Annotated in this window: 46 protein-coding genes (1 of these 46 only partly in view); 21 read left to right on the plus strand and 25 right to left on the minus strand. The window is 68.3% G+C overall.

Annotation, left to right across the window (positions count from 1 at the left end):
* Window positions 1–606 precede the first annotated feature (606 nt).
* A complete protein-coding gene (locus AC3IR9_RS20660) occupies window positions 607–1,797 on the plus strand; it encodes a benzoate/H(+) symporter BenE family transporter (RefSeq protein ID WP_489293129.1) in 1,191 nt (396 codons plus the stop codon).
* Between the two features lie 6 nt (window positions 1,798–1,803).
* Here AC3IR9_RS20660 and AC3IR9_RS20665 read toward each other — a convergent pair whose 3' ends face one another.
* The 5 genes from AC3IR9_RS20665 to AC3IR9_RS20685 form a co-directional block, all read right to left on the minus strand.
* The gene (locus tag AC3IR9_RS20665) at window positions 1,804–2,586 is read right to left on the minus strand and encodes a GYF domain-containing protein (RefSeq protein WP_489293130.1); all 783 of its coding nucleotides are present in this window, start codon (window positions 2,584–2,586) and stop codon (window positions 1,804–1,806) included.
* Between the two features lie 87 nt (window positions 2,587–2,673).
* Window positions 2,674–4,851 carry a lytic murein transglycosylase gene (locus tag AC3IR9_RS20670; RefSeq protein WP_489293131.1) on the minus strand — a complete coding sequence of 726 codons (2,178 nt, stop codon included), beginning with the start codon at window positions 4,849–4,851 and terminating at the stop codon, window positions 2,674–2,676.
* Between the two features lie 55 nt (window positions 4,852–4,906).
* Complete coding sequence (gene egtD, locus AC3IR9_RS20675) at window positions 4,907–5,881, minus strand: L-histidine N(alpha)-methyltransferase (RefSeq protein WP_489293133.1); 975 nt, start codon at window positions 5,879–5,881, stop codon at window positions 4,907–4,909.
* Entirely contained in the window at window positions 5,878–7,179 is a 1,302-nt protein-coding gene (egtB, locus tag AC3IR9_RS20680) for an ergothioneine biosynthesis protein EgtB (RefSeq protein ID WP_489293135.1), read from the minus strand. The genes egtD and egtB overlap by 4 nt, the downstream gene beginning before the upstream one ends.
* Window positions 7,180–7,296: 117 nt before the next feature.
* On the minus strand, window positions 7,297–7,692 hold the full coding sequence (locus AC3IR9_RS20685; protein WP_489293137.1) for a YchJ family metal-binding protein: 396 nt from the start codon (window positions 7,690–7,692) through the stop codon (window positions 7,297–7,299).
* 106 nt (window positions 7,693–7,798) lie between these two features.
* On the opposite strand from AC3IR9_RS20685, the gene AC3IR9_RS20690 reads away from it, so the two are divergent.
* The gene (locus AC3IR9_RS20690; RefSeq protein WP_489295930.1) at window positions 7,799–8,575 is read left to right on the plus strand and encodes a sulfite exporter TauE/SafE family protein; all 777 of its coding nucleotides are present in this window, start codon (window positions 7,799–7,801) and stop codon (window positions 8,573–8,575) included.
* An 88-nt stretch (window positions 8,576–8,663) separates the two neighbouring features.
* On the opposite strand, the gene AC3IR9_RS20695 is transcribed toward AC3IR9_RS20690, so the two are convergent.
* From AC3IR9_RS20695 to folE, 4 genes are all read right to left on the minus strand, one after another.
* Complete coding sequence (locus AC3IR9_RS20695; RefSeq protein ID WP_489293138.1) at window positions 8,664–12,035, minus strand: ATP-binding protein; 3,372 nt, start codon at window positions 12,033–12,035, stop codon at window positions 8,664–8,666.
* Window positions 12,036–12,054: 19 nt separating this feature from the next.
* On the minus strand, window positions 12,055–12,756 hold the full coding sequence (locus AC3IR9_RS20700) for a DUF4194 domain-containing protein (RefSeq protein WP_489293140.1): 702 nt from the start codon (window positions 12,754–12,756) through the stop codon (window positions 12,055–12,057).
* Entirely contained in the window at window positions 12,743–14,212 is a 1,470-nt protein-coding gene (locus AC3IR9_RS20705; RefSeq protein ID WP_489293142.1) for a DUF3375 domain-containing protein, read from the minus strand. Before AC3IR9_RS20705 ends, AC3IR9_RS20700 begins: the two co-directional genes overlap by 14 nt.
* Before the next feature lie 94 nt (window positions 14,213–14,306).
* Window positions 14,307–14,909 carry a GTP cyclohydrolase I FolE gene (gene folE / locus AC3IR9_RS20710; protein WP_489293143.1) on the minus strand — a complete coding sequence of 201 codons (603 nt, stop codon included), beginning with the start codon at window positions 14,907–14,909 and terminating at the stop codon, window positions 14,307–14,309.
* A 160-nt stretch (window positions 14,910–15,069) separates the two neighbouring features.
* On the opposite strand from folE, the gene AC3IR9_RS20715 reads away from it, so the two are divergent.
* The 6 genes from AC3IR9_RS20715 (at window position 15,070) to AC3IR9_RS20740 (ending at window position 20,716) form a co-directional block, all read left to right on the plus strand.
* Window positions 15,070–15,525 (plus strand): MarR family winged helix-turn-helix transcriptional regulator, encoded by a 456-nt coding sequence (locus AC3IR9_RS20715; RefSeq protein WP_489293145.1) that lies wholly within the window; start codon window positions 15,070–15,072, stop codon window positions 15,523–15,525.
* Window positions 15,526–15,620: 95 nt separating this feature from the next.
* Window positions 15,621–15,830: a DUF1656 domain-containing protein gene (locus AC3IR9_RS20720; RefSeq protein WP_017354740.1), complete on the plus strand. Its 210-nt coding sequence runs from the start codon at window positions 15,621–15,623 to the stop codon at window positions 15,828–15,830.
* A complete protein-coding gene (locus AC3IR9_RS20725) occupies window positions 15,827–16,735 on the plus strand; it encodes an efflux RND transporter periplasmic adaptor subunit (protein WP_489293147.1) in 909 nt (302 codons plus the stop codon). The genes AC3IR9_RS20720 and AC3IR9_RS20725 overlap by 4 nt, the downstream gene beginning before the upstream one ends.
* Before the next feature lie 41 nt (window positions 16,736–16,776).
* Window positions 16,777–18,192 (plus strand): efflux transporter outer membrane subunit, encoded by a 1,416-nt coding sequence (locus AC3IR9_RS20730; protein WP_489295932.1) that lies wholly within the window; start codon window positions 16,777–16,779, stop codon window positions 18,190–18,192.
* A gap of 5 nt (window positions 18,193–18,197) precedes the next feature.
* Entirely contained in the window at window positions 18,198–20,255 is a 2,058-nt protein-coding gene (locus AC3IR9_RS20735) for an FUSC family protein (RefSeq protein ID WP_489293148.1), read from the plus strand.
* Between the two features lie 65 nt (window positions 20,256–20,320).
* A complete protein-coding gene (locus AC3IR9_RS20740) occupies window positions 20,321–20,716 on the plus strand; it encodes a hypothetical protein (RefSeq protein ID WP_489293149.1) in 396 nt (131 codons plus the stop codon).
* Window positions 20,717–20,729: 13 nt separating this feature from the next.
* Here the strand turns inward: AC3IR9_RS20740 and recD are convergent, their stop codons facing one another.
* From recD to recC, 3 genes are read right to left on the minus strand one after another with little or no spacing between them, the layout of a single operon-like run.
* The gene (recD, locus tag AC3IR9_RS20745) at window positions 20,730–22,628 is read right to left on the minus strand and encodes an exodeoxyribonuclease V subunit alpha (protein ID WP_489293151.1); all 1,899 of its coding nucleotides are present in this window, start codon (window positions 22,626–22,628) and stop codon (window positions 20,730–20,732) included.
* A complete protein-coding gene (recB, locus tag AC3IR9_RS20750; protein WP_489293152.1) occupies window positions 22,625–26,272 on the minus strand; it encodes an exodeoxyribonuclease V subunit beta in 3,648 nt (1,215 codons plus the stop codon). Before recB ends, recD begins: the two co-directional genes overlap by 4 nt.
* Window positions 26,269–29,616: an exodeoxyribonuclease V subunit gamma gene (recC, locus tag AC3IR9_RS20755; RefSeq protein WP_489293153.1), complete on the minus strand. Its 3,348-nt coding sequence runs from the start codon at window positions 29,614–29,616 to the stop codon at window positions 26,269–26,271. Before recC ends, recB begins: the two co-directional genes overlap by 4 nt.
* 224 nt (window positions 29,617–29,840) lie before the next feature.
* Between recC and AC3IR9_RS20760 the strand changes: the two genes are divergently transcribed.
* From AC3IR9_RS20760 to AC3IR9_RS20785, 6 genes are all read left to right on the plus strand, one after another.
* Window positions 29,841–30,629, plus strand: a complete 789-nt coding sequence (locus tag AC3IR9_RS20760; RefSeq protein ID WP_489293154.1) for an ABC transporter ATP-binding protein — start codon at window positions 29,841–29,843, stop codon at window positions 30,627–30,629.
* A complete protein-coding gene (locus AC3IR9_RS20765) occupies window positions 30,629–31,378 on the plus strand; it encodes an MlaE family lipid ABC transporter permease subunit (RefSeq protein WP_489293156.1) in 750 nt (249 codons plus the stop codon). Before AC3IR9_RS20760 ends, AC3IR9_RS20765 begins: the two co-directional genes overlap by 1 nt.
* An 89-nt stretch (window positions 31,379–31,467) precedes the next feature.
* Window positions 31,468–31,995, plus strand: a complete 528-nt coding sequence (gene mlaD / locus AC3IR9_RS20770; RefSeq protein ID WP_489293157.1) for an outer membrane lipid asymmetry maintenance protein MlaD — start codon at window positions 31,468–31,470, stop codon at window positions 31,993–31,995.
* A complete protein-coding gene (locus AC3IR9_RS20775) occupies window positions 31,992–32,657 on the plus strand; it encodes an MlaC/ttg2D family ABC transporter substrate-binding protein (RefSeq protein WP_489293158.1) in 666 nt (221 codons plus the stop codon). Before mlaD ends, AC3IR9_RS20775 begins: the two co-directional genes overlap by 4 nt.
* Complete coding sequence (locus AC3IR9_RS20780; protein ID WP_489293160.1) at window positions 32,647–32,958, plus strand: STAS domain-containing protein; 312 nt, start codon at window positions 32,647–32,649, stop codon at window positions 32,956–32,958. Before AC3IR9_RS20775 ends, AC3IR9_RS20780 begins: the two co-directional genes overlap by 11 nt.
* A gap of 1 nt (window position 32,959) precedes the next feature.
* Window positions 32,960–33,964, plus strand: coding sequence for an MlaA family lipoprotein (locus tag AC3IR9_RS20785; protein ID WP_489293161.1), 1,005 nt, complete (start codon window positions 32,960–32,962; stop codon window positions 33,962–33,964).
* A 429-nt stretch (window positions 33,965–34,393) separates the two neighbouring features.
* On the opposite strand, the gene AC3IR9_RS20790 is transcribed toward AC3IR9_RS20785, so the two are convergent.
* From AC3IR9_RS20790 to AC3IR9_RS20810, 5 genes are all read right to left on the minus strand, one after another.
* Complete coding sequence (locus AC3IR9_RS20790; protein WP_489293163.1) at window positions 34,394–34,954, minus strand: glutathione peroxidase; 561 nt, start codon at window positions 34,952–34,954, stop codon at window positions 34,394–34,396.
* 57 nt (window positions 34,955–35,011) lie between these two features.
* Window positions 35,012–35,389 carry a hypothetical protein gene (locus tag AC3IR9_RS20795; protein ID WP_489293164.1) on the minus strand — a complete coding sequence of 126 codons (378 nt, stop codon included), beginning with the start codon at window positions 35,387–35,389 and terminating at the stop codon, window positions 35,012–35,014.
* 4 nt (window positions 35,390–35,393) lie between these two features.
* Window positions 35,394–36,977 (minus strand): DNA recombination protein RmuC, encoded by a 1,584-nt coding sequence (locus AC3IR9_RS20800; protein WP_489293165.1) that lies wholly within the window; start codon window positions 36,975–36,977, stop codon window positions 35,394–35,396.
* Window positions 36,978–37,078: 101 nt separating this feature from the next.
* Window positions 37,079–37,732 carry an oxygen-insensitive NAD(P)H nitroreductase gene (gene nfsB / locus AC3IR9_RS20805; RefSeq protein ID WP_489293166.1) on the minus strand — a complete coding sequence of 218 codons (654 nt, stop codon included), beginning with the start codon at window positions 37,730–37,732 and terminating at the stop codon, window positions 37,079–37,081.
* A gap of 21 nt (window positions 37,733–37,753) precedes the next feature.
* Window positions 37,754–38,761, minus strand: a complete 1,008-nt coding sequence (locus AC3IR9_RS20810; protein WP_489293168.1) for a zinc-binding alcohol dehydrogenase family protein — start codon at window positions 38,759–38,761, stop codon at window positions 37,754–37,756.
* 89 nt (window positions 38,762–38,850) lie between these two features.
* On the opposite strand from AC3IR9_RS20810, the gene AC3IR9_RS20815 reads away from it, so the two are divergent.
* The 3 genes from AC3IR9_RS20815 (at window position 38,851) to AC3IR9_RS20825 (ending at window position 41,017) form a co-directional block, all read left to right on the plus strand.
* On the plus strand, window positions 38,851–39,774 hold the full coding sequence (locus AC3IR9_RS20815) for a LysR family transcriptional regulator (protein ID WP_489293169.1): 924 nt from the start codon (window positions 38,851–38,853) through the stop codon (window positions 39,772–39,774).
* A gap of 61 nt (window positions 39,775–39,835) precedes the next feature.
* Window positions 39,836–40,462, plus strand: coding sequence for a leucine efflux protein LeuE (gene leuE, locus AC3IR9_RS20820; RefSeq protein WP_489295933.1), 627 nt, complete (start codon window positions 39,836–39,838; stop codon window positions 40,460–40,462).
* Between the two features lie 186 nt (window positions 40,463–40,648).
* Entirely contained in the window at window positions 40,649–41,017 is a 369-nt protein-coding gene (locus AC3IR9_RS20825) for a hypothetical protein (protein WP_489293170.1), read from the plus strand.
* Between the two features lie 12 nt (window positions 41,018–41,029).
* On the opposite strand, the gene AC3IR9_RS20830 is transcribed toward AC3IR9_RS20825, so the two are convergent.
* Window positions 41,030–41,932 (minus strand): LysR family transcriptional regulator, encoded by a 903-nt coding sequence (locus AC3IR9_RS20830; protein WP_489293171.1) that lies wholly within the window; start codon window positions 41,930–41,932, stop codon window positions 41,030–41,032.
* Between the two features lie 121 nt (window positions 41,933–42,053).
* Here AC3IR9_RS20830 and AC3IR9_RS20835 point away from each other — a divergent pair, with 121 nt between their 5' ends.
* Both AC3IR9_RS20835 and AC3IR9_RS20840 read left to right on the plus strand, forming a co-directional pair.
* Window positions 42,054–43,049, plus strand: coding sequence for an aldo/keto reductase (locus AC3IR9_RS20835; RefSeq protein WP_489293172.1), 996 nt, complete (start codon window positions 42,054–42,056; stop codon window positions 43,047–43,049).
* A gap of 181 nt (window positions 43,050–43,230) precedes the next feature.
* Window positions 43,231–44,646, plus strand: a complete 1,416-nt coding sequence (locus AC3IR9_RS20840) for an amino acid permease (protein ID WP_489293174.1) — start codon at window positions 43,231–43,233, stop codon at window positions 44,644–44,646.
* A 48-nt stretch (window positions 44,647–44,694) separates the two neighbouring features.
* Here the strand turns inward: AC3IR9_RS20840 and AC3IR9_RS20845 are convergent, their stop codons facing one another.
* Both AC3IR9_RS20845 and AC3IR9_RS20850 read right to left on the minus strand, forming a co-directional pair.
* The gene (locus AC3IR9_RS20845; RefSeq protein WP_489293175.1) at window positions 44,695–45,948 is read right to left on the minus strand and encodes a dipeptidase; all 1,254 of its coding nucleotides are present in this window, start codon (window positions 45,946–45,948) and stop codon (window positions 44,695–44,697) included.
* A gap of 110 nt (window positions 45,949–46,058) precedes the next feature.
* Complete coding sequence (locus tag AC3IR9_RS20850) at window positions 46,059–47,228, minus strand: class I SAM-dependent rRNA methyltransferase (protein ID WP_489293176.1); 1,170 nt, start codon at window positions 47,226–47,228, stop codon at window positions 46,059–46,061.
* Window positions 47,229–47,689: 461 nt separating this feature from the next.
* Here AC3IR9_RS20850 and AC3IR9_RS20855 point away from each other — a divergent pair, with 461 nt between their 5' ends.
* Both AC3IR9_RS20855 and AC3IR9_RS20860 read left to right on the plus strand, forming a co-directional pair.
* Entirely contained in the window at window positions 47,690–48,646 is a 957-nt protein-coding gene (locus tag AC3IR9_RS20855) for a TerC family protein (protein WP_489293178.1), read from the plus strand.
* A gap of 98 nt (window positions 48,647–48,744) precedes the next feature.
* The gene (locus AC3IR9_RS20860; RefSeq protein ID WP_489293180.1) at window positions 48,745–49,551 is read left to right on the plus strand and encodes a rhomboid family intramembrane serine protease; all 807 of its coding nucleotides are present in this window, start codon (window positions 48,745–48,747) and stop codon (window positions 49,549–49,551) included.
* Between the two features lie 168 nt (window positions 49,552–49,719).
* Here AC3IR9_RS20860 and AC3IR9_RS20865 read toward each other — a convergent pair whose 3' ends face one another.
* From AC3IR9_RS20865 to rnpA, 5 genes are all read right to left on the minus strand, one after another.
* The gene (locus AC3IR9_RS20865) at window positions 49,720–50,754 is read right to left on the minus strand and encodes a glycerophosphodiester phosphodiesterase (protein WP_489293182.1); all 1,035 of its coding nucleotides are present in this window, start codon (window positions 50,752–50,754) and stop codon (window positions 49,720–49,722) included.
* Window positions 50,755–50,946: 192 nt separating this feature from the next.
* The gene (mnmE, locus tag AC3IR9_RS20870) at window positions 50,947–52,296 is read right to left on the minus strand and encodes a tRNA uridine-5-carboxymethylaminomethyl(34) synthesis GTPase MnmE (RefSeq protein WP_489293183.1); all 1,350 of its coding nucleotides are present in this window, start codon (window positions 52,294–52,296) and stop codon (window positions 50,947–50,949) included.
* A gap of 3 nt (window positions 52,297–52,299) precedes the next feature.
* Window positions 52,300–54,972, minus strand: a complete 2,673-nt coding sequence (locus tag AC3IR9_RS20875) for a polysaccharide deacetylase family protein (protein ID WP_489293185.1) — start codon at window positions 54,970–54,972, stop codon at window positions 52,300–52,302.
* 106 nt (window positions 54,973–55,078) lie between these two features.
* On the minus strand, window positions 55,079–56,779 hold the full coding sequence (yidC, locus tag AC3IR9_RS20880) for a membrane protein insertase YidC (RefSeq protein ID WP_489293186.1): 1,701 nt from the start codon (window positions 56,777–56,779) through the stop codon (window positions 55,079–55,081).
* Window positions 56,779–56,993: the end of a ribonuclease P protein component gene (rnpA, locus tag AC3IR9_RS20885; RefSeq protein ID WP_489295934.1), read on the minus strand. 277 nt of this gene lie beyond the right edge of the window; the window shows 215 of its 492 coding nt (coding positions 278–492); the start codon falls outside the window, past its right edge; it ends in the stop codon at window positions 56,779–56,781. The genes yidC and rnpA overlap by 1 nt, the downstream gene beginning before the upstream one ends.

Here is a 56,993-nt window from a genome sequence, read left to right on the forward strand (position 1 = left end):
TAAAAATTTAAAGCTGCAGATGCTTGACCGCTGGCAACGTTTCGCTTGCTTTAAAACAATTGATATGTTGCTTGATCAAACGTCTGCAAGATGGACATACATCCTTCCTGCAGGCGCCTTCACAAGATACCTGCGCATACTGTCAAAGAACTTTGGAATCGGCCTCAGCGCCTTCTTCCGTGTGCCCCGACGTTTCCGTCGTTGCTAGCCGCCCATTATAGCCGGCTTATCTGCTTCGTCAACACCTTTTTTCAAGGCCGCTTCACCGTAGTGAACCGTTGTTGCCGATGCCGCTTCGTCGGCCTGATCCGTAGATCGTTTCGTCGTTGCGAGCCGCCTATTATGTCAGGCTTTTCGTTTCCGTCAACACCTTCTTTCGAGGGATGTTGCCGCCGCTTTGGGGTGGTGTTCACCGGGGTGAAGACCGCGCCGCAGCGAGGGAGCGAATACTAAAGACTTCTGGAAATTCGTCAAGGCTTTTCTCCAACTTTTCATCGCAACGTCATCGCTGCGTGCTGCCTGCACATCGCCAACGGCAGCACGCGCGTTGCGCGTGCTGCCGCAGCCTTGCTAACAATGCAGTTCTTGTCATCAGGAATGCATGCGATGTCTGCGGTAGGCAAACGTTCGTTGTTGCGCGATGTGTCGCTGCCATCAGTGATGGCCGGCTTCATTACGGTGTTGGTGGGCTTCGCCAGTTCTGCGGTGATCGTGTTCCAGGCGGCACAGGCGGTAGGCGCATCACAGGCGCAGATCGCGTCGTGGATGTGGGCGTTGGGCCTGGGCATGGGCATCACCTGTATCGGCTTGTCACTGCGCTATCGGATGCCGGTGGTAACGGCGTGGTCCACCCCGGGTGCGGCCATGTTGGTAGTGGGCGCCGGCGCGGTGGGTTACAGCGATGCGATCGGTGCGTTCGTGTTGGCCGCAGTGTTGGGGATGATCGCCGGCTTCTCGGGGATCTTCGCGCGTTTGATGCGACGGGTACCGATGGCGTTGGCGGCCGGCATGTTGGCCGGTGTGCTGCTGCGCTTCGGGCTGGACGTGTTCGTGTCGATGCAGTCGCAGCTGGGCATGGCGCTGGCGATGTTCGTCACCTGGCTGGTCGGCCGCCGCCTGTTCCCACGCTATGCGGTGATCGCCACGCTGCTGGTGGGCGTCCTGGTGGCCGCCGCACAGGGGCTGCTGCACATGCAGGAGGTTCGCCTGCAGTTGGCCACGCCGGTGTTCACCTGGCCGACGCTGTCCTGGTCTGCGGTGATCGGTATCGCCCTGCCCCTGTTCGTGGTGACCATGGCCTCGCAGAACATCCCCGGGGTGGCGGTGATCCGGGCCTCGGGCTACGACACTCCGGTGTCGCCGGTGATCGGCTGGATCGGCGTGGCCAATACGCTGCTGGCGCCCTTCGGGGCCTTTGGACTCAACCTGGCGGCGATCACGGCGGCGATCTGCATGGGCCGGGAGGCACACGAGGATCCGGCGCGGCGCTATACCGCTGCCGTTGCCGCAGGCGGCTTCTACATTGTGGTGGGGCTGTTCGGGGCGACGGTGGCGGCTGTGTTTGCCGCCTTCCCCAAGGAGCTGGTGGCCTGCGTGGCCGGGATCGCGCTGTTCGGGACCATCGCCAACAGCCTGTCGATGGCGCTGCGCGAGGAGACCGACCGCGAGGCGGCACTGGTCACGTTCCTGGTGACCGCCTCGGGGGTGTCGCTGGCCGGGATCGGCTCGGCGTTCTGGGGGCTTGTCGCAGGCGGGATATGCCTGCTGGCGTTGCGGCCACGGTCAGCACGCGGCTGAGCCCGGTCAGGGCTCGAAGAGGAAGGCCACCGCGCCGATCACCACCACATAGATCAGCAGGAACACCGCCACTGCCGCCCAGCGGGTGCCGCCACGTGCGGCCAGGTCGGCGTGCAGGGCGGTTTCGCCGCCGGCGGCGTGGGTGGGGCTGACCTTGGCAATCATGCGTTGGGTATGCCGCAGGTACAGCAGGTTGCCGGACGCGCCGGCGGCAACGCTGGCGCCGAGGGTGATCACCATCGACAGCGAATCGCTGAACCCGACGACGGTTTCGATGATCGAGCTGATGGTGAGCGCGCCGGCCCACAGGGCGGCTACCCCATACATGCGGCGATAGGCCATCCACACCGCGCCAAACAGGAACGCCGGCCAGTTCCAGGTGCCGGCGCCGTCAGCGCCCTGGTCCAGACCCCACTTGCGCCGGTAGACCTCGAAGTTCTTGCCGACGAAGGCGGCGTAGGCACGCAGGTTGTCCGGGACGGCGGGGTCCTGCGCCACAGGCGCGGCAGCCCCCATCGAGGAAGCCGGTGCAGCGTAGGGATCGGCGGGCGTGCCGGGCGCGGCCAGCGGATCGGGCGTAACCGCCGGATCGGCATCGGGCAGTGCGTCGCTGGGGGCCAGCTGGTCGGCGACGGCCTGCAACGGCTGCCACTGCGACAGGCCACGGTGCCAGACCAGGGTGTCGACATCGACCTCCCCCTGCGCCAACAGGTCGCGCAGCCGCGCGGTGGGCAACGGGCCCTGCCGCTGGCGCTGCCGGTCGGCGTAGTACCACTGGGTATCAGACATCGCTCGCTCCTTGAGAGGGGTAACATGAACCCCGGCAGGCAGCCGGGCCGCGCAGGGTAACGGCCCGGGCCGGGCCCGGGCAATGGATCAGAGCGGCAGCACGCGGAAGGTCTGCACCAGCGCGTGGCGGGCGCCGGGCGCCAGGGTGACCACGTCCGGGCCGGCATTGGCCGCTTCCAGGCACACGTAGTTGCGCCAGCCGTCACCGACGTCGGCCATCCCGGCCGCGCCGGTCTGGCCCGGGTTCCAGGCCACCAGCGAGCGGCTGCCGACGGTGGTGATCTCCAGGCTGCGCTTCAGGCCCGGGTCCTTGAGCAGGTAGCGACCGCCGGCGTTGGTATAGATGCGATCGCTGCGCCCGGGATCGCGCGGGTCACGCAGGCTCCAGTCGCCCTGCTGGGTGCGCGCGGTGGCGTAATTCTCGAACTTGTCCAGGTAACTGAGGCCATCCAGCCCCTGCACGCTGACCTGGGTGGCATCGCTGACGTTGAAGTAGTTGTGCAACGCCTGGGTGAAGCTGACCGGCTGGCTGCCGGTGTTCTCGGTGATCAGCCGCTGTTCCAGGGTGCGCCCGATGCGCAGCTGCATGGTCAGGCGCAGCGCAAGGTTGTCCAGCGCGGGCGGGGCCAGGCTGAGCACGACGGTGCCATCGGCGTCGCGGTGCGCGGCGGTCAGGGTCCACGGCACGTTGCGCACGAACCCGTGCGCGGGCACGTCGGTGCCCTGCCCCTGGCGACCGAAGTACGGCCAGCACACCGGCGTACCGCCGCGGATCGGGGTGGGCAGCGGCTGGGCGGTGGGCGACAGCCACATCACGTCCTGCCCGCCCTTGGGTACGTAGGAGAGCAGCTGGCCACCGAATACGGCAATGGCGGCGGAAGCGAAGGGCGTCTCCACTTTCCATGCCGGAAAGCCCTGGAGGTTGACCAGGCTCAACCCCGGGACCTTGGGCAGCGCGGCCGGTGGCGCGGCGGGCGACTGCAGCAGGCGGGCGTGGTTGGGTGGCAGGGTGAACACAGTGGTTGCGGGCATGGTGGTCGGAGGCGTTGGGAGGGGGGGCGCGGCGCGCAGGGCGACAAGGATGCGCTGGCCGGCACGGCCGTCTGCCGGGCGCATGCCCAGGCGCTGTTGTTCGGTCTGGATGGCGCGGCGGGTGGCGGTGCCGACCATGCCATCGGCAGCGCCGATGTCGTGGCCGCGAGCGAGCAGCAGGGCCTGCAGTTCGCGGCGCTCGCCACGGCCGATGCCGGGGTCGTCGGTGGGCCAGGCGGCAGCAATGCCAGGGCCGCCACGTAGGCGGTCGGCCAGGGTGGCGATGGCCAGGGCGTAGCTTTCGGCGGCGTTGTAGGCGTAGATGGCATCGTAGTTGCGGAACACCAGCCATGCCGGACCGGTGGCTCCGGTGGGCAGCAGCAGCGCGGCATTGCTGTCGGCCGGCAGGCCAGCCGGGGCCAGCGCGCCGCCGCCGACCGGGGCGATGCCCAGCGCGCGCCAGCTGGCAAGCGGCTTGCGCTGGGTGCGCCCGGCCACGGCGGTGTTGAAGCCGGCCGGGATCGTCACTTCAATGCCCCACGGCTGGCCGCTGCGCCAGCCGGCCTTGGCCAGGTAGTTGGCGGTGGAGGCCAGCGCATCGGGAATGCTGGCGACCAGATCGCGGCGGCCATCGCCATCGCCGTCAACGGCAATGCGTGCATAAGTGGATGGCATGAACTGGGTGTGGCCGAACGCACCGGCCCAGGAGCCGGTGAGGCCATCGGCCTGCAGGTCGCCGGCGTCGAGCAGCTTGAGCAGGGCCAACAGTTCGCCACGGAAGAACGGTTGCCGGCGGCCGTTGCAGGACAGCGTGGCCAGCGACTGCAGCAACGGGCGCTTGCCGAACACGCGGCCGTAATCGCTCTCCACGCCCCAGACCGCGACGATGGTGGCCGGATCGACGCCGTACTGCGCCGATACCCGGTTCAACAGGTCACGGTGCTGGGCCAAACGGGCGCGGCCATCATCCACCCGCTGGGTGTCCACCAGTGCGGCCAGGTAGTCCCACAGCGGGGTGGTGAACTCCGGCTGGGCGTCCAGCAACGGCAGCACGCTCAGGTCCGGGGTGAGGCCGGTGGTGAAGCGGGTGAAGCCATCGGCGCTGACGCCCTGCTTGAGTGCCTGCGGTTGCAGGGTGGCCAGGCAGCGGTCGAATTCGTCCTGCGGGGCGGCGGTGGCCGCAGCGCTGGCCAGGCACAGTGCGCCAAGCAGACAGACAGACGTGGGCCTCATTGGCGGGAATCCTTGCAGCCAAATAGACCTGCATCATAGCGGCAAGCCGGGTGGATCAAGCCGCCTGCAGCAGGCGCAGGCCGAAGGCCGGCTCGGCAGCGTTCCAGTGCGCGGTCACGCGCAGCCCGGCAGCGGCAGCCAATGCCGCAAACGACGCGTCGGTGTATTTGTGGCTGTATTCGACCGTCATCGCTTCGCCGTCGGCGAAGTCGAACGCATGGCCGGCCACCTGTACGGTCTGTGCGCGGGTGCTGAGCAGATCGGTTTCGATGCGCAGGCGCTCCACGCTATAGCGGGCGCGGTGCTGGAATCCCTCGAGGTCGAAATCGCTGCCGATCTCACGGTTGAGGCGCTGCAGCAGGTTGAGGGTGAACGCGGCAGTGACGCCGGCCGCATCGTTGTAGGCGGCCTCGATCAGCGCCGGATCCTTGTGCAGGTCGATACCGATCAGGGCCAGACCGTCCCTGCCCATGGTCTGGCGCATGGCCTGCAGCAGGGCAACGGCATCGGCGTGGACGAAGTTGCCCAGGGTGGAGCCGGGGAAGAACAGCAGCCGGCGCGCGGGGATGCGCTGAGGTTCGGGCAGGCGCACCGGCCGGGTGAAGTCGGCGCAGACCGGCAGCATTTCGATGTCCGGCAGCGCATCGGCCAGGCGCGCGATGCTGGCCAGCAGCGCGGCGCGGGAGATCTCGATGGGGGTGTAGGCGACAGGATCGGCCAGCGCGTGCAGCAGTCGTTCGGTCTTGCGGCCGCTGCCACTGCCCAGTTCGACCACGTGCAGGCGCGGGCCGACCGCGCGCGCGATCGCCGCGGCACTGTCGTGCAGCAGCTGCAGTTCGGTGCGGGTGGGGTAGTACTCGGGCTGGCGGGTGATCTGTTCGAACAGGGCCGAGCCACGGGCGTCGTAGAAGTACTTGGACGGCAGCTGGCGCGGCGACGCGCTCAGGCCGCGCAGGATGTCGGCGGTAATGTGGGCGCGATCGGGCTGCAGGTCGGTGAGCGCGTCGAGCGCATCGCTGACCGTGCTCATGCCGCATCCCGCGCCAGGCGCACGCCGGAGAACTGCCAGCGGGCCGAGGGCGCAAAGAAGTTGCGGTAGCTGGTACGCAGGTGGTCAGGCGGGGTTGCGCAACTGCCGCCGCGCAGGATCCATTGGCCGTTCATGAATTTTCCGTTGTATTCACCGAGGTTGCCGGCAAAGGGGCGAAAACCGGGATAGGCACCGTAGGCGCTGCTGGTCCATTCCCAGACATCGCCGAACAACTGCAGCAGGTCCTGCGCGTGCCCCTGCCCTGGCGCGGATACGCCGGCCGGATGCAGGCGGTCGGCATCGGCGAAGTGCCCCACCACGGGGCGGCCGGCGGCGGCGGCCTCCCATTCGAACTCGGTGGGCAGGCGCGCGCCGCTCCAGCGGGCGAAGGCGTCGGCCTCGAAGTAGCTGAGGTGGCAGACCGGCGCATGGGGGTCGAGGGTGCGCCAGCCGGCGAGGGTGAACTCACGCGCCAGTTCATCGTCCCAGTACAGCGGGTGTTGCCACTGCTCTGCCTGGCACAGCGCCCAGCCTTCGCTCATCCAGGGGCGCGGCTCACGGTAGCCGCCGGCCTGGACGAATGCCCGGTACTCGGCGTTGCTGACCGGGCGGTTGGCCAGGGCATGGGCGGGCACCAGCACGCGGTGGACGGGCGATTCGTTGTCGTAGGCAAAGCGGGGATCGGCGGGCCACGCCGGCGCGCCGATGTCCACGATCTGCTCGGCACGGGTGTGCCAGCGCAGCGGCACCGCACTGGCATCGAGCCGGGCCAGGTCATCGCGGTACGCCGGCTGCAGCGGGTTGCACCACAGCGCGTGCTTGATGTCGGTCAGCAGCAGCTCCTGGTGCTGCTGCTCGTGGTGCAGGCCGAGCAGCAGCTGGTGCCGCGCCGTTGTCTGCAGCTGGTCGGCCTGCAGCAGCGCGATGACCTGTTGGTCGACCTCGCCGCGGTAATGCAGCACCTCGTCCAGCGAGGGCCGCGAGAGCAGGCCGCGCTGCGGGCGCGCGTGGGCCGGGCCGATGCTCTGGTAGTAACTGTTGAACAGGTAGTGCCAGTCGGCGTTGAACGGTACGTGGCCGGGCTGGCTGGCCAGCACGAAGCGTTCAAAGAACCAGGTGGTGTGGGCCAGGTGCCATTTGCTCGGGCTGGCGTCGGGCATGCTCTGCACCATCGCGTCTTCTGCACTGAGCGGCGCGGCCAACGCCACGCTGCGCGCACGGATGCCGGCGTAGCGCACGGCCAGTGCGGCGGTGGATGCTGTGGCGGCGGGCGGTGGCGAGGCGACGGCGGTGTTCATCGCGCTCAGGATCGAACAGCCCCAGTGAGCGGCATGTCATGGCACGCCTCACATCGCGTTGCATCGCTCAAGTTGAATACGCGCCGGCCCGGCACTGGTACGCCGCGGCGGTACTGCTCAGGGCAGCGCGTCGAGGTAGAACCAGCGGCCGTCCTCGCGGATGAAACGGCTGTGTTCGCGCATCTTGACCGCGCTGCCACCGCCGACCATGTAGCGGGCGGTGAAACTGACCTGGGCATGGTCGGGATCGGCGTTGCTGTGGTCATGCACGGTCAGGCCAAGCCATCGGGTGCGCTGGCCGGCCGCTTCATCCAGCGACAGCGCATCGGGGCGGGTGCTGGGGTGCCAGCTGGCCAGCAGGTAGTCGGCCAGGTGCCGGACGTAGGCGCTGTAGCGCGAGCGCATCAACGACTCGGCATCCGGCGCGGCGCGACCGGCGTGGTAAAGGCCGCAGCAGGCGGCGTACGCCTGCGGGCGGCCGCAGGGACAGGGATCGGAAGGGGCATTGCGCATGCGGCATTGTCGCGCCTTCGGGGGGAGGCAGGAAGCGGGGGTGGGCGGAGGCGAAGGCGCAGCCATCCCGGTATGCTGGCGCGCCCTGCATCGCGAAGTGCTGACCGTGCTGGAAATGATTCCCCCGGAACTGTGGTGGTTGGTGGTGATTGCCTTCATCGCCGGCCTGGTCGATGCCGCCGTGGGCGGGGGTGGGCTGGTGCAGTTGCCGGGCCTGTTCACGGTGCTGCCGCAGCACACACCGGCAATGCTGTTTGGTACCAACAAGTTCAGTTCAATGTTCGGCACCGGGGCGGCGGCCTGGCGCTATGCGCGCAACGTGCGGTTCCCGTGGAAACCGGTGTTGTTCGCGGCGAGTACGGCCTTCGTGTTCTCGTTTGCCGGGGCGACCGCGGTCAGCCTGCTGCCCAAGGACGCGGTGCGGCCCCTGGTGCTGGTGCTGCTGGTGGCGATGCTGGGCTACACGCTGTGGAAGAAGGACTTCGGTGCGCTGCACCGACCGCGTGAGATCGGCCGCAAAGAGTTGACCACGGCGCTGGCGATCGGGGCGGCAATCGGGTTCTACGATGGCTTCTTCGGGCCGGGCACGGGCAGCTTCCTGATCTTCCTGTTCGTGCGCTTCTTCGGGCTGGATTTCCTGCGCGCCTCGGCTGCGTCGAAGGTGGTGAACCTGGCTACCAACGTGGCGGCGATCTCTTTCTTCGTGCCGACCGGCAATATCCTGTGGCTGTTCGCGCTGCCGATGGCGGTGGCCAACATCATCGGCTCGGTGGTGGGCACGCGCATGGCGCTGCGCGGCGGCACACCGTTCATCCGCAAGCTGTTCGTGGGCCTGGTGGTGGTGCTGATCGTACGGATGGGGTGGGATACGTTCGGTGGGTAACCCGTGGAGCGGGGCGTTGCCCCGCTGCGGTTGGCGCGAACGATGGGACTGGAGCAGCCGACCAACGGTCGGCTCTACGGGGCGAACGTCAGGCGACCGGTTCGGGCTCCTGCTGGCGGCCGCGCTCGGGCAGCTTGAGGCGTTTGCCTTCTTCGTCGTATTCGATCAACAGCACGCCCGAGTCGTGGCGACCGCTGATTTCCACGAAACAGGCACCGCCGATGAATGGCTCCAGGGTCATCACCGACTTCAACGGCGTCGCCACCACCATCTGGAAGCCGAAGTTGTCGAAGATGTTCATCGCCAGTGCGGTGAACTCGTTGTCGGCCTTGTCGAAGGCTTCGTCGAGCACCACCGCGGCGTAGCTCGGCAGTTGGCCGTCGGCGCCACCGAGCTGGTACCGCAGCGCGGCGGCCAGGCAGGTGGTGGCAAGCTTCTGGCGCTGGCCACCGGACTTGCCGGCACCGCTGCGGTAGATTTCGACCTGCTGGCGGGTGGCCGCGTCCAGTTCGACGCCGATGAACTCGACATGCAGGCGTACATCCAGCACGTTCTCGCGCCAGCGCTTGTCTTCGCCTTCCTGCGAGCCAAGACGCTTCACCAGCTCGCGCAACACGGCGAACTGCGCCTCGGCGACGTCGCGCGCGTCGGTCTGGTGATGTGACAGCACTTCCCGCAGCTGCTGGTGGAATTCAAGCACCTCCGGCAAGCGCCGGTCGCTGAGCTCGATGGTCAACAAGGTGTCGCGGTTGAACGGCACCTGCTCCAGGCTGGCGTTGACCTCGTCCAGGCGCTGGCCGATGGATTTGCGGGCTTCGGCACTATGCCGCTGCAGGGCCAGCAGGTTGTTCTTGCTCTGGTTCTGCAGCAGGTCGAAGAAGCGCTCCTCGTGCTGCGGCAGGCCATCGCGTTCCAGCCGCTGCAGGCGGGCCAGGAAGTCGTCGGCCGAGGCGACCGAGACGGTGAAGTCGCCCGATTCTTCCGGCCAGGCCTGGGCAAAGCGGCGGAAGCAGGCCACCAGCTGGGTCTCGACGCGGTGCACGTCCTGCTGCGAGGACGCGAGACTTTCATTGATGCCCTTGCTGATCTCGCGCATGTGCGCTTCGAGCGTCTCCAGGCTCAGGCCGCCCAGCGCGTCGAGGCGTCGCTGCAGTCCCGCCGCCTGGGTGACGCCCAGCGCGGGCAGCACCAGGGCGCGGCTGCGCTGGCGCTGGGCGTCCAGCTTGTCGCGCTCCCTGGCGATCTGGATAAGCTCGACGCGGGTGTCTTCGTAGGTCCGACGTGCCTGCGCGATGTCCGCGCGGGCCAGGTCGATCTGCTGCGCCAGGCGGGCCAGGTCGGCGTTGCCTTCGCGCAGTTCCCGCAGCGCCGATTCGATGTCCTGCAGGCGCTGTGTCGCGGTGGCGACATCCACTTCCTCCCAGCTGAAGTTGACCAGCTGGTTGCAGGCCAGGCGACGGTCGTTGTCGCGATCGCGCTGGCTGCGCAGGCGCGCGATATCCTCATCGCACTCGGCGATGCGCTTGGCCAGCTCCTGCGCTTCCTTGTGGAAGAGCGCCAGCTTGTCGCGGTTGTTGAAGCCCAGCAGCCAGCGGCGGCGATCGTTGATCGCGCTGCGGTCGTCCTTCTCGAAGCGGTCGCCGGGATGCTTGACCTGGCCTTCGCGGGAGATACCCCGGTCGACGTCGCGCAGCTGCTTTGCGTCCACGCACTCGTAGTCGTAGCGCTTGCCCAGCTCGCGGCGCAGCCACGGCTCGAACACGCTGTCGCGGAATTCCAGCTTGTGCAGCAACGAGCGCGCCGAAGGCTCGCGGGCGAAAGCATCGTCGTTGCGGCGGACGCGGTAGAAGGTGAGCCGCATGCCAAGGTGGGTCCGGTTCACCCACGCATTGACCTCGTTGTAGTGGCGGTCTTCCACCAGCAGCGACTGCGCGAAGCCGAACAACACACGTTCGATCGCGCCCTGCCAGGCGCCCTCGCCCTGGCGGACCTGGATCAACTCGCCCACGAACGGCAGCGCCGCCTCGGGAACGCCGGTCTCTTCGGCCATGCGGCTGCGCAGCTTCTGCAGCGGGGCGGGAATGCTCGACGGCGTGCGCTCCATCGCCTCCAGTTCCGCGCGTACCTCACCGAAGCGGCGGGTATCGTCCTGCTTCCCGGCCAGGCGCTCGGTGATCGCATCGTCCAGCGCGGCGGCAGCCTGCTGGCGATTGTCCAGCTCGCCCTGCGCGCGGTCGATCAGCTGCGCAAAGCCATGCGCGTCCTCGGGCACTACGTCCTGCAGCGTGCCGGCGGCCAGGCCGGCCTGCTCTCGCTTGCCCTGGCGGCGGTCGCGCTCGGCCTGGGCGCGGCCTTGCTCGCGTTCCAGCTCTTCGATGCGCTCGCCGCCCTGTTGCCGCCGCTGCAGCTCCAGCTCGGCCAGGTGCTCCTCATGGTTTCCCAGCGTCTGGCGACGCTGGGTCTCTTCCCCGAGCAGGCCACGATGGCGCACCTCGATTTCCTGCAGGCGCTTGTCCAGCAACTGCTGCAGGCGCGACTCGCGAAAACTGTCGAGTCCCAGCTTCAGGGTCTCTTCGTCGGCGCGCTGCAGGTTCATGGCCTTCAGCTCGGCATGAAGCGCACGCGCAGGCAACAGCGTTTCAACCTGGCGACGCGCGGTCACCACGGCCTGGTGGGCCGCATCGAGTTCGGCGAAATCGCTGACCAGGCGTTCGGACGCGTCGAAGGTTTTCGGCGTGTCGAGCATGAAGTCGCGCAGAAAGACGTTGAGGTCGCCCAGGTTCTTGGCCGACTGGGTCTTGTGCAGCAGGCGCAGCGCCATGTCGTTGTCGATGCCGAGCAGGTGGCGGAAGCGTTCGGCATAGCCGGTGAAACTGTCGAAATGGTGGACGTCGGCCAGCTTCTGCTTCAACTTGCGCAGGTCCAGGTCGAAACCGCCCAGATCCTTGACCACATCGAATGGGCGTTCGGCGATCAGGTAATGCTTGCGCACGTCGGCGGCGGCAGTGCCGTTGCCGGCGATCCAGAACAGGCGCACCAGGCTGACCACGCGGCCATCGCCACTGCGGTATTCAAGCACCAACGCGGTCCAGGTCGCGCCCTTGCGCAGGTACTGGGTGGCGATTTCACCAGTCCCCCGGTCCTGCTGGTCGGCCCAGGCGCCACGCACGTAGGACACCAGGTTGCGGTCGCGTCCGCTGCGCTCGGCTTCACGCGCGGCGGCGTTGAAGTCGACGATGGCCGGCGGCACCAACAGCGCGGACATGGCGTCCAGCAGGGTCGACTTGCCCGAGCCGGAACGGCCCACGAACAGGAAGCCACGCTCGGCGATCGGCACCTCGGTCAGGCCGTTGAAAGTGCCCCAGTTATGTACCTGCAGGCGGCGCATGCGGAACTGGCGCAGCCGCGGGTCGGGTAGATCGTCGGTGAACAGGGCGGGAGTGTGCTTGGAAATGGCCATGCGTTGTCGGTGGTTCCGGTCAGGCTTGGGCAGCCGGGGTTTCGCGCAGCTGGCGGTAAACCGCCGACAGCGCAGAGACATCCTCGGCGGAGAACAACAGCTTCAACGCCGGCGATACTTCGTGACGATCTTCCTGGCCCGCCAGGCGGGTCAGGATGTGGTTCTCTTTCATCTTCTGCACCGCCGCGGCGACGCGACGATTGAAACCGGCGCGGTCGGTGGACAGATTCTTCTCGTAGATGGCCAGCGCGTCGGCCATCTCGGTGTCGGCCACCACCGCGCGATTGCCGCGCGCATCGGCCTCGGCCAGTTGCTGTCGCAGGTACAACAGCAGCACCGAGTCGATGAAGGTCAATGGCGAGCTGCGCAGCAGTACCGGCGCCTCGACATCTTCGGTATCGGCCTGGCGGGTGAATGCCACGCCACTGTCACGGTCCAGGACCAGCTCCAGGAACAGGTCGGCCAGCGCCGAACGGATCGCCGCCTCGCTGCGGATCAGCGCGGGCCACAGTTTGGCGTGACGCAGCTGGTCGATGCTCGGTCCGATCAGCAGCTGGCACAGCGCGCGACGCGCATCCAGTGGCAGGCGACCGGTATCGCCGAGGTAGAACACGTCGTTGCTACGCCGCGGCAGCGGCGTGACCACGACCGGCTCGGCATCGTAATCGGCGGCCTCGACGTCGGTCCGGGCGGCGTCAATGGGGTCATCATGCCAGTTCATGGCGTTTCTCCTGGGTGAACCAAACCAGCGGAATGCGGGCACGGCGCCACTGCCCGTCGCCACCGCGCCAATGGGCGATTTCCTGTTCGCCGGCCACCACGTTGCCAAAGCGGGTGCCCAACGACAGATAGCCGATGACGCTGCCCAGCCCCTGCGCGGGATCGCGCTGGGTCAGGGCCTGGGCGATGCTGAGCGTGGGTTGCACGGCCAACAGCTCGTGCAGGTCGCGGCGCAGGGTGCGGAAGTCGATTTCCGACGACGCCACCAGGTCGCCGACACTTTCCAGGCTGATGCTGGCGATGTCGTTGCGCTGCACGCTGCCATCCACCTGCGCGCTGCGCGGGTCGTGCAGTTTCCACTGCGACCACGAGCGCGGGCGGCTGGTGGTGAGCTGCAGGTCGCGACCGATGGAGCGCTGGGCGGGGAAGTCATCGCGCAGCGCCAAGGCTTCGGACTGGGCCTGCTTGAGCAGCTGGTTGAGGCGGCGCTGCTCGAGGTAGCTGCGGCTCTGCACGAAACCACGCAGGCTGCGCGCGAAATGCTGCAGCACATCGTGCACCTGGCCGCCGCGGTCGAGCATGGCACTGGTGAATCCGCGCAGGAAGGTGCGTTCGTCGCGGGCCAGGCTGCGCGCGAAGCCGCGCGCGAGCACGGTTTCCAATGCGGCGTCGAGCTGGGCGCTCTGTTCGGCGTCGTTGAGCAGCCGCCAGAACGCCTGGAAGCTACGCCCGGCGTCGCTTTCACCGATCACGTCGACGCCTTCGAACAGCTTGGACAACACGTCGCCGCGCTCGCCTTCGTCGTCGATGATGCGTTCGCGGAAGTCGCGGTTGAGCTTCTCGAAATCATCGCGGACGCGACGGAAATCTTCGGTCAGTTCGTCGGCCAGGCCGATGATCTGGCGGGCACGCTCCAGCGCGCGCTTGCTGTCCAGCGACACGATGCGGCCCTGCCCGACCTTCTCGATTTCCGCATCGATGCGGTCGCGCTCGTCGCGCAGCGCCGACAGGCGCGCATCCGGATTGGATTCGGTCTGCGCAGCCAACTGCGAGAGCTGTTCGATGACCAACGCCAGCCGGCTTTCGGTGGCGGCCACGCGGCTTTGCTCCAGGCTGTCGGCGAAGCGGATCGCCTGCAGGGCCTGGGTGGACAGTTCGTACTGCTCCTGGTCCGCGCCTTCGGGCAGGCGTCGCTCCAGCCAGCCCTGCGCCAGCCAATGGGCGATGTAGGCCTGGGCGGTGCGCGGCAGGTCACGCGACAGTTCTTCGCCGTTGAGCTGGTCCAGCGCGCGTTGCAGGCGGTCATTCAGGACGGCCGCGGACAAGGTGCGCTCGCCATCCATCAACAGGCTCTGCAGCAGGCCGATGATCTCCGGCGCATTGGCGGCGGCAAGCAGCTTCCACTGCGGCTGCTCGCGCAGGTGGCGGTAACGGGTAATGCGTTCGCGGTGCTTCATGCAGCCAGGAAATCCGGTAAAGCACTGCGCGGCCGGGGGCCGCGCTGCGGAAACGGTGCCGACCGCACGGGTCGGCACCGGGACAGCGGCAGGCTCAGCGCTTGCCGCCCACTTCGATGAAGCGCAGGAACTCGGCGCGGGTGCGCGCATCCTCGCGGAAGCTGCCGAGCATCTTGGAGGTGACCATGCTGACCCCGCGCTTGTGGATGCCGCGGGTGGTCATGCACTCGTGCGCACCTTCCACCACCACGCCCACGCCCACCGGCTGCAGGACCTCCTGGATGCACTGGGCGATCTGCGCGGTCATCTTTTCCTGCACCTGGAAGCGGCGTGCATAGGCTTCCACCACGCGCGCCAGCTTGCTGATGCCCACTACCTTGCCGGCCGGCAGGTAGCCCACGTGCACCCGGCCGATGATCGGCGCCATGTGGTGTTCGCAGTGGCTTTCGTACTCGATGTCGCGCAGCACGATCAGTTCGTCGTAGCCAGCGACTTCCTCGAAGGTGCGCTCCATATAGGCGCGCGGGTCATCGCGGTAGCCGCTGAACCAGTCACCGTAAGCCTCGGCCACGCGCCGCGGGGTGTCCAGCAGGCCTTCGCGGGTGGGGTCTTCACCGGCCCAGCGCAGCAGGGTGCGCACGGCCGATTCGGCTTCATCCTGGGTGACCGGGGTGGCGTCGTTGTCTTGCTTGCTCATTACATACAGCACCCGAAGGGGGGAAAGCATCGTACCCGAGACACCCCTCGGGCGTCCTCCACGATGGCCGCCGAGGCCCCTGCCGACCGCCCGGCATTGGGCCGCGGTTGGGCTTGGGGTATTGATAGTATCGAAATTAGTAGTATCCTATCTATCTGCCATGAAACGCTCCCTCGACCCACGCACCCAGCTGCAGATGCAGCTCAGCTCCGGCCTGCTCCATTCAGGGCGGCAGTGGCAGCGCCTGGCCGATCAGGCCTTGGGCAGCTATGGCATTTCCGCGGCGTGCACCATGCCGCTGCTGTTGATCGGGCGCGCCGGGGGCGGTATCCGCCAGGTCACGCTGGCCCAGCAGCTGGGCATGGAAGGTCCGTCGCTGGTGCGCCTGCTGGACAAGCTGTCGGCCAGCGACCTGGTGCGCCGCGAGTGCGATGCCAGCGACCGCCGCGCCAACCTGCTGTGGCTCACCGACAAGGGCCAGGCGCTGGTCAGCGACCTGGAAACCCAGTTGATCGGGTTGCGCGAGAGCGTGTTCGGCGAGCTGTCGATGGATGAGCTGCGCACCGTGCTGAAGCTGTGGCAGCTGCTGGCCCAGGCTGCCGACCGCGTGACCTGAGCGACGCGCGACGACCCACAGTCGTCGCCTGCCTTTCCCTGCCGTGCGACGGCCAACGGTCGTCGCCCACCTTTTCCCTGCGAAGTCCTGCCTCGATGTACGGTGAATTCAGTCTCTATGGTGTGTTCGTCCCGACCCTGCTCGGGCTGATGCTGCTGGCGTACCTGCTCAAGAGCGGGTTGCGCCTGGTCCTGCAGCGCACCGGCGCCTACCGCCACATCTGGCACCCCGCCCTGTTCAACCTGGCCGTGTACGTGATCGTGCTCGGCGGGTTGTTTTCCCTGATGCGTTGGATGCAATCGTGAACAAGACCCTCAAGCGTGCTTTCCCGGTCGTGCTGACCGTTGTGGCAGTCCTTGCCGCCCTGCTGGTGCTGCGCCACCTGTGGGCGTACTACATGGATGAGCCGTGGACGCGCGATGCGCACATCAGCGCCGACGTGGTGCAGGTGGCGCCGGACGTGTCCGGGCTGGTGGAAGCGGTGAAGGTGACCGACAACCAGCCGGTGAAGCGGGGCGAGGTGCTGTTCGTGGTCGACCGGGCGCGTTACCAGATCGCGCTGGAGCAGGCCCAGGCCGCGCTCGGCGAGCGGCGTGCCACGCTGGACCAGCTGCGCCGCGAGATCGCCCGCGACCGCAGCCTGCAGGACCTGGTGGCCGCCGAGGACGCCGAAGTGCGCCGGGCCAAGCTGGCCGCCGCGCAGGCGTCGATGGCCACCGCCCAGGCGGCGGTGGACCTGGCCAGGCTCAACCTGGCCCGCACCGAGGTGCGCAGCCCCAGCGACGGCCATGTCAACGACCGCACCGTGCGGGCCGGTGACTACGTCACCGCTGGCCGCGCGGTGATGGCGGTGCTGGACACCGGTTCGTTCCGGGTCGATGGCTATTTCGAGGAAACCCGCCTGCGTGGCGTGCATGCCGGGCAGAAGGTCGATATCCGCCTGATGGGCGAGGCGCAGCCGCTGCAGGGCCACGTGCAGAGCATCGCCGCGGGCATCGAGGATCGTTACCGCAGCGAGGGCAGCAGCCTGCTGCCCAACGTGACCCCGGCCTTCGACTGGGTGCGGCTGGCCCAGCGCATTCCGGTGCGCATCCATATCGATCGCATCCCGGCCGGCGTGAACCTCATTGCCGGACGCACCGCCACCGTCACCGTCCAGCCCGATGCGCCCCAGCCGGCGCCGGCGCGACCGGCACAGGCGGCGTTGTGAGCCGCCCTGCCCTGCATCGCATCGCGCTGGGGCTGGCGCTGATGACCACGCTCGCGGCATGCAAGACCGTGGGCCCGGACTACGCCGTGCCCGCAGGTTCGGCGTTCCAGCGGCCGGAGGCCAATGCGGCCTTCATCGCCACCGGCAACCCGCAGGTGGCGGCGGGCGCCGAGCTGCCCCCGCGCTGGTGGGAGCTGTACCAGGACGACACCCTCAACGGCCTGGTGGAACAGGCGCTGCGCGACAACGTCGAACTCAAGGTGGCCGATGCCAACCTGCGCCGCGCCGCGGCGGTATACGAGCAGGCGCTGGATGCAGGGGGGGTCGAGTACGAGGCCGAGGCCGGAGTGAGCCGTGCGCAGTTGTCGGCCGAGTCGTTCCTGCTGGACCACGCGCTGCCGCCGATCAACCTGGCCGACGGCAAGTTCGCGGTGTCCTACCAGTTCGACCTGTTCGGCAAGCTCAAGCGCGCCTCCGAAGCCGCGCATGCCGATGAGCAGGCCGTGGCCGCGGCGATGGACCTGGCCCGGATTTCGATGGTGGCGCAGGTGGCCGGCAGCTATGTCGAGATCTGCCACGCCAACCACGAGCTGCACGTGGCCGAGCATTCGCTGCAGCTGCAGCAACGCAGCCGCGAGGTCACCCAGCGGCTGATCAACGCCGGCCGTGGCACCCCGCCGGAGCTGGCCCGCGCCAACGCGCAGGTGGCGATGCTGGACGCGGCGCTGCCGCCGCTGCGGGCACACCGCCAGGCCTCCGAGTACCAGTTGGCCGCGCTGCTCGGCCGCACGCCCGGGCAGCTGCCCGCGGGCGTCGCCGACTGCAGCCAGGCCCCGACCTTGGCCCAGCCGCTGCCGGTGGGCGATGGCCGCGCACTGCTGCAACGCCGGCCCGATGTCCGCCAGGCCGAACGCCGCCTGGCGGCGGCCACCGCGCGGATCGGCGTGGCCACTGCCGAGCTGTACCCGGACATCCGCCTGGGTGCCTCGGTTGGTGCGGCCGGCCTGCTGGCCGATTTCGGCGAACCACTCACCCAGCAGTGGTCGTTCGGCCCGCTGATTTCCTGGACGCTGCCGTCCTCGGGTACGCATGCGCGCATCCACGCCACCGAGGCCGGTGCCGATGCGGCACTGGCCGAGTTCGACCACAGCGTGCTGCAGGCCCTGCGCGAAACCCAGACCGCGCTGAGCCGTTATGCGCATGACCTGCAGCGGCTGCAATCGCTGCAGACCGCGCAGGAGCAGGCCGCGCTGGCCGCCAGCCAGAACCGCCGGCTGTACCAGGGCGGGCGCACGCCGTATCTGTCCAGCCTGGATGCGGACCGCAGCCTGGCCTCGGCCGATGCCACCCTGGCCGATGCGCAGGCGCAGGTATCGCGTGACCAGATCCAGCTGTTCCTGGCGCTGGGCGGCGGCTGGAATGCCGATGCGCTGGCCCCCGGCAAGGCGACGAGGTAACCGCCATGCTGCTGTTGGACCGCCACGCGTGGCTGTTTTCGGTAAAGACCTTCCTGGCCGCGCTGGCCGCGTTGTACATTGGCCTGGCCGGCAACCTGTCGCGCCCGTACTGGGCGATGGCGACGGTATACATCGTGACCCAGCCGATGCTCGGCCCCACCCGTGCCAAAGGGGTGTATCGCATCGTCGGCACGCTGGCCGCCGGTGCGGCCACGCTGTGGATGCTGCCGCACCTGGTGGAGACACCGCTGCTGCTGAGCGCGGCGATGTCGCTGTGGTTGTCGGCCTGCCTGTTCATCGCCCTGCTCAACCGCGGCCCGCGCGGCTATGCGTTCCTGCTGGCCGGCTACACCACTGCGTTCATCGGTTTCCCGGCGGTGATCTCACCGGACACCATTTTCGACACGGTGGTGGCGCGCAGCGAGGAGATCATCCTGGGCACGGTGGTGGCGGTGTTGTTCGCGTCCCTGTTCTTCCCCACCTCGGTGCGGCCGATGCTGCGCGGCCGGATCAACAACTGGATGGGCGATGCGGCGCAATGGTGCCGGCAGATCCTGCTGCGCGGCCAGACGCATGGCCCGCGCAACCGGTTGGCCGCCGACCTGGTGCAGTTCGAGGCGCTGATCGAATTCCTGCGCCGCGATGACCCGCGCCATGCCGGTGCGGCGGTAGCGATGGAGCGGCTGCGCGAACGCATGCTGCTGATGCTGCCGGTGTTGTCCTCCATTGCCGACCGGCTGGGCGCGCTGCGTGCCGGTGGCCGCGCGCTGCCACCGGGGCTGGAGCCGCTGGTGGCCGACATCGCCGCATGGCTGGAGCATCCTGGCCGTTCCAGTGCCGGTGACCATGCCGCGCTGCGCGACCGCATCCTGGCCCTGAAGCCCACCGTGGACGGCGAGCTGGATCACCTGCTGCTGGTCACCCTGCTGCTGCGGCTGGAGGAACTGGTGGACCTGTGGCAGGACTGCGGCACGCTGCAAGACGCGATCGAGAACGGCAGTGCACCGCGCGATACCGCGCACTACCGGGTACGGGCCACGCGTACCGGCGGCGCGCGCCACGTGGACTACGGCATGGCGCTGTTCTCCGCAGCCAGTGCAGGGGTGGCGCTGATGACCTACTGCGCGCTGTGGATCGGGCTGGGTTGGGAAGGCGGCGGCAACGGCGCGATGATGGCCGCGGTGGCCGCGGCGTTCTTCGCCGCACAGGACGACCCGGCGCCGAGCATGTTGTCCTTCCTGCTGTGGGCGATCGTGGCCAGCCTTGTCGCGGGCGTGTACCTGTTCGGGATCTTCCCGGCCGTGCACGACTTCGGCAGCCTGGCGCTGGTGCTGGCGGTGATTTTCCTGCCATTGGGCCTGCTGCTGCACCGGCCCAAGACGGCGCTGATCGGGCTGCCATTGACGGTCAACCTGGTGGCGCTGCTGAACGTGCAGAACACCTACAACGCCAATATCCAGAGCTTCATCAACTCCTCGGTGGCGATGTTCATCGGGATTGGCTTTGCCGTGGTGATGACCCGCCTGTTCCGTTCGGTGGGTGCCGAATGGACCGCACGCCGGTTGGTGCGGCAGGGCTGGAACACCTTGGCCGAAGCGGCCGAAGGGCGCGGCCAGCAGGACCGCCAGCAGTTTGCCGCGCGCATGCTGGACCTGCTCGGCCTGCTCGCCCCGCGCCTGGCGGCCACGCCCGAAGGCAGCGACATCGCCTCGGTGGACATGCTGACCGAAGCCCGCATCGGCTTGAACATCCTGCAGTTGCGCCGCGCCCGCCATGACCTGCCGCCGGCAAGCATGCAGGCAATCGAATCGATCCTGGATGATGTTGCCGCGCACTATCGCGCCCAGGCCGCGCAACGCCGTCCGCTGCCCGCCCCGGCGGCCCTGCAGGGCAAGCTGGAGGCATCGCTCCGGCGCGTGCAGACCGTGGCGGCCGGCAAGGCACGCGATGACGCACTGATGGGCGTGATGGGGCTGCGCTTTGCGCTGTTCCCCGACGCCACCGAGGTGCGTTCGGACCCTGTACCCGCGCCGGATGCCGCTGCCCGGCTGCACCCGCGCTGATCGGCCATGGCCGATCGGCGGTATCCTGCAGGCCGCAATTCTGCATGCTTACAAGGCCATCTACGATGAGCTATGACCTGATGGTGTTCGACCCGACCGTGGCCCCGCGTGACGCGGCCGCGTTCCTGGAGTGGTACGACGCGCAGACCGAATGGAGCGAGAAGCACGAGTACGACGACCCGGCCGTGTCGGTGCCGGCGCTGCAGGCCTGGTTCGCCGCGATCGTCGAGCACTTCCCGCCGATGAACGGCCCGCTGGCCGATGACGAAGATGACCGTCCCGAAGTGACCGACTACAGCGTCGGCCAGCACGTGATCTATGCCTCGTTCGCCGATTCGGTGGCCGAGAACGCGCATGGCCTGGTGCAGGTGCTGGCCAATGCCCACCAGGTGGGCTTCTTCGACGCCAGCGGCGACGGCGCCATCGTGTTCCCCGACGGCACCGTGGTGATTCCGGAGTAAGCCTCCGGCAGGGTTAGAACAACTGGCCCTGCGCGGGTGTGGGTGCCGTGCCATCGGCCCCCCCGGGCACGGCAACAAGGGTGCCCAGCCGCGTCGCCAGCCCGGACAACCGGCTGGCATGGCGCTTGAGGGCGGCGCGGAGGACCTCCTCGCTGCCCAGCACATGCAACGACTGCCGCGCGCGGGTCATGCCGGTGTAGACCAGTTCGCGCGACAGCACCCGGTTGTCGCGACGCGGCAACTGCAACCACACCTCATCGAACTCGGACCCCTGCGCCTTGTGCACGGTCATCGCAAACGCGCTTTCATGCGCGGGCAAGGCGCCCGGGTGGAAGCCACGCGGTTGATCGGGCGTCTCACCGGGGAACCACACCGTTACCGTGCCCCGACGATCGCCCAGGCAGATGCCGATATCGCCATTGAACAAGCGATGGCGGTAGCTGTTTTCAGTGATCAGCAACAGCCGGCCGTGGAAGTAGCCCGGTGCCATGCCCGGCCGCGGTACCCCGGCCAGCAGCGCTTCGATGCGCGCATTGAGCCCGCGTGCGCCCTGCGGACCCTCGCGGACCGCGGTGAGCAGGCGAATCCGGGCGGCGTTGGCCAACGCCAGGCCGGGATCGGCGGCCGCACCCAAGCCGCGCCAGTGCGATACCAGGTGGTCACGGTGGTGCTGCAACGGATCGCTCTGGTCGTCGTGGAAGTGCACGCCGGCCAGGCGGCCCCCCCGCAGCAGGGCCAACACGCTATCGCTGTCGCCCGCGCGCACGGCCTGCGCCAACGGCGCCAGGTCCAGGGCATCGGTCTGCCGGTAACCGCGTTGCAACTGCACGCGCCGGCCACCGAAGCGGGTGGGCGCGGCCAGCGGTTGCAGCGTCGCCGGGGCCAGCAGCGTGCGCAGTGCGGCGGCATCGTCGGCCTGGCTGCCCAGACCGTCGCCGCTGGCGCGCAGGATCGCACTGAGCACATCGCCGGCTTCCACCGACGGCAGCTGGTCCGGGTCGCCCAGCAGTATCAGCCGGGTACCGGAGGCGACCGCTTCCACCAGCTTGGTCATCAACGGCAGGTCGATCATCGACGCCTCGTCCACTACCACGACATCCACCGGTAACGGGTTGTCGACGTGGTGGCGGAAGCGTGGCGAATCGGGAATCACCCCGAGCAGCCGATGCAGGGTGGTGCCGGTGCTGGGCATGGCATCGCACAGCGCCGGCGCGATACCGAGCAGGCGCAGGCGCTGCACTGCCAGGCGCAGGCTCTCGGCCATGCGCTCGGCAGCACGGCCGGTGGGGGCGGCCAACGCCACCCGCGGCACCGGCTGCTCGGCCTGCGCCGCCTGTGCGGCCAGCAACACCAGCAACCGGGCGATGGTGGTGGTCTTGCCGGTGCCCGGCCCGCCGGTCACCAGTACCAGCGGATGGCGCAGCGCCACGGCGGCGGCACGGGCCTGATGATCGATGCCCGCCAGTGCCTGCGGGAACAGCTGCGCGAACAGCGCGGCCAACGCAGCAGGATCGGTCGGCGCCAGCGGCTGCGTGGCGATGCGCTGCAGGCCGTCGGCCAGCCGGCGTTCGTATTCGCGGTAGCGACGCAGGTACAGCAGGCCATTTTCCAGTACCAGCGGGCCGTCGGCGGCACGGTCGGCCGGGCAAGCAGGCTCCTCCACCCACGGCGAGGCGCGCAGCTGCGCCAGCCAGGCCTCGGGGTCGGGCCAATCGGTGTCGGTCTCGACAATGCGCTGCGGTTGCCGCGGGTCCAGGCCGGCATGCCCTTCGGACACCGCCAGCGAGGCCAGCGCCGCCGCTGCGAGCACCGCATCGGGGGTGTCCGGGCGCAACCGCCGCAGGCTCTGCGCCAGGGCGTGGTCGAGAGTACGCAGCACGTTGTTGCGCTGGAGCGCGGCAAGCAGGCTCATGCGTCACCCCGCGCGCGCGCGGCCATCAACGCCTGGGCATCTTCGCCGCCGGCGAACAAGGCATCCAGGGCATTTACCAGGACCGGATCGAAACGATGCCGGTACACGCCGGGGCTGTCGGTGCGCGTGGCATCCAGGCCACGGCAGAACAGGTAGCGGATGCCGCCCATGTCGCGCGCGTAGTCGTACTGCGCGCCCAGCCGGAAGCGCAGCCAGCGGTGCAGCGCGACGGTGTAGATCAACGCCTGCAGGTCGTATTCACTGTGCTGCATGGCGCTGAGCAGGTGGGCCGGGTCGTAGCCCGACAGCCGGTTGGACTTGTAGTCGAGCACGTACCAGCGCGCGTCGCGCACGTAGGTCAGGTCGATCTTGCCGGTCATCATGCCTTCCAGTTTCCGGCGCGTCCCGAAGCCATGGCGCTCGCGGACCAGGCCGTAGGCGTGCAGCAGATCCAGCAACGCCGGCACCGCGGTGGGCTGCATGGCGAAGTGGAACTCGATTTCAGCGCGCCGTGCCTCGCCGGGCAGGTCGTGCAGCGCACCGCCTTCGGGCAACGGCACGGTCAGGGTCTGCCCGACCAGGGGGGTCAGCACGGCCACGCCATCGTCGAGCTCGTCGTCGGCATAGCCCTCCTCGCCCAGCGACGTACGCAGCACCTGGGCCTCCTCGCCCGGTGCCGGTTGCCCGGCCTGCCAGTCAGCCCAGCGCGCGAAATCGGTGTTTTCCAGTGCGTCGTGCAGCACATTGCCGAAGCGGCTGCCCATGAAACGGGGATCGGGTGCATCCTCGGGCACCTGGGCCGGCTGCTCCGCCTCCAGGGTGAGATCCACCCCGGCCGGCTCATCGGCGGCCGGCGCCGGCACTTCGGTGGCAGCCGCGTCGGTGTCGTAGCCGGCATCGGCATGGGCCAGCTGGGTGAAGCTGTAGACCCACCAGTCATGCGGCACGCGGCGGGTCACCGCGCGTACCGGCGGCAGCTCGCCCTCGCGTTCGAACGCCAACTGCGCCGGGCGCGGTTGCAGCGGTCCCTCCACGACGGCGATGTGCGGATGCGCGCGCAACGCGTCCAGGTTGGACAGCATCGGCGCCAGCCGGGTTTTGCCGGCCCCGGCCAGGTCGCCGGCGGCGATCCACAGCGCATGCTCGGCACGGGTCAGGCCCACATACAGCAGGCGCGCGTCTTCGGCGTCCTGTTCCTGCGCGCTGCGCGTGCTGGCCGCCGTCCAGGCCTCGTCCCTGCCCACTTTCCAGTGCAGCTCGCGCCGGCCGTTGGCGTACACGGTGCAGTGGGTGTCGGTGTTGGGTGCGCCACCACCGATACCCACGAACGGCAGGAACACCAGCGGGTACTCCAGGCCCTTGCTCTTGTGCAGGGTGATGATCTGTACCCGGCGCGCATCCGACTCCAGCCGCAACAGCTGCTGCTCGTCGTTCTGGTCGGCATGGGCCATCTGCACCTGCAGCCAATCCAGCAGGCCGTGCATGCCCAGCGTCTGCGCCGCGGCCTGCTGCAGCAGTTCGCCCAGCTGCAGGTAGTTGGTCAATCGCCGCTCGCCGTCGAGCAGCCCGAGCAGGCGTTCGGCGTGTTCGGCGCACAGGTCGGCGATGACCGCGAAGGGGCCACCGCGCTGCCAGCGCTCGCGCCACTCCAACAGGCGGATCTGGAAACCACGCTGGGCATCGCCTTCGCGTTCCATCGCATCGATGGCGGCGGCATCTTCACCGAGCAGTACGGTGGACAGCGCCGCGCGCAGCCGGCCTTCGTCGGCCGGCTGCAACAGCGCCAGCAGCAGCAGGCGCAGGTCCTGCGCCTCGGCGGTGGCATACAGGCTCTGCTTGCCCGCAGCCACGGCCGGAATGCCCACCGCGCTCAGCGCCTGCTGGATGCGCGTGGCTTCCCGGTGCGAACGCACCAGTACCGCGATGTCACCGGGCTGCACCGGTTGGCCACGCAGCATCGCGCGGCCCTGGCGGGCGTCGCTGAGGATCTCGTGGATGGCCGCCACGCAGGCGTCGCTGGCCTGGTCGCGCGACGGGTCGGCCTTGAGCGCGCCGCCTTCGGGGTTGTGCAGCACGCGCACGGTGAGGCCTGGCGCGGGCAGGTTGTCGCGCAGGAAATCCGCATCCACGCGCGTACTGCCCGGATGCACCGGCTCGAAACCGATATCGGCCTCGAGGAACGCGTTGTCGCCCGCATTGGCATACAGCGCCTGGATCGCCTGCAGCACGGCCGGGCGCGAACGGAAGTTGCGGTCCAGCGGGGGCGCCGCCTCGGCCTGGCGCTTGGCCTTGAGATAGGTGTGGATATCGCCGCCGCGGAAGCCGTAGATCGCCTGCTTGGGGTCGCCGATCAGGAACAGCGCCGGGGCCAGGCCTGCCGCGCGGGTTTCGTCGGAGTCGCCGAACACCCGCTGGAAGATGCCCCATTGGCGGTCATCGGTATCCTGGAATTCGTCCACCAGCGCGATGCGGTACTGCGCGCGCAGCTGCTGCACCAGGGCGGCGCGATGCGGGCCCTCGAGCGCATCGGCGACGCCGTCGATCAAATCGTCGTAGGTCTGCACGCGGCCGACCCGCTTGAGTTCGGCCAGGCGCGCGCGCGCCTGTCCGCGCAGGCCGTGCAGGAAGGCGATGGCCTGGCCACGCTGCCAGGCCTGCACGGCATCGGCGGCAGCCAGGTACACCGCCAAGGCATGCTGCAGCGAAGACTGCGGGGCCTTGCCGGCATGCGCCTTGTTGGTGCGTGCGGTGAGCTCTTCGGCGGTCAGCCGGCGCAGTCGTTCCACGTCCAGCGGCGCGGTCGGGTCGTCGCCGCCGGCCCAGCGGTGCAGCTGCACGGCCAACGGTTCCAGCCAGGCCAGTTTGTAACTGCTGCCGTTGAGCACCTTGTTTTCAACCGCCGCACAGACCTCCCCCAGGAAGGCTTCGCCCTGCTGGCGGTAGTCGTCGGCAAGCTGGCGGGCGGCGCGCTCGAACGCCGGCCGCGGGTCGTCGGCCAGCCCGGTCGGCACCGCAGGCAACAGCGGCAGCGGCTTGATCAGCGTGGCCAGGTCGCCGGGTAGCGCATCGGGCGAGGACCACAACCCGATCAGCGCCTCGACGGTGGCCGGGTCGTTGGCATGCACGCGCCACAGGTCGGCGGCCAGTTCGTCGTGCAGGGCGCGCTCGCTGGGCAGCAGGGTCGGCGGGTCGAAGGTGTGTCCGCTTTCCAGCGCGTGTTCGCGCAGTACCCGGGTGCAGAACCCGTGGATGGTGAAGATCGAGGCCAGGTCGATTTCATCGGCGGCGGTCTGCAGGCGGCGGGCGAGCGCGGCCGGGCTTTCTTCGCCGAGCGCCAGCTGCCGCCGCAGGATCTCGCCGGTCAGCACCACCTCGGGAGTGTCATTGGCCGCCGGGGCGCGCCCGACCAGCTGCGCGGCCAGGGCCAGGCGCTCGCGGATGCGTTTACGCAGTTCCTGGGTCGCCGCATCGGTGAAGGTCACCGCCAGGATCTGGCCGATGCGCCAGCCCTTTTCCACGACCAGCCGGGTAAACAGCGTGGCCAGGGTGAACGTCTTGCCGGTACCGGCACTGGCCTCGATCAGGCGCACGCCATCCAGCGGCAGCGCCAGGTAGGGATCGTGGATCAGGTCAGGGTCGATCATCGCGCGGCACCTTGTTCGTCCAGTCCCGGGAACACCCGACCTTCGCGCACGGCGGTGAACACCACCAGGCTGTTGTGCAGGAGTTGCCGATAGGTGGCGGGGGAGGCGAACGGATCGCGCCCCCGCAGCGCCAGTTGGTACGCCGCGCCGCTGGCTTCGCCCCAGCTGCGGTCGCTGCCGTGCCACTTGCTGCGGCCCTCGGTTTCGCGCTTGGCCTCGGCCGCGCCATACAGCACCCAGCCGGTGGAGGGGCCATACAACAAGGGCGCGCGCAGGCCTTCGGCGCGCAGCTGCAGCAGGCCGCGCAACACCTGCCTGGCCTGCCCGGCAGGCAACGCGGGCAGTACGTGCGGGCCCAGCCCGTCCTCGCCACCGTCATGGAACTGCACCAGCGGCAGCGCATCGCCGGCCGCATTGGCCAGCAGCCAGTCCAGCCCCTGGCGGATCGCGGCGCGGGCGGTGAGCGGACCCGGGCGCAACCGCACCAGGCCGTGCGCATGCACGCCATCGACCCGGCCGTGCAGGCGCACGCCGTCGATGTCCACCTCGTAGCGGGTGCTGGCGGCGACGCTGCCGTCCTGCCACTGCGCCAGGGCCTGTGCGTAAGGCTGGGTCTGCGCCTGCAGCAGCTCGAACTGGCGCTCGCCGAGTGCACCGGAGGGCAGCAGCGCGCGCGCGCGCAGCCGGGGGTAGAGCGGCGCTGGATCCTCGTCCAGCGTGGCCTCGACCACCGCCTGCTGCAGCAGTAGTTTGTCCGCGCCGCGGGTGGCCATCATCAGCGGTTCGACATCGTCGGCGTTGTCCAGGTCATCGGGCAGGCGCAGGCCCAGCCGTTGCGAGAGGAACTGGCTGGCCGGATCGGTGAGAAAGCGGCGCAGGGCATCCAGGCTGAGTTCGGTGTCGCCGGTGACCGTATCGGACGCCGGCAACGGGCCGGCGAACCAGGGGGCCAACCCGCGCCGGACACCGCCCAGCGAGCCGGCGGCCGGGTGCCATTGCGGGCGGTAGCTGAAACGGCGCGGCTCGTCGCCACCGCCGAACGCGGCCGGGGCGAACGGCTGCAGCGAATGCCGCACGGTCATCTGCCTGGCGGCCACGTCCGGCCGCTGGTGGTACTCGGCCGCCGCATCGATCAGCTCGCTGACCAGCACCGACGGCTCGCGCACGCTGCCATCGCGCGGGTCGGCACCGAGGTAGCTCAGATAGAACACGTCCTGGGCCGAGGCGAACAGCTGCAGGAACAGAAAACGATCGTCCTCGCGCAGCGAGCGGTCGCCATACCGGCGCTTGTCGGTACCCAGTTCGGCGGTGAGCTGGTTCAAACCCGCCGCCGGATCGCGGCGCGGGAAGTCGCCATCGTTGAGGCCCAGCACGCAGATCACCCGGAACGGCAGCAGCCGCATCGGCACCATGCGGCCGAAGCTGACCCCGCCGGTCAGCAGCGGGGCGCGGGTATCGGCCTCGGCCAGCACGCCGGCGAAATGCGCGCGCACCACCTCCGGCGGCACCTCGCCGTGGAAATGGGCCAGGCCGGCGTCACGGGCGAACTCGTTGATGAGTTTGCGCAGGCGATCCAACGCGCGTTGGCTGTTGGCCGCCTGCGGTGGCTCGGGCAGCAGCGCATCCAGCAGCGCCAGCAGGCGCTGGCGCCAGTGCGCCGGCGCCAACGCTTCGCCGAGCGCCTTCTGGTAGCGCGCCAGGACGCGCAGCAGGCCGAGCAGGCGGTCCAGCGCATCCAGCGCACTGCCTTCCAGCTCCGGCCACGGCGCCACGCTGGCGATGTCGCCGTCGCTGCCGCTGGCATGGCCAAGCAACAGGCGGTCCAGCGCGAACTGCCAGGTAAAGGCGTCGTCGCGCGGGGCCTGGTGCTGCTGGCGGTGGGCGGCATCCAGGCCCCAGCGCGCGCCGGCGGCCTGCAACCACGCGTGCAGGCGGTCGAATGCGGCCGCATCCAGCCCGGCCGCTTCGGCCAGTGGCGCGCTGGCCAGCAGGTCCAGCACTTCATTCAAGCCGAAGCGCGAGACCGGCAGGCCCAGCAGGTGCACGAACACATCGGCCAGCGGTTCGCCGGCCAACGGGCTGGTGTCGGCCAGCGCATAGGGAATGTGGTCATCGCCCCCGCTGCGGCCCCCGAACACCGCTTCCAGGTAAGGCACGTAGGGGTCGATGTCCGGAGCCAGCACGGCAATGTCGCGGGCCTGCAGCGGCGGGTCGAAGCGTGTGTCCTGGAGCAGGCCACGCAACTGGTCGTGCAGTACCTGCAGTTCGCGCAGGCGCGTATGGCAGGCGTGCACCTGCAGGCTGGGATCGTCGTAACGCAGCGCCTGTCGGGGTGCGCCGGCCGGCTGGCCACGACGGTGGAACAGGTCGCGTTGCAGGCGATGCAGCAGGCTGTCGGACAGCCCTCCCTGCGCCATGTCCGGGCGCGCATCGTCTTCGGGATCGTCGTAGGCGGCGATCTCACCGGACGGATGCACCACTTCGTAACTGCCCAGCACCGCCATGAAGTCGCGGCCGGCCGCGCCCCACGCCTGCAGCAGGCGGTTCTCGCCGGCCGCCTCGCCGAACGGATCGGGCGCGCCGCTGCGCAGCTTTTCGCCCAGGGTCTGCAGGTCACCCCAGTACGCCTGGGTCGGGGTGGGCAGATAGAAGTGCAGGGTGCCGACCCGCGCCTGGGTCGCCATGACCCGCAGCACGTCCGGGGAGATGTTGAGCGTGGCGAAGGCGAACACGCGGGCGGGCAGGCCCTGCGGCAGTGGCGTGTCGCGGCCCTCGAAACGGGACAGATAGGCGTCGATGCGGCGCGCGCGATACTGGTGGCCACCGGCGATATGCCGCCACAGGATCGCCTGCGGATCCTGCGCGTCGGCACCGGCCTCCCAGCGCAGCAGCCAGTCGCGGCGCCAGGCCTGGTACTTCTCGAACACCGCCGCCAACTCGCCCGCCAGCGCCCAGGGCTTGAGCGCGTCGGCCACCGACAGGTACGCCTGCAGTGCGCGCATCGGCGGCAGCGCCAGCAGCGCCGGGTCGGTCAGCGCGGCGTAGAGCTTCCAGCGCAATGCGGCGGCGGTGAGATCGTCGTGTTCGCCGGGAACATTGGCATTGAGCGCCCGGGCGACGAACTCGCCGGGGGTAAGAAACGTCAGATTGGCCGCAATGCCATACTCGGCCGCCAGGGTGGACTGCAGCCAGCGCCGCATCGCCACCTGCGGGATCAGCACCACCTCCGGCACCAGGATCGACTGTCCGGGCACCGGCTCGCGCACCGCGCTGGCCAGCAGCGCGGCCAGCACGTCGAGTGAATTGGAGTGGTACAGGCGAAAATCGGCAACAGCGTCGGTCATCGCGGCAGTGTGCCGCAGCGGGCCGGCGATCACGAGGGTGGCGCGCGCCCGGCGCCGGTGCCGGGCGGGCCGGAGGCGTCGATGCCGTCGGCCGACACGCTGTGTTGCAGACCGGTCCGGCGGTAGTCGGGGCGGGTCCATGCAACAATACTGCACGGTCCAGTTTGGTTATGTTCAGCCGTTCACCACGATCTTACAACGTTGGAATTTTGTTAATGGCGTCCATGACAGCTTCCGCAGAACCGCTGGTGCAGTTGTCCAACGTCCGCATCGACCGCGGCGGTCGTACGATCCTGCGCGACGTTTCGCTGCAGGTGCCCCGCGGCAGCATCACCGCGGTGCTGGGCCCGTCGGGCAGCGGCAAGTCGACGCTGCTGGCCGCGTTGACCGGCGAGCTGCGCCCGGTAGCCGGCGCGGTGACCCTGTTCGGCAAGCCCATTCCCACCGGCAGCAGCGCGCTGCTGGAGATGCGCAAAAGCGTGGGCGTGCTGCTGCAGGGCAATGGCCTGTTGACCGACCTGACCGTGGCCGAGAATGTCGCGCTGCCACTGCGCGCCCATACCCGCCTGCCCACCCCGGTACTGCGCCGGCTGGTGCAGATGAAGCTGCATGCGGTGGGCCTGCTGGCGGCCGGCGAGGCCTGGCCGCGCGAGTTGTCCGGCGGCATGGCACGCCGGGTCGCCCTGGCCCGCGCATTGGCGCTGGACCCGCCGCTGATGATCTACGACGAGCCGCTGACCGGGCTGGACCCGATCGCCTCGGGGGTGATCATGAGCCTGATCCAACGCCTCAACGACAGCCTGGGGCTGACCAGCATCATCGTCAGCCACCACGTGCACGAGACCCTGCCGATCTGCGACCAGGTGATTGCCATCGCCAACGGTGGCGTGGTGTTCCAGGGCACTCCGGCCGCGCTGGAGTCCAGTGCCGATCCACTGCTGCGGCAGTTCCTGCACGGGCAGCCGGATGGCCCGATCCCCTTCGATGCCACGCCGCGCGCGAGGGTTGCCTGATGCCGTTCGTTGATGCCACCCGTTCGCTGGGCCGCGCCGGCCTGTTTTCGCTGACCGTGTTGCGCGGCTCGCTGCCGACCGCCGACTTCCTCGCCGAACTCACCCGCGAAATCTACAAGGTCGGTGCACGTTCGCTGCCGATCATCGCCGTTGGCGGCGCGTTCGTCGGTCTTGTGCTCACGTTGCAGGGCTATCGCACCCTGACCACCTTCGGCGCTGCCGATGCGCTGTCCACGCTGCTGGGCCTGTCGCTGTACCGCGAACTGGCCCCGGTGCTGACCGCGTTGCTGTTCATCGGCCGGGCCGGCAGTTCGATCGCTGCCGAGCTGGGCCTGATGCGCGCCACCGACCAGATCAAGGCGCTGGAACTGATGGCGATTGATCCGATCGCCAAGGTGGTCGCGCCGCGTTTCTGGGCGGCCGTGCTGACCGTTCCCCTGCTGACCGGCATCTTCTGCTCGCTGGCGATCAGCGCCAGCTACTTCGAGGCCGTGCATGTGCTCGGCCTGGACAACGGGGTGTTCTGGTCGGCGCTGAGCAACAGCGTGGACTTCTGGGACGACTTCGGCGTGGCGATGCTGAAGTCGGCGATCTTCGGCGGTACTGCCGCCCTGGTGGCGTCCTACGTGGGCTTCCACGCCGAACCCACCATCGAAGGCACGTCGGTGGCCACCACCCGCGCGGTGGTGAACGCCTCGCTGCTGGTGCTGATGTTCAACTTCGTGCTGTCGGCAATGATGTTCCAGTAGGTAACGACCGTTGGTCGTTACGCCTTCTACGTAAGAATCCCGCCCGGATCCCTGTCCGGGCACCTGACAAAAGAACAGTGAGACAACCCATGGCCATCCGCGGTCCCAGACTCGAATTTTCCGTCGGCGCTTTCCTGCTGCTGGCGCTGGCCTCGCTGCTGGTGCTGGCCGTGGCGTCCACCAACCAACGCTGGGGTTTCGGCAGCGATGGCTACGAACTCAAGGCCCGCTTCACCCAGATCGGGCAGCTGCGCAAGCAGGCCCCGGTCAAGATCGGCGGCGTCACCGTCGGCCAGGTCGCGGCCATCGAGCTGGACCCGACCAAGTTCGACTCGATCATCACCCTGAAGCTGGACAGCAAGTTCAAGGACCTGCCGGCCGACACCTCCGCCGGCATCTTCACCAGCGGTTTGCTCGGCGAAAGCTATATCGGACTGCAGCCGGGCGGTGATCCGGACGTGCTGAAGTCTGGCGACGAGATCGTCTTCACCCAGCCGGCGGTGGATCTGCTGCAGCTGGTTGGCAAGTACATGTTCAGTGGCCCGGCCAACACCGGTGGCGCTGAGGCCCACGATGGCAACGGCGCAGCCGCGCCTGCAACGGAACCGCAACCATGAAAATCAACCTGATCCCGGCCCTGCTGGCCACCGCGATGCTGGCCGCCACGCCGGCGCTGTCCTTTGCCCAGGCCGCACCGGCCGCTGCCTCGGCCCAGCAGGGCCAGGCCAGCAAGGCGGTGATGGACGCCAGTTCGCGCATCCTGTCCACGCTGCAGGAGCGCCGCGGCGAGTTCCGCGCCAACCCGACCGTGCTGCGCAACTTCATCAACGGCGAGCTCAACAAGACCTTCGACCGCGACTACGCCGCCCGCCTGGTGCTGGGCGTGCACGGCCGCGGCGCATCCGATGCCGACGTCAAGCTGTTTGCCGATGCCATGGCCGACAACCTGATGCAGCGCTACGGCTCGGCCCTGCTCGAAATCCAGGGCAAGCCGACCTTCCGCCTGAAAAGCGAGTCGCCGCTGCCGGGCAACCGTGGCGTGCGCGTCTCCACCGAATTGATGCGCGCCGGCAACGAGCCGACCCCGGTCGACTACCTGATGCGCAACGTCGGCGGCCAGTGGAAGATCTTCGATGTGATGATCGAAGGCATCTCCTACGTGCAGACCTTCAAGACCCAGTTCGATGCCCCGCTGCGCCAGAAGTCGATCCAGCAGGTGGCCACCGAACTGCGCAGCGGCAGCATGCAGGCCGCCGGACAGGCTCCGCGTGGCAAGTAACCCGACCACGGTGCAGCGCAACGGCACGGCGCTGGTGTTCAGCGGCGTGCTCGACCGCGCGGCGGTGTCGGCGTTGTGGCCGTCGCTGTCCGCGCTCGACGGCGTGCAGCAGCTGGACCTGACGGCGGTACCGCGGCTGGACAGCGCCGGATTGGCGCTGCTGGCCGAACTGGCCGCACGCCTGCGTGCGGCCGGTCGCCTGCCGACGATCGTCGGCAGCCCCGATGGTTTCACCGAACTCAGCGCCGCCTACCGGCTGGCACCCACCCTGGATTTCCATGCCCTTCCTGCGGCGAGCTGACATGAACGTCATACGCACCCTTCCCTTCCTCGTGCTCGCGCTGGCCTTGACTGCCTGCGCCGGCAAACCCGCCCGTGACAGTGCACCGGCCAGTGTCGAGGTCGCGCCGAGCGCGGCCGCGGTCGCCCCGCTGCCTGCCGACGACGCCACCGCAACCGCCGACGCGGCGCGCGATGCCGCTCCGCCAACGGCAACGGCCTCTGCCGAGCCGGTTGCCACGGCAGCCGGTAGTGCTGAAGCCCCGACCAACGCAGAGGACGACTTCGCCGCGCTGTACGGTGGCCCGGCCCCGAGCGCGGACGGCAGCGAACCCGGCCGCGCCAGCTACGACCCGTGGGAGCCGCTCAACCGCCGCGTGCACCGCTTCAACAACGTGGTCGACCGTGCGGTTGCCCGCCCGCTGGCCACGGCCTACACCCACGTGGTGCCGCGTTTCGCACGCACCGGGGTGAGCAACTTCTTCAACAATCTGCGCGCGCCGGTGACCATCACCAACCAGCTGCTGCAGGGCCGGCCCGATGATGCCTGGGACAGCCTGGGCCGCTTCATCATGAACTCCACGCTGGGCCTGGGCGGTTTGTTCGACCCGGCCAGCAAGGCGATGGTGGCCAACCGCAAGGAAGACTTCGGCCAGACGCTGGGGGCCTGGGGCTGGCGCCGTTCGCGTTACGTGGAACTGCCGTTCTTCGGCCCGCGCACGATCCGCGATGTGTTCGGCCTGGCTGGCGACATGCCGCTTTCGCCGATCCGCACGATCGAAGAAGACAAGATCCGCATCGGCCTGCAGGGTCTGCAGCTGGTGGACATGCGTTCGCAGCTGCTGGTCATCGACGACATGCGCAACAACGCGGTGGATGAGTACACGCTGGTACGCGATGCGTGGCTGCAGCGCCGCAACTACCAGATCGAGAACGATCTGCGCGGCAAGCACCTGCGTGGCAAGGATGCCGACGACACCGCCCCGATCCCGGTCGATGCGATGCCGATGCCGAACTGGGGCAACTGAGCGCAGGCGTGCCGACCCCCGGTTGGCCGCTACCCGCATTCGTGGGTTGCCCTCGCTAAAGAAAAACCCCGCCTAAGCGGGGTTTTTTTTGGTTCTTCTCCCCTGTGCGGGGAAAGACTCACCCTAAAGGGCGACAGCCGTTTGCTGGGGGTCTTCGATTGGCTATGTCGCGAGCGTCCAGGCCCCTGGGCAGCCGGCAGGCCCTTGTGCAAATGTCCCCCGGCCGACGCCTGCGGCGACGACCTCCTCCTTTGTTTTGCCAAGGGCCTGCCGACCGCCCAGGGGCTCGGCTTGCGGAACGCACACTCCGTTGTTTGCCGTGGGCGGCCAGAGTTTTCGACACGCGGGTACCGATGCCCTTGCGGAGGTAGGTCACCACCGTTGGTGGTGACGGTGCCCGGTGCTCGCCCGACCTTCAGGGCGATGCGCTCAGGCCGCCAGCGCCGCGTCGATCGCCGCCACCAGGCGGTGGTCATCGGCGGTCACGTCCGGGGCGAAGCGGGCGATGACCTGGCCGTCGCGGCCGATCAGGAACTTCTCGAAGTTCCACAGCACGCCCGGGGCCGGGTTCACTACCAGGTCGGGGTACTTGGCCACGGCGCCCTGCAGTTTTTCGCGCATCGGGCCTTCGCCGGTGGCGGTCGGCTGGGCGGCGGTCAGCTGCTGGTACAGCGGATGCACCTCGTCACCGGCCACGCTGATCTTGGCAAACAGCGGGAAGCCGACGTTGTATTCCAGCTGGCAGAACTGCTGGATTTCCGATTCGCTGCCCGGCTCCTGGGCCAGGAAATTGTTGGCGGGGAAACCCAGCACTTCCAGCCCGGCGGCCTGCTTGTCGGCATACAGCGCCTGCAGGCCTTCGTACTGCGGGGTCAAGCCGCACTTGGAGGCAACGTTGACCACCAGCAGCACCTTGCCGCGGTAGTCGGCCAGCGAGGAGGGCTGGCCTTCGATGGTGGTGACGGGGATGTCGTAGACGGTCTGGCTCACTGCAGGTTCCTTGGGTTGGATCAAAGGAGCACGGGGTTGCCGTGCCGTGGGGATCGTTCAATCAACGCAGAGCGTGCCTTGCGCCACGCCGTCATCGATACGCTGGCGGCAGCCGAAATTCTGGCTGATGTCGCGCTGGCAAACGCCGCGGGCCGTGGCCCCGGCGGCAACCGTCTGCTCGCCCTGGGCCAGGCAGTTCCCACTGCAATCGACCTTGGCACTGCAGGCCTTGCCCCCATCGGCATAGGGCACCACGCACTGCACGCGCTGCAGGCGGCCCAGCGGCTGCAGCTGGCCGCCGGCGGCGGCGCAGGCGGCGGCATCCGGGGCGTCCTGCGCGGCAGGGATCACGGCCGTATCGACGGTGGTCGCGGTACTGCTGCAACCGGCCAGGGCCAGGGTCATCAACAGCGACAACATCACGGTCAGGCGCATCGGGTCATTCCTCGGTGGGGTTGCTTTCATCGGTGCCCAACTCGTCGTCTTCGCTGCCGGTATCGCCCAGCAGCGCCTGGCTCTGTTCGCCGCCCAGCGATTCCACGCCACGCAGGCGACGTTCGATGGTGCGGGTCTTGCGGCTGGCTTCGCCGAGGCTGCGGCCAACCGTGCTGATCTGCTTTTCGGCTTTTTCCAGGATGCCGGCAAACTTGCCGAACTCGCTCTTGACCGCGCCCAACAGGCTCCACACTTCGCTGGAGCGCTGTTCGATGGCCAACGTGCGAAAACCCATCTGCAGGCTGTTGAGCAAGGCGGTGACGGTGGTCGGGCCGGCGACCACCACGCGGTGCTCGCGCTGCAGCAGGTCGATCAGGCCGGGGCGGCGGATCACTTCGGCATACAGGCCCTCGGTGGGCAGGAACATCACCGCGAAATCGGTGGTGTGCGGCGGCACGATGTACTTCTCGCAGATCGACCTGGCCTGGATGCGGATCGCCCGTTCCAGCTGCGCGCCCTGCACGCGTACGCCGTCCACATCGCCCTGTTCCTGTGCATCGAGCAGGCGCTCGTAGTCTTCGCGCGGGAACTTGGAATCGATCGGCAGCCACACCGGGGTGTCCTCGTGGCCGCGCCCGGGCAGGCGCACCGCGATGTCGACCATTTCCCCGCTGTCCGGGCGCACCTTCACCCCGCGCGCGTACTGCTCCTGGGTAAGGGTCTGTTCGAGGATGTTGTCCAGCTGCACTTCGCCCCAGCTGCCGCGGTTCTTGACGTTGCTCAGCACGCGCTTGAGATCGCCCACGCCGGTGGCCAGCTGCTGCATTTCGCCGAGCCCGCGCTGCACCTGCTCCAGGCGCTCGGAGACCAGCTGGAACGAGGCGCCCAGGCGGGTTTCCAGCGTGGTCTGCAGCTTCTCATCGACGGTGACGCGCATCTGGTCGAGCTTCTCGGCGTTGTCGCTCTGCAGGCTCTTGAGCTGCTGCTCGAGCGTGGCGCGCATCTCACCGATGCGCTGCTCGTTGCGCTGGGTCATCTCCTGCAGGCGCACGCCCAGCGAGTCGGCCAGGCGCTGCTGGGACTGCGCGGTTTCTTCGCGGCCCTTGCGTGCATCCTCGGCCAAGGCCTGGCGCAGCGCGCCCATGTGGCTGTCGGTGCGGGTGGTCAGTTCAACCAGCTGCTGGCCGAACGCTTCGATGCGGGCCTGCTGCTGCTGGCCGAAGGCCTCCAGCTGCGCACGCACATCGTGCAGGCGCTGGGCCAGCAGTTCACCGGTACGCTGCTGCGACTGCGCGCCTTCTTCGCGGGCCTTGCGCGCGTCTTCGCCAAGCGCGTCGCGCAGCAGGTCCAGGCGCTGGTCGGTACGGGTGGACAGATCGGTCAGCGCGCGCGCGAAGGTTTCCAGCCGCGCGTCCTGCTGCCGGCCGAGGCCTTCAAGCTGTTCGCGCAGTTCGCTGCGCCCCACCCGGGCCTCGTCGCGCAGGGTCTGCTCAAGCCCGCCATGCTGGGAACGCCGCAGCAGGACCACCAGCTGCAGCACGAGGACGACACACACCAGGCCGCCAAGGATGAGGAATTCGGTTTGCATGCGCGCAAGTGTAGGCCGTGCCGGTCTCATTGGCTGCGCCTGCGGCCGCCTGCGGTGCAGGAGGCGTGCCGCATGCCACGGTCACGCCCTCCCTGGCCCGCCTACAGGTGGGTAAACAGCTGCTCCCGGGGCAGCCGCGACTTGGGCAGGTCGGCATTGAAGTTGTCCGCGCTGCCGTAGCCGAGCGCGACGACCACCACGCTGCTGAAACCGCGCTCGCGCAGGCCCAGCTCGGCATCCAGCACATTCGCGTCGAAGCCTTCCATCGGGGTGGCGTCGATACCGTGCACGCCGGCGGCCAGCAACAGCGTGCCCAGTGCCAGGTAGGCCTGCTTCTGCATCCAGTGCTGCACATCGCCCAGCGTGTGGCGGTGCAGGTTGACGTAGTGGTGCAACGCGCCCTGCTGGCCGGCGCGGGCTTCGGGCGTGGGGAAGCGGCCGTCGGTGGATTCCTGTTCGATCACCTGGTCCAGGTACGCATCGTCGATCGCGGTACGCGTCGCGAACACGATCACGTGCGAGGCATCGGTGATCTTGGCGGTGTTGTACGGCTGGCCGGGCTGGGTGGCACGGGCGATGCATGCGCGTGCCTCGGCGCTGGCGGCGACAACAAAGTGCCAGGGCTGTGAGTTCACCGACGACGGCGCGTGGTGCAGGACCTCCAGCAGGTCCTGGACCACGGCCGGCGGCAGCGTGCGGGCGGGATCGTAGGCTTTGGTGGTGTGGCGGCGACGGGCCACCGGTGCGAGGGTCATGTGGTGGGTGTCCATGGGGTGTCAGAAGCCTTCGAGGACCAGCTTGCCGCGCGCGCGGTGGCTCTCGATCAGGGCGTGGGCGCGGCGCAGGTTGGCCGCGTTGATGCGGCCGTAGTGCTCGCCCAGGGTGGTGCGCAGCACGCCGGCATCGACCAGCGCGGACACACGCTCCAGCAGGTCGTGCTGGCGCTGCAGGTCCGGGGTGTCGAAGCTGGAGCGGGTGAACATCGATTCCCAGTGCAGCGACAGGCTCTTGCGCTTGAGCGCCATCACATCGAGCTGGCCGGGGTCGTCGATCAGCGCCAGCTGGCCCTGCGGCGCCAATGCGGCCACGATCTGCTCGTAGTGCTGGGCGGTGTGGGTCAGGCTGGCCACGTGGCTGACCGCCTCGATGCCCAGCCGCTGCAGACCATCGGTGAGTGGCTGGGTGTGGTCGATCACATGGTGTGCGCCCAGCGCATACACCCAGTCCTGGGTATCCGGGCGCGAGGCGGTGCCGATCACGGTCAGCCCGGTCAGCTGGCGGGCCAGCTGGACCAGGATCGAGCCGACCCCGCCCGCTGCGCCCACCACCAGCAGGGTCTGGCCTTCGCCACCACCTTCGGCAATGCGCAGGCGGTCGAACAGCAGCTCCCAGGCGGTGATGGCGGTCAGTGGCAGCGCCGCGGCAGCGGCATCGTCCAGGCTGGCCGGGGCGTGCCCGACGATGCGCTCGTCCACCAGCTGATACTCGGCATTGCTGCCGGGCCGGCCGATCGCGCCGGCGTAGTAGACCCGGTCGCCAGGCTGGAACAGGCTGACCTCGCTGCCCACCGCGTCCACGATGCCGACCGCATCCCAACCGAGCACGCGCGCCTGCTCCACGGCCACGCCATTGCGCACCTTGGTATCAACCGGGTTGACCGAGACCGCGCGCACGTTCACGCGCAGGTCGCGCGGGCCGGGCTGGGGCAGCGGCAGGGTCACGTCGACCAGCGCGCGCGGGTCGGTGATGGGCAGGCCGTGCTGGGTGTAGGCGACAGCTTTCATGGGGGCGCTCGGTTCGGAAAGAGGGCCAGCGTGCGCTTCCCGCAGGCAACGGGAAAGGCGCAGAATCAGTCATCACTTTCACTGCAGCAATGAAAATGATCCGCATCGATGACCTCACCCTGTTCGCCCGCACCGCCGCGCTGGGCAGCTTCTCCAATGCCGCGCGCGAAGCCGATCTGCTGCCCGGCCAGGTCGCCGCGGCGGTGGCCCGGCTTGAGCGCGAGCTGGACCTGCGCCTGTTCGTGCGCTCCACCCGCAGCCTGCGCCTGACCGCCGAAGGCGCGCTGTACCTGCCCTATGCACAGGAAGTACTGGCAACGCTGCGCGAAGGCGAGGCCCGCGTCCGCGGCGACGCTGCCGAGCTGCGCGGGGTGCTGCAGGTGGCCGCACCCTCCGACCTGGGCCGCAATCTGCTGCTGCCGTGGCTGACCGAGTTCCGCGCCGCGCACCCCCGGCTGCAGCTGCGGCTGCAGTTGTCCGACCAGGTGACCGACGTGTTCCGCGATCCGGTCGACATCGCCTTCCGCCTGGGCCGCTTCGACAACGCCAGCTACGTCGCCCTGCCCTTGCTGCCGGGCAATCGACGGGTGCTGGCGGCATCGCCGGCCTACCTGGCCCGGCACGGCGCGCCGGCCAGCCTGGAGGCGCTGAAGGACCATCACTGCCTGCTCTACCAGCTGGCCGGGCGTGCCTACGACCGCTGGAGCTTCGAGCTCGACAGCCGGCGCGTGGTGGTGCCGGTGCGCGGCAACATGGTCTGCGACGATGCCGACGTGGTGCGGCGCTGGGCGGTGGCCGGCGAAGGGATCGTGTTCAAGTCCTGGCTGGATATCTGCGAAGACGTGCGCGCCGGGCGCCTGCAGGTGCTGCTCGACGGGGCCGGCGACAGCCTGCCGTTGAACCTGGTGTGTCCGCATCGCAAGCAGTTTTCCCCGGCGATCCGGCAACTGCACGCACTGTTCGAGCAGCGCCTGCAACCGCTGCTGAAGGATCTGCCGCGAGCGGCCGGCTGAGGCCTGTCGGTGCAGCGGTCGGTGCCCGACAATGGCGCTCCCCCGTAGTCGAGTCGCCGTCATGCCGTGGATGGGCATCCAGGACCTGTGGACCTTCATTGCCGCCGTACTGGTGTTCCTGGCGCTGCCGGGCCCGGGGACGTTCACCCTGCTCACCGCGACCGGGCGCGGCGGGGTGCGCGGCGGCTATACCGCACTGTTCGGGCTGCTGCTGGGCGACCAGATCCTGATGTGGCTGGCGGTGGCCGGCGTGGCCGCGCTGCTCAAGGCCAACCCACTGGTGTTCCATGCAGTGCAGTACCTGGGCGCGGCCTACCTGGTGTGGGTCGGCATCGGCCTGCTGCGCGCACCGCGCCCCAGCGCCGAAGAGGGGGGCATCCGGCTGCGGCCCGGGCACTACTTCGGCCAGGCGGTGTTGATCAACCTGCTCAACCCGAAGGCGATCATCTTCTACATGGCGTTCCTGCCGCTGTTCATCGACCCGGCGCGGCATCAGGGCGTGGTGACGTTTGCGACAATGGCGGTGATCATTTTCGTCATGGGCCTGGCGTACTGCTCGGTGTTGATCGGGGTCGGCAACCTGTTGCGACGTCGGATTCTTCAACATCCTCGCGTAGGACTTTTCCTGCGTCGCATCGCAGGTGTTTTCCTGATCGGCTTCGGCGTCCGCCTTGGCGTCAGCGGCTGATGCCTTGCCGCGCGGGCGGTGTAGGCACACGCGAGCCATTCGCGCCTGCGCGGACATAGACCGCATCATCGATGCGAGTCGCTTCAATCAATAACTTGAGATTCCCTGATACCCCTCGGACGTGTCCAATCGGCGCCATCGCCAACGGACGCCCTCCTTGCGCCCGCGCGCCCTTGCGAGGAACCGATGCCCCCCGTGTACTTCGTCCAGCATCTGGCCGGCCATCAGGAACGCCTGCTCGGCATGAGCACCGGCCGCATCGACCTGGGTGTTCCGGCGGTCACGCGGATCGTCGCCGGCCTGCAGCCGCTGGATCGGATCGATCTGCGTACCTGTTACTTCGACTGCCAGGCCAGCCTCGTGCTCGCCCTGCGCCGCCGCATCCGCGACGCCGAACACGCCACACAGGGCTGGCGTGTGTTCGATGCCGAGGGCGTGCTGAGATGCAAGCGGTTCCCGTGCGATAGCCAGGTGATGTTTCCGCACGGGGTGCCGCTGCAGCAGCACTGGCTGCTCACGCTGGCCGGGGCGGTCGTTCCCAACGCGGTGGACTGAATTCCCTGCTGCTCAGGGCGCGCGCTGTGCCTGGCGCAGGTGGTCGATGAACACCCGCAGTTTGGGCGCCATCTGCTCGCGTGCCGGGTAGTAGAGGTGGAAGCCGGCGAAGGGCTGTTGCCAGTCCTGCAGCACCGTCTGCAGGCGGCCGGCGGCGACATCGGCCAGCACCACCGCCTCGAAGGTCTGCGCCATGCCCAGCCCGGCGCGTGCCGACCCATGGACCAGCGCGGCATCGTTGAACACCAGCCGCCCGCTCACTTCCACATCGAAGTCGCGTCCGTCGCGGGTGAATTCCCACGGCATCAGCCGGCCATTGCTGCGCCGGTGCACGATGCAGGCGTGCCCGATCAGATCGGCCGGGGTCTGCGGCTCCCCCTGCCGGGCGAAATAGTCCGGGGTGGCCACCACGACCTGGCGCTCGAGGGGACCGATCGGCACGGCGATCATGTCGCGCGCCAGGCATTCGCCCAGGCGGATACCGGCATCGAACCCCCCAGCGACCAGGTCGGCCAGCGCCGGCTCCACGAACAGCTCCACCTCCACCTGTGGATAACGCGCCAGGAATGCCGGCAGGTGCGGCAGCACGAGCAGCTCGGCGGCAATCCGCGGCACGTTGATGCGCAGCTTGCCGGCCGGCACCGCCCGCACGCTGTCCAGGTCGTCGAAGGCGGCATCGATCTGCGCGAGGCCTTCGCGCACGCGCACCAGGAAGCGCGCGCCATGCTCGGTCAGGCCCACCCGCCGCGTGGTCCGGTGCAGCAGGCGCACGCCCATGCTGGCCTCCAGCGCGCGCACTGTCTGCGACAGCGCCGAGGGCGACACGCCCAGGTCATCGGCGGCGCGGGTGAAGCTGCAATGGTGGGCCACCCGCGAAAACGCGACCACGGCCGACAACGAGGGCTGCGAGGACATTGTGAAGCCTGCCTTCAAGGTGGATGCGGGGGATGGTGCTTTATCAACATGGTACCGCGGAGGATGCTGGGCCACCGGTGCCGCCAGGCACCTACCGTTCCTTCCCACCCGGAGACCTCCCATGCAGACCCGCACCCTCGGCCACCACGGCCCCACCGTTTCCGCGCTTGGCCTGGGCTGCATGGGCATGAGCGCCTTCTATGGCGGTCGCGGCAGCGATGCCGACGCCATCGCGGTCATCCACCGCGCACTGGAGCGCGGGGTCAGCCTGCTCGACACCGCCGACATGTACGGCCCGCACACCAACGAGGTGCTGGTGGGCAAGGCGATTGCCGGCCGCCGCGACCAGGTGTTCCTGGCCACCAAGTTCGGCATCCGGCTGGAACCCACCGACACCCGTGCGCGCAGCGTCGATGGGCGCCCCGAGTACGTGATCGCCGCCTGCGAGGCCAGCCTGCAACGGCTGGGCGTGGACCATATCGACCTCTACTACCAGCACCGGGTGGATGCCAGCGTGCCGATCGAAGACACGGTCGGGGCGATGGCGCGGCTGGTCGAACAGGGCAAGGTGCGCTTCCTCGGCCTGTCCGAAGCGTCGGCGGCCACCATTCGGCGCGCGCACGCGGTGCACCCGATCACCGCCGTGCAGACCGAGTATTCGCTGTGGTCGCGCGACCCGGAGGACAACGGCGTGCTGCGCACCGTGCGCGAGCTTGGCATCGGCTTCGTGCCCTACTCGCCATTGGGCCGGGGCTTCCTGACCGGCGCCATCCGCAGCCCGGCCGACTTCGACGCCGATGACTACCGCCGCCAGTCACCGCGCTTCCAGGGTGACAACTTCGCGCGCAACCTGGCGCTGGTCGATGCAGTGGCCCACATGGCGCAGGCCAAAGGCATCACCCCGGGCCAGCTCGCCCTGGCCTGGGTGCTGGCACAGGGCGAAGACCTGGTGCCGATTCCCGGCACCAAGCGGCTCGCTTACCTGGAGGAAAACCTGGACGCGCTGGCGGTGACGCTGACCGCCGACGAGCGCGCCGGGATCGACGCGATCCTGCCGCCGCATGCCGCCGTGGGCCAGCGCTATGCCGAAGCGGCGATGGCAACGGTGAATCGCTGAGCGGGCACGGCCGACACCGGCGGGTACGGGGACCAAGACGGCGCATTTGTGCCGTTTTCGTCACCCCTGCCCCAGTCAGAGTCCCCCGACAGCGCCATGGGACGCTTGGCAGTAGTAATGCTGCGCCGCGTTGGGTAAAACTCGCAGACTTGTCATTAACAGTCATCCCCCGCGAGGCCCCATGTCATCGTTGCTCCGGCGCAAGTCCGTAGACCAAGTCACCGTCCATGAAGCCGGCAGGCGGCTGGTCCCGACCCTGAGCTGGCCGCACCTGATCGCGCTGGGCATCGGCGCCATCGTCGGCACCGGCATCTATACCCTGATCGGGGTGGGTGCCAACCTGGCCGGCCCTGCCGTGCTGATCTCCTTCGCCATCGCCGGGGCGGTCTGCGCCTGCGCCGCGCTGTCCTACGCCGAGCTGGCCACGATGATGCCGGCCGCCGGCAGCGCCTACACCTACAGCTACGCGGCACTGGGCGAGATGATCGCCTGGGTGGTCGGGTGGAGCCTGATCCTGGAGTACTCACTGGTGGTGAGTACGGTGGCGGTGGGGTGGTCGGGTTACGCGGTCGGCTTCCTGCACGGCTGGGGGATCGAGCTGCCCTTGATGCTCACCGCCGGGCCACACGTGGCCGGGGGCTTCATCAACCTGCCGGCGGTGCTGATCACCTTCGTGGTGGCCGGCATGCTGATGGCCGGCACCAAGGAAAGCGCCACCCTCAATGCGATCCTGGTGGTGGTGAAGATCATCGCCCTGACCATCTTCGTGGTCATTGCGCTGCCGCACTTCGACACCGGCCACATGGACCCGTTCATGCCGTTCGGCTTCGTCAAATCGCTGGGCCCCAACGGGGTCGAGCACGGGGTGATGGCCGCCGCGGCGATCATCTTCTTCGCTTTCTACGGCTTCGATGCGATCTCCACCGCCGCCGAGGAAACCAAGAAGCCGGACCGCGACCTGGCGATCGGCATCATCGGTTCGATGGTGGGCTGCACCATCATCTACGTGCTGGTGGCGCTGGCCGCAGTAGGCGCGATGAGCTACACCATCTTCGGCCAGAGCGCCGAGCCGCTGGCGCTGATCCTGCGCGAGCTGGGCAGCCCGGGCGCGGCCAAGTGGATTGGCGCGGCCGCGGTGATCGCACTGCCGACGGTGCTGCTGGCCTTCCTGTACGGCCAGAGCCGCATCTTCTTCGTCATGTCGCGCGATGGCCTGTTGCCTCGCGGCCTGTCCAAGGTCAGCGCGCGTACCGGTACGCCGATCGCCACCACGCTGTTCACCGCGGTGCTGGTGGCGGCACTGGCCGGCGTGGCGCGTCTGGACGAGATCGCCGCATTGGCCAACGCCGGCACGCTGGCCGCCTTCACCGCCGTGGGCCTGTGCCTGGTGGTGCTGCGCAAGCGCGAGCCGAACCGCGAGCGCAAGTTCCGTACTCCGTTGGCCTACATCGTCGGCCCGCTGGCGGTGATCGGTTGCGTGTACCTGTTCTTCAGCCTGCCCAGCAAGACCCAGCTGTACTTCCTGGCGTGGAACCTGTTGGGCCTGATCGCATACTTCGCCTATGGCCGCCGTAACGCGGTGCTGGGCAAGGCCTGACCAATCCGCCTGGCGCCGGGCTCTGTCCGGCACCAGGCGCGGCGGCGATCAGCGCCCGCTGGGCGTCGCCACCTTGTCCGCATGCGCCTGCGCCTGCTGCATCACCCGCAGCAGGTTGCCCCCCCAGATGCCGGCGATCTGCTTCTCGCTGTAGCCCTTGCGCAGCAGCCATGCGGTGATTTTCGGCAGCTGGCTCACGTCCGTCAGGTCGGCCAGGCCACCGCCGCCGTCCCAGTCCAGGCCGATACCCACATGCTCGGGGCCGACTACCTGGAGGATGTGCTCGAGGTGGGCGAAGAAATCATCCAGGGTCGCCTGCCGCATCGGGTAGCGCTGGTCGATCTCTGCCAACCCTTTCTTCAATGCCACGCCCTGCTGGATGCTCAAGGTGTCGTAGTCGCCGCCCAGCTGTTTCATCAGCGCCGCTTCGGCTGCCGAACGCGCCTCGCTTTTGCCGGTGTCGATCAGGTAGCCGCCATAGGCGTTGACCTGGATCACCCCGCCGGCCTTGGCCAGCCGCTTCAGCCGTACATCGTCCAGATTGCGCGGATGGTTGTAGATCGCCTTGGACGAGCTGTGCGACAGCACGAACGGCACCGGCATGCGCTCGATCAGGTCGTCGAACACCGCATCGGCGGCGTGCGACTGGTCGATCACGATGCCCAGCCGAACCGCCTCATCCACCAGCGCCTTGCCGGCCGGGCTCAGGCCCTTCCATTCGGCCCCCTTCTGGTCGGTGGCTGAATCGGCGAACTCGTTGTTGGCGAAGTGCACCGTGCTCAGCAGGCGCAGCCCGCCCAGGTAGTAGAAGCTCAGCAGCGAAGGATCATCGACCAGCGGGCTGGCATTCTCCATGCTGATGTAGACCACGCGCTTGCCGGCCGCCTTGATCCTGGCCGCATCGGCCGGCGTCAGCGCCAGCTGGAAGGTATCGGGGTGCGCGGCCAGCATCTCGCGGATTTCCATCAACCGCAGCAGGCCGTGGTCGCGTTCGTGGCGATGTGCCTGCGCGCTGCGGTCGCCCTGGTCGGTGTAGATCGCCCAGAAGCCGCCATCCAGCGCACCTTCGACCATGCGCGGGTAATCCACCTGCGACAGCGCGTTATGGTCATGCCGCTGCTGGATGTCGAAACCGGCGCGGCCGAAGTTGGCCGGGGTGTCCAGATGGCTGTCCAGGGTGATCAGCGTGCGCTGCAGGGCGCCGGCGCGGGCCAGCTCCTGCGCGGAGAACTCGATGGCGTGGGCGGACAGCGGCGTGCACAACGCCAGCGATACCAGCAGGGACAGACTGCGCAACGTCATGACGCCTCACCTTGGATGGGAAGCGTCAGACCATAGCAAAGCGTACCAACCAACGCCGTTCCAGCCCGGTAGGTGCCGACCGTTGGTCGGCACATTCCCGCCGCGTGCGGTCAGTCCAGCACGCGGCAGAACACCGCCTTGAGATAGCGCGATTCCTGCACGTGCGCCATGAAGGGGTGGTCCGGACCGGCGCCGGACACCTTCAGGATCTGGATGGTGCGGCCGGAATAGAACGCCGCGCGGCGCAGCATGTCCAGGAACTGGTCCTCGGCCACCAGGCCGGTGCACGAGAACGTGGCGAACAGGCCACCGGGCTTGACCACGCCGAGCGCCAGCTTGTTCATGTCCAGGTACTTCTTCAGCGCGGTGATCACCTGGTCGCGGTCGCGGGTCATCTTGGCCGGGTCCAGGATCACCACGTCGAACCGCTCGCCACGGTTGGCCGCATCGCGCAACCACGGGAACACGTCGGACTGGATGAACTTCGGGCGCACGTTGTTGAGCCGCGCATTGCCCTTGGCCAGGGCGAGCACGTCTTCATCGATATCGATGCCCACCACCTCCGACGCACCGCGGGCAGCGGCATACACCGCAAAACCGCCGGTGTTGCAGCACAGGTCGAGCACGCTCTTGCCGTCTACCTGCTGGCTCAGCCACTGGCGGTTGTCGCGCTGGTCGGCGAAGAAACCGGTCTTGTGGGCACCGGCCGGGTCAGCGCGGAACTTCACCCCGTGTTCGGTGATGACCGCCGCTTCGGTGGTGGTGTTGCCGTGGAAGTCGAAGCTCTCCTGCTTCTGCACGTGTTCGTCGGCGAAGCTGTGGAAACGGCAGCCCGGGAACTGTTCGCGCAGCGCTTCGTAGATCCACTCGCGGTGGCGGAACATGCCGGCGGCGAAGAACTCCACCACCACCAGGTCGGCGTAGCGGTCCACCACCAGGCCCGACAGCCCGTCGCCCTCGCTGTGGACCACGCGCCAGGCATCAGAGACGGCGTCGAGCTTGAGCACGTCACGACGCAGCGACACCGCCTGGGCGATCTTGCGCGAGAACCAGCCGGCGTCCACCGGGATGCCCTGGTCGGTTTCCAGGATGCGCACGGCAATGCGCGAATGGCCGTTGTAAAAACCGCGACCGATCCATTCCCCGTCCACGCCGATGACATCGACGATGGCACCGGGTTTGGGGCGGACGGCAGGCTTTTCGACCAGTTTCTGGAAGATCCACGGGTGGCTGGAGCGCCAGGCATTCTTGAGGCGGACAACGGGGGCAGGGGTATTCATTTCCGCATTGTATGACGCGGCATCGCTGCGCGCTGCCGCCCCACAGTCTGCGCGGCAGACTGTGGGCCCCTCATACCCGCACCCAGACCCCCGGCGCCTGCGGCGCGGCCCCCTGACTCAGGGGGCGTCTGGCTCCGGGCCGGCCGCGTGCTTTTCGCCAGCCGCGCCACTTACCTCCAACGTGGGCGATCCGCGGTGACCCCAGCCTCCGGCGTCCCCCGGTCGATTTGACGCGGCGCCCCCGACCCCGCAGAATCGGCGCCAGAAGGGGAGTAGCTCCCAGACGTTGTCGCCGTCAATTCGAGCCCGCAGGCTCCGGTGCAACGGCAGTCCCACCCATCGGGACTGCGAGCGAGACCTTCGCCGTATGGCGAAGCTCTGTCCCTGGATCCCCCTGATCCTCCGTTGCAGATCCTCGCCGTCCGGCTTGAGGCATTTTTTCTTATCCAACGGACAAACCCATGCAGACGATCGGTAATTTGTGGTTGTGGGGCGGCTTCGGCGCGGTGGTGATCATCGCGTTGCTGGTTGACCTTGTTTTGATGCGACACGGCGGCCCGCACAAGGTCACCTTCAAGGAGGCCCTGTGGTGGTCGATCGGCTGGGTCGCGCTGGCCCTGGCCTTCAACGGTGGTCTCTGGTACTACCTGAACGAGACCGCCGGCCAGGTCGTGGCCAACAAGGTCGGCCTGGAGTTCCTGACCGGCTACCTGGTGGAAAAAGCCCTGGCGGTGGACAACATCTTCGTGTTCCTGATGATCATGGGCTACTTCGCGGTGCCTGAGGAACAGCGGCAGAAGGTGCTTATCATCGGCATCCTGGGTGCGATCGTGCTGCGTACGATCATGATCTTCGCCGGCAGCGTGCTGCTGACCAAGTTCCATTGGCTGCTCTACGTGTTCGGTGCGTTCCTGCTGTTCACCGGTTGGAAGATGTGGTTCTCCGCCGGTACCGAGCCGGACTTGGAGAACAACCCGGCGCTGCGTTGGATGCGCAAGCACCTGCGCCTGATGCCCGAGTACGCCGGTAACGCCCTGAGCACGATGCGCGACGGCAAGCGCTGGTTCACCCCGCTGTTCGTGGTGCTGATCCTGATCGCGGTTACCGATGTGATCTTCGCCGTGGACAGCATCCCGGCGATCTTCGCCATCACCACCGACCCGTTCATCGTGCTCACCTCCAATGTGTTCGCGGTGCTGGGCCTACGCGCGATGTTCTTTCTGCTGGCCGGCATGGCCGATCGCTTCCACCTGCTGCCGTACGGCCTGGCCCTGGTACTGGCGTTCATCGGCATCAAGATGATGCTGATCGACATCTTCAAGATCCCCACCCCGATCTCGCTGGGCGTGGTCGCGGTGATCATCGCCGCCACCGTGGTACTGAGCCTGAAGAACCCGCCGAAGACCGGCGACGCATGACCCCTGGCTGCCACCGGTGGGATTGTCCCGCCGGTGGTACCACTCTCTCCCGCAGCGTTGCCCTTGTGTTCAGCGGCAACGACGCAATCCCTTAGGGTATGAACGCCAACCTGCCCCAGCCCCTGCCCGCCGGCAACACGCCAGACCCGCCCCGCAACGACCGCGGCCGGGTGATGCGGGCGTTCAACCTCAGCCTGGCCTTCGTGCTGGTACTGGTGGCGGTGTTCACTGCCCAAGGCCATTTCGATTGGCGGCCGTGGGCCGTCGCCCCGCTGGAAACGGCCGGGTTGTTAGGCATCCTGGGCGCGCCACTGCTGCACGGTTCGGTACAGCACCTGGGCGCCAACGGGTTCGCCCTGCTGATCCTGGGCACCCTTGCCGGCAGCGTTTATCCCAAGGCCACGCTGCGCGCGCTGCCGTTGCTGTGGATCGGCTCCGGCGTCGGCGCGTGGCTGCTCGGCGATATCGGCAGCCGTCATCTGGGGGCCAGCGGCATCACCCACGGCCTGATGTTCCTGGTCTTCGTGCTCGGCCTGCTGCGCCGCGACCGCCCGGCGATCGCCGCCGGCCTGATCGCGTTCCTGTTCTACGGCAGCATGCTGATCACCATCCTTCCGCACGAGCCGGGGGTGTCCTGGCAGTCGCACATGGGCGGTGCCTTCGCCGGCATCATCAGCGCGCTGCTGTTCCGCCTGTCCGACCCGATGGCCCCGCGCAAGCGTTACAGCTGGGAAGAGGAAGACGAGGACGACCTGGACGCGCGCCCGGACAACGACCTGGAGCCGCCCTCCCCGCAGCGCGTGCCGGTGCTGTGGCAGCCGCGCGAGGGCCAGGACTTCGTGGTGCTGCCGTTCCGCCCGCGCGATCCGGGCGACACCCGCCGGTATCCGGATCCGCCCCGGTAGGCATCGACCGTTGGTCGATGCGCTTGCGCTGCCGATCATTGTCCGTACCGACCAACGGTCGGTACCTACCCGACTCCATCCGGCGTGGGTCAGACCCGGTAGGCATCGACCGTTGGTCGATGCGCTTGCGCGTGCCGATCATTGTCCGTACCGACCAACGGTCGGTACCTACCGGTCGTCCACCGCGCGCCGGCCCAGCGCGGGGTCGTCGGTGAAGAACGCATCGATGCCGGTGGCCAGGTAGGCACGCATTTCGGCGATGGAACCCTCGGCATTGCGCGCGTTGGGCTCGCCCTTGCGGAACTCGGCAGCCTGGAAATAGTTCTCGGGTCGGAACGTATACGGCACCACCATCAGCCCCGCCGCATGCGCGTCGCGCACCAGCGGAGTCGGCGTGCCCAGCTTGCCAGCCGCATCCAGCGGAATGACCATGCGCAGGCTCGGGCCGATGCCGTCGGCGTAGCCGGCCACGGTCTCCAGACCGGCCGGGGTGATCATGTCGGCGTAGCGCTGGCTGCCGTTGACCGCCAGCACATCGCCGGGCTGCTGCTTGGGGTCACCGAGCAGCTGCAGCAGGCGGATGTTGGAATCACCGCCCAGCTTGCCGCGCAGGTAACGCAGGTTGCCCACCTCGAAGGACTGGATCGTCACCGGCGCCACGCGGGTGTATGCATTGCCCTGCAGGGCGGCTAGCACCTTGTCTTCCATCGGCAGGCCGATGCTCTTGAAGTACGTGCCGTGCTTGATCTCCGGCACCAGCCCGATACCGCGGTTGGCGCGGCCGGCCTGCTGGACCAGGAAGGCGATGATCTCGTCCAGCGTGGCGATGCGGAACTGGCCGTCATAGGCGGTGCTGCGCAACTGCGGCAAGCGCTCGCGTGCGTAGAGGGTCTTCAGCTCGGCCAGGGTGAAGTCTTCGCTGAACCAGCCTTCGATGCGCTCGCCGTCGATGGTCTTGACCGTCTTGCGGCTGGCGAACTCGGGATGCGCGGCTACATCGGTGGTGCCGCCGATCTCGTTCTCGTGGCGCGACACCAGTACCCCGTCCTGGGTCATCACCAGGTCCGGTTCGATGTAGTCGGCGCCATCGGCAATCGCCTGGGCATAGCTGGCCAGGGTGTGCTCGGGCAGCAGCGCGCTGGCGCCACGGTGGCCGTAGACGGCCGCCTTGCGCGGCGCGATGGGAGAAGATTCAGCGCTCATGGCCACCGATGGTGCCACGGCCAGCGACAACAGCAAGGCACAACCCCACAACGACTTCGACACTGCAAACCCCTGTTTGATGCGGCCCGCGCCGACGCGGCGAGGGCGTGGAAAGGACCGGTGTAGTGTGCGGGCCCGGTGTGACAGGGGTAAGAAACCAGAGCGGTCAGGCGCGCCTCCCGCTGCACCGCCTTACTTGCCGATGCAGAAGCTGGAAAAGATCCGCCCCAGCAGCTCATCGGCGCTCATCCGGCCGGTGATCTCGCCCAGTGCCTCGTGCGCCAGGCGCAGTTCTTCAGCGGCCAGCTCCAGGTGTTCGTGGACCAGCTCGGCGGCGGCGCGTTCGGCGTGGTCGATGGCCAGCAGGATCGCCTCCACGTGGCGCGCGCGCGCGGAGAACTCCCCCTCCACGCTGTCGCCGGCACCGCCGCTGGCCAGTTCGCGCAGGCGGGTATGCAGTACGTCCAGGCCAAAGCCGCTCGTGGCCGAAACATGCACGATGTTCGGCGCTGCATCTACCGGGAGCGCATCGAGCAGGTCGCTCTTGTTGTGGATCCACAGCTGCTGCGGCACCTCGTCGATGGCATCGCCGATCGAGGCGATGCCGGCCTGCGGATCGCGCGCATCCAGCACCACGATGGCCAGGTCGGTGCGCTGCATCTCCGCGCGCGCGCGGCGCATGCCTTCGCGCTCGATCGCATCACCGCCTTCGCGCAGCCCGGCGGTGTCCACCAGGGTCAGTTCCAATCCGTCGATGCGGATGGTTTCGCGCAACGTGTCTCGGGTGGTGCCGGCGATGTCGGTGACGATGGCGCGCTCGCTGCCGGCCAATGCGTTGAGCAGCGAGCTCTTGCCAGCGTTCGGCGGGCCCACCAGCACCGCATGCAGGCCATCGCGCAGCTTGCGGCCGCGCTCGGCATCGTCGCGCAGCTGCCCCAGCGCGCGCAGGGCATCCTCCAGCCCGCTGCGGACCTGTTCCCCACCCAGCGTATCCAGTGGTTCGTCGGCGAAGTCGATCGCCGCTTCAACATGGATGCGCAGCAGGACAAGCTGTTCTGCCACCGCATCGACGCGACGCGAGAACACGCCGTCCAGCGAGCGCCGCGCCGCGCGTGCTGCGCGGGTGTCGCTGGCCGCGATCAGGTCGGCGATGGCCTCGGCCTGGGCCAGGTCGAGCTTGCCGTTGAGAAACGCGCGTTCGCTGAACTCGCCCGGCCGGGCTTGGCGCGCGCCGAGGGCGATGCAGCGCGCGACCAGCTGCTGCAACACCACCGGGCTGCCATGGCCCTGCAGCTCCACCACCTCTTCGCCGGTGAAGCTGTTGGGCGCCGGGAACCACAGCGCGATGCCGTCGTCGATCACCTCGCCCTGCGCATCGCGGAAGCGGGCGTAGTGCGCGTGGCGGGGCTGCATCGTGCGTACGCCGATGGCCTCGGCAATCGCGCGCGCGCGCGGCCCGCTCAGGCGCAGCATGCCCACGCCCCCGGCACCGGGCGCGGTGGCGATGGCAACGATGGTGTCGATGTTGGACGCGGCAGTCATCGCTTAGAGCTTCTCCAGCTGGGCGCGCGCCTGGGCGGCGGCGCTGCCTTGGGGTTGCAGGGCCAGGTAAGTGCTGTAGGCCTGCTTGGCCTTGGCGGGGTTGCCGGCATGGAAATAGGCGTCGCCCAGGTTGAAATGCGCCACCGCGCGCGACGGATCGATCTTCAAGGTGTTTTCCAGCCAGCGCGCCGCTTCGAGGTAGCGCTGCTGGCGGTAGTAGACAAACCCCAGGTTGTTGGCCGCCTGGGCAAAGTCCGGGCGCAGTTTCAGCGCTTCGGTGAACTGCGCCACGGCTTCGTCATAGCGCTTCTCGCGGTACAGCTGCAGGCCGCGGTCGTTGGCCTGCTGCGCGCGCTGGCGGTCGGATGTCGGCGCGGCCGCTGGCACCACCAGCGTGCTTTTGCCACCCTGCAGGTCGGCCACGGTCACCGGGGTTTCGGCGGGGCCCTTGGCGTCCTGCACGGCATCGACCTTGTTGTTCAGCGCGATGGCATCGGCTGACAACTGGCGCGTGTCGGCGTTGAGGAATTCCGGGTTGTCGGGCACCTGGAACACGAACTCCCCGCCCTGCGACCCGGGCAGGCTGCCGAACGCGGGCGTCTGCTGCGACACCGCCGACACCGCCGGGGCGACGTAGGCAGCCAGCTCGGTGCCGGTGATCAGGCCATCGCCGTTGAGGTCGCCCTTGCCGGCCAGCGCCTGCAGCAGCACCCAGGTGAATACCGAATGGCCATTCGGGCCGCTGTCCGCCACCTGCTGGTCTGCGCCGCCGGCGGTGAGCATCTGGCGCGCGCTGCGGCGTGCGTTCTCGCGCAGGAACGCCGATGACGACGGCCCGCCACGCGTCAGCCCCAGGCCGCTGTAGCAGGCGTCCATGACGAACATCACGTGCTTGGCCTGCATGCTCTCGGCGATGTTCTGGATGTCGGTCATCGCGATGGCATCGGTGGCAAATTCGTTGGGATTGGAATCCACCGGAATGATGTAGCCCAGGTCGCGGCCCGACGCCAGCCGGCGGGTGGCACCATGCCCGGCGAAGAACACGAACACCCGGTCGTCGCGCCCGGTGCGGTCATCGGCCAGGCGGTCATGGAAGGCGGCCAGGATGTTGTTGCGGGTGGCCTGCTGGTTCTTCAGCACGATCACCTGCGAAGACGGGAAGCCGAACTGCCCGGTCAGGGTATCGGCGATGGCCTGCGCATCGTGGCTGGCGTACTCCAGCTTCGGCCACTGGGCGTAGTCGTCGATGCCGATCACGATCGCCCAGGACTTCTGGTAGCCGGTAGTGACCGTGGCCGCAGTGCTGGCGCCCTTGCGCGCGCGGCTCACGGTGAACTCGCGGCCGTTCCAGCCGGCGAACTGGTAACCGTCGGCGATCAGCCGGTCCAGGATCTGCGGCAGCGCCTTGACCGCGCGGTCGTGGATGTCGTGGAACAGGATGATGCCGCGCTGTTCCTTCTGCACCTGGTCGACCACGCGCTGCACGATCGATTCGGGCACCGGGTCGGCCCAGTCCATCGAGTCGATGTTCCACATGATCGATTTCAACCCGGCTTCGTTGAGCAGCTGCAGGCCTTCGGCGTTGCGCGCGCCATACGGGAAGCGGAACAACGGGGCGCGCTTGCCGTCCACGTGCTTGAGCAGGGTGTCGGTGCCCAGCACCTGTTGCCGCAATGCATCGCCGGTGGTGCGCGACAGCTGCGCGTGGGTGAGGCTGTGGTTGCCCACCGCGTAGCCCTGCTCCATCAGGCTGCGGCTGATCGCGGCCATCGGGCCCAGCTTGACCTTGCCATCGGCCTGCACTTCGCCCAGGTTGCGGCCAACCTCGAAGAACACGCCGGGCACGTCATAGCGCTGCAGGATGGCCACTACTTCATCGGTGTAGGCCTTGTGCGGGCCATCGTCGAAGGTGAGCACCACCGTCTTGGCCGGCAGGTCGCGGCCGAAGATTTCGCGGTCGCTGTCCTGCATCGACATCGGGTACGGCTCGATCACCCCGTAGTCGCGCAGGATCGTGTCGCGGCGGTACTGCCGGTGCAGGTGGGCGATGTAGTCCTCCCACTTCTCGCGCTTGAGCGCGATGGACCGGGTGCGGTCGAAGCGACTGAAGATGCCGGTGAGTTCCTGGTTGTAGTTGCGCTCGATCTGATCCAGCGCCTCCAGGTCTTCGCCGATGCGCTGGTGCAGTTTCACCGCCGGCAGCGAGGAATCCTGGCCGACACGTTCATGCAGGTCGCGCAACACTTCGCGGAAGGCCAGGCGGTCGGCATCGAACAGCGCCGGGTCCGATTCGATGTAGTCCAGCACCGTGCCAAGCGTGGCAAAGCGCTGCGGGCTGGGGCTGCGCAGCAGCGTGTCGACGCGGGCAGCGATGGCCGCGCGCTGTTCCAGCCCATCGTGGAACAACTGCTGGCCGATGCGGCTGGAGGTGGCGCGGTCGGCCGGGCTCTGCTGTGCCTCATCGGCCAGCAGCACGATGATGCGGCGGTGGCCGTCGAGTTGTTTCTGCAGCGCGGCCAGCAGTGGCGCGGCGGTGGGATCGGTGCCGGTTGCCGCCGCGACGCTGTCCTGGTGGGGCGCGGCCGTATTGTCTGCGCCCTGTTGGCTGCACCCGACGGCAGCCAATGCCAGCAGCACGGGCAGGAACAGGCGGAACAGCGACGACGCACGCGGCATGGCAGGCTCGGAAAGCAGAAGGTTCAGTGCCGGCGATTCTACCCCCGGCATGCGAAAAGCCCGCCATTTGGCGGGCTTCTCAGGAGCAGCCGACCAACGGTCGGCTCTACTTCTTTTTCACCGGGGCAGTCACCGCCGGCAACGGTTCGCCGCCGTGGCGCTTGGTCATCCACCACTGCTGCAGCAGGCCCAGGCCACCGTTGACCACCCAGTACAACACCAGGCCGGACGGCATGAAGGCCATCATGACGCCGAACACCAGCGGCATCATCTGCATCATCTTGGCCTGCATCGGGTCCATGCCCGGGGCCGGGGTCAGCTTCTGCGTGGCCCACATCACCGCCACGTTGATCACCGGCAGGATGAAGTACGGGTCGCGCGCGGTCAGGTCCTGGATCCAGCCCAGCCACGGCGCCTGGCGCAGTTCCACCGATTCCACCAGCACCCAGTACAGCGCGAAGAAGATCGGCATCTGGATCAGGATCGGCAGGCAGCCGCCCATCGGATTGATCTTCTCTTTCTTGTACAGCTCCATCATCGCGGTCTGGAACTTCTGGCGGTCATCGCCATAGCGTTCCTTCAACTGCGCGATGCGCGGCTGGAAGCGGCGCATCTTGGCGCCACTCTTGTACTGCACCGCCGACAGCGGATACAGCACCATCTTCAGCAGCACCACCAGGCCCACGATGGCCCAGCCCCAGTTGTTGACCAGCTTGTGAACCTGGTCCAGCACCCAGAACAGGCCCTGGCCGATCATCGCCATCATCGGGAAGCGGCTGTAGTCGACCACGCGGTCCAGGCCCGGCACGTCTTCCTTGGCGAGCAGGTTGACCAGCTTCGGGCCCACCCACAGGCGCGCTTCGGTGCTGACCTGCTGGCCCGGGGCCACGGTGAAGGCCGGGCCGGTGGCCTGGATCTGGTCACGGCCATCGTGCTGGGACAGCATGTAGTTGGCGGCCTGGTCCTTCTGCGGGATCCACGCGGTGAAGAAATGGTGTTGCAGCATCGCCACCCAGCCACCGGTGACCTGCTGGTTCAGCGGGCCATCGTCCAGGTAGTCCTTGAAGGCACGCCGCTGGTACTTCTTCTCGGCGTCATACCAGGTAGCGCCATTGAAGCTGAAGGAATCGGGGTTGGTCATGCTGCGCGACAGGATCGTCGGGCTGCGGTCCAGGGTGCGGTAGACATAGCCGCTCCACGGCGCGGCGCCGGCGTTGATCACCTCGTCCTTCACCTTCACCGCGTACTCGTTGCGGCTGACGGTGTAGGTGCGGCGGATGCTGACGCCATTGGGACCGTTCCACACGAACGGCACCTGCAGCTGGTCCTGGCCCTTGGCCAGTTCAAGCTGGGCCTTGTCGCCGACCAGCGTGAAGCCGTTGGCTTCAGGCACCGGCATGCTCTTGTCCTGGCTGGTCCAGCCACTCACCGCGCGGTACGGGTGGGTAGCGTCTTCGGTCAGCAGGCGCACCGGCGGGCTGCCGTCAGCCTTGGTCTGCGGGAACTGCAGCAGCTCGGCGTCCAGCACCGTGCCGCCATCCAGTACCAGGCGCAGCACATCGGTGGTGATCGTCACCCGGGCAGCGCCGGCCTGGGCCGGCGTACCGGCCTGGACGGCGGGCGCGCTTCCGGGCGCATGCGGCACCACGGCGCCCGGGACGGTACCGGTCGCGCCGGGCACGGTTGCCTGGGTCTGGGCGGCCACCGGCGTGGTCACCGGTGCGGCCTTGTCGCGGCCCCACTCCATCCACAGCAACACGGCCACCATCAGCCAGGCAAAAATCAGGAAAACGCGGGTCTGGTTCATCAGCGTGCAGGCTCGACGTGGCCAGCAGGTGATGCCGGCTCGGACTGGGAAAGGGATTCAACGCCCAGGGGCGGCGGCATTGTGCCGTCCGCAGCCGGCAGGGGCAATGCGCCAAGGCGGCGCAGCAGGCGTTCAAAGGCCTGGCGGATCTCATTGTTGCTGGCGGTACGGGCAGCGCTGCGGGCGACGACGACAAAATCGCCGGCACTCATCC

The sequence above is a fragment of the Stenotrophomonas sp. GL_101 genome (genome assembly GCF_057835675.1).

What these genes read in the sequence shown, in the direction of transcription:
- AC3IR9_RS20660 (WP_489293129.1), top strand. Translation starts at nt 607, where the DNA reads ATGTCTGCGGTAGGCAAACGTTCGTTGTTGCGCGATGTGTCGCTGCCA.
- AC3IR9_RS20665 (WP_489293130.1), bottom strand. Translation starts at nt 2,586, where the DNA reads ATGTCTGATACCCAGTGGTACTACGCCGACCGGCAGCGCCAGCGGCAG.
- AC3IR9_RS20670 (WP_489293131.1), bottom strand. Translation starts at nt 4,851, where the DNA reads ATGAGGCCCACGTCTGTCTGTCTGCTTGGCGCACTGTGCCTGGCCAGC.
- egtD (WP_489293133.1), bottom strand. Translation starts at nt 5,881, where the DNA reads ATGAGCACGGTCAGCGATGCGCTCGACGCGCTCACCGACCTGCAGCCC.
- egtB (WP_489293135.1), bottom strand. Translation starts at nt 7,179, where the DNA reads ATGAACACCGCCGTCGCCTCGCCACCGCCCGCCGCCACAGCATCCACC.
- AC3IR9_RS20685 (WP_489293137.1), bottom strand. Translation starts at nt 7,692, where the DNA reads ATGCGCAATGCCCCTTCCGATCCCTGTCCCTGCGGCCGCCCGCAGGCG.
- AC3IR9_RS20695 (WP_489293138.1), bottom strand. Translation starts at nt 12,035, where the DNA reads ATGGCCATTTCCAAGCACACTCCCGCCCTGTTCACCGACGATCTACCC.
- AC3IR9_RS20700 (WP_489293140.1), bottom strand. Translation starts at nt 12,756, where the DNA reads ATGAACTGGCATGATGACCCCATTGACGCCGCCCGGACCGACGTCGAG.
- AC3IR9_RS20705 (WP_489293142.1), bottom strand. Translation starts at nt 14,212, where the DNA reads ATGAAGCACCGCGAACGCATTACCCGTTACCGCCACCTGCGCGAGCAG.
- folE (WP_489293143.1), bottom strand. Translation starts at nt 14,909, where the DNA reads ATGAGCAAGCAAGACAACGACGCCACCCCGGTCACCCAGGATGAAGCC.
- AC3IR9_RS20715 (WP_489293145.1), top strand. Translation starts at nt 15,070, where the DNA reads ATGAAACGCTCCCTCGACCCACGCACCCAGCTGCAGATGCAGCTCAGC.
- AC3IR9_RS20720 (WP_017354740.1), top strand. Translation starts at nt 15,621, where the DNA reads ATGTACGGTGAATTCAGTCTCTATGGTGTGTTCGTCCCGACCCTGCTC.
- AC3IR9_RS20730 (WP_489295932.1), top strand. Translation starts at nt 16,777, where the DNA reads ATGACCACGCTCGCGGCATGCAAGACCGTGGGCCCGGACTACGCCGTG.
- AC3IR9_RS20735 (WP_489293148.1), top strand. Translation starts at nt 18,198, where the DNA reads ATGCTGCTGTTGGACCGCCACGCGTGGCTGTTTTCGGTAAAGACCTTC.
- AC3IR9_RS20740 (WP_489293149.1), top strand. Translation starts at nt 20,321, where the DNA reads ATGAGCTATGACCTGATGGTGTTCGACCCGACCGTGGCCCCGCGTGAC.
- recD (WP_489293151.1), bottom strand. Translation starts at nt 22,628, where the DNA reads ATGAGCCTGCTTGCCGCGCTCCAGCGCAACAACGTGCTGCGTACTCTC.
- recB (WP_489293152.1), bottom strand. Translation starts at nt 26,272, where the DNA reads ATGATCGACCCTGACCTGATCCACGATCCCTACCTGGCGCTGCCGCTG.
- recC (WP_489293153.1), bottom strand. Translation starts at nt 29,616, where the DNA reads ATGACCGACGCTGTTGCCGATTTTCGCCTGTACCACTCCAATTCACTC.
- AC3IR9_RS20760 (WP_489293154.1), top strand. Translation starts at nt 29,841, where the DNA reads ATGACAGCTTCCGCAGAACCGCTGGTGCAGTTGTCCAACGTCCGCATC.
- AC3IR9_RS20765 (WP_489293156.1), top strand. Translation starts at nt 30,629, where the DNA reads ATGCCGTTCGTTGATGCCACCCGTTCGCTGGGCCGCGCCGGCCTGTTT.
- mlaD (WP_489293157.1), top strand. Translation starts at nt 31,468, where the DNA reads ATGGCCATCCGCGGTCCCAGACTCGAATTTTCCGTCGGCGCTTTCCTG.
- AC3IR9_RS20775 (WP_489293158.1), top strand. Translation starts at nt 31,992, where the DNA reads ATGAAAATCAACCTGATCCCGGCCCTGCTGGCCACCGCGATGCTGGCC.
- AC3IR9_RS20785 (WP_489293161.1), top strand. Translation starts at nt 32,960, where the DNA reads ATGAACGTCATACGCACCCTTCCCTTCCTCGTGCTCGCGCTGGCCTTG.
- AC3IR9_RS20795 (WP_489293164.1), bottom strand. Translation starts at nt 35,389, where the DNA reads ATGCGCCTGACCGTGATGTTGTCGCTGTTGATGACCCTGGCCCTGGCC.
- AC3IR9_RS20800 (WP_489293165.1), bottom strand. Translation starts at nt 36,977, where the DNA reads ATGCAAACCGAATTCCTCATCCTTGGCGGCCTGGTGTGTGTCGTCCTC.
- nfsB (WP_489293166.1), bottom strand. Translation starts at nt 37,732, where the DNA reads ATGACCCTCGCACCGGTGGCCCGTCGCCGCCACACCACCAAAGCCTAC.
- AC3IR9_RS20810 (WP_489293168.1), bottom strand. Translation starts at nt 38,761, where the DNA reads ATGAAAGCTGTCGCCTACACCCAGCACGGCCTGCCCATCACCGACCCG.
- AC3IR9_RS20815 (WP_489293169.1), top strand. Translation starts at nt 38,851, where the DNA reads ATGAAAATGATCCGCATCGATGACCTCACCCTGTTCGCCCGCACCGCC.
- leuE (WP_489295933.1), top strand. Translation starts at nt 39,836, where the DNA reads ATGCCGTGGATGGGCATCCAGGACCTGTGGACCTTCATTGCCGCCGTA.
- AC3IR9_RS20825 (WP_489293170.1), top strand. Translation starts at nt 40,649, where the DNA reads ATGCCCCCCGTGTACTTCGTCCAGCATCTGGCCGGCCATCAGGAACGC.
- AC3IR9_RS20830 (WP_489293171.1), bottom strand. Translation starts at nt 41,932, where the DNA reads ATGTCCTCGCAGCCCTCGTTGTCGGCCGTGGTCGCGTTTTCGCGGGTG.
- AC3IR9_RS20835 (WP_489293172.1), top strand. Translation starts at nt 42,054, where the DNA reads ATGCAGACCCGCACCCTCGGCCACCACGGCCCCACCGTTTCCGCGCTT.
- AC3IR9_RS20840 (WP_489293174.1), top strand. Translation starts at nt 43,231, where the DNA reads ATGTCATCGTTGCTCCGGCGCAAGTCCGTAGACCAAGTCACCGTCCAT.
- AC3IR9_RS20845 (WP_489293175.1), bottom strand. Translation starts at nt 45,948, where the DNA reads ATGACGTTGCGCAGTCTGTCCCTGCTGGTATCGCTGGCGTTGTGCACG.
- AC3IR9_RS20850 (WP_489293176.1), bottom strand. Translation starts at nt 47,228, where the DNA reads ATGAATACCCCTGCCCCCGTTGTCCGCCTCAAGAATGCCTGGCGCTCC.
- AC3IR9_RS20855 (WP_489293178.1), top strand. Translation starts at nt 47,690, where the DNA reads ATGCAGACGATCGGTAATTTGTGGTTGTGGGGCGGCTTCGGCGCGGTG.
- AC3IR9_RS20860 (WP_489293180.1), top strand. Translation starts at nt 48,745, where the DNA reads ATGAACGCCAACCTGCCCCAGCCCCTGCCCGCCGGCAACACGCCAGAC.
- AC3IR9_RS20865 (WP_489293182.1), bottom strand. Translation starts at nt 50,754, where the DNA reads ATGAGCGCTGAATCTTCTCCCATCGCGCCGCGCAAGGCGGCCGTCTAC.
- mnmE (WP_489293183.1), bottom strand. Translation starts at nt 52,296, where the DNA reads ATGACTGCCGCGTCCAACATCGACACCATCGTTGCCATCGCCACCGCG.
- AC3IR9_RS20875 (WP_489293185.1), bottom strand. Translation starts at nt 54,972, where the DNA reads ATGCCGCGTGCGTCGTCGCTGTTCCGCCTGTTCCTGCCCGTGCTGCTG.
- yidC (WP_489293186.1), bottom strand. Translation starts at nt 56,779, where the DNA reads ATGAACCAGACCCGCGTTTTCCTGATTTTTGCCTGGCTGATGGTGGCC.